The sequence below is a fragment of the Moorena sp. genome, from assembly GCF_982860115.1.
This window is the reverse complement of the sequence record NZ_CEYLVT010000013.1, coordinates 1-43,644: the sequence shown is the minus strand read 5'-3', so window position 1 is coordinate 43,644 and position 43,644 is coordinate 1. Positions and strand designations below refer to the sequence as shown.

The following is a 43,644-nucleotide window of genomic DNA, read 5'->3' as shown; positions in this document are numbered from 1 at the left end:
GTAGGTTAGCAGGTTGTAGGTTAGCAGGTTGTAGGTTAGCAGGTTGTAGGTTAGCAGGTTGTAGGTTAGCTGGTTGCTCCTGGGGAGGTTGTGAATCTGTAAGTGGCTTTACCCAGCTTTGGTTGTCTTCCCAACTTTCAAGGTTTAAGTTGCTATCGTGTAATCCCTTGGTAACCTGCAACTTATCTAGCAATTGGTAATTTACCAAGTCATTTAGCAAGTAATTTACTAAGTTGCCAGGACGAGGATTGACTTTGCCAAACATCTGTGGTATTTCTACAAGTGCTTTACCTAAGCGCTGTAGTAAGGCTAGCCTACCCTCTATGCCTATTAGTGGATTGGCTTGACTGACCTGGAATCCCTGGGCTAAGTGATGGGCACTCAAGGATTGAAGTCCTTTGGCATCGACTTGCCAAGGTAGGTCTGGGTCGCTGGAGAAAGCTCCCTGACAGAACATGCGGAAACTAGCAACGGCTAATCCTTCGGAACGGCGAAACACTAGTCCGGTTTCTGGTTCATGATACTGCCAATTGCTGCCAGCCCCAGCATCGAGCAGGACGCTAATGATGACTAAGTCGAATTTGGTTTGGGCTTTTTGGAGTGGAGTGAATCCTGCCAATTTCTGGTCTAGTTCCTGAAGACGAGGGACATTTTCGACCTCAAAATGCCGCCAGCGACTATGAAATGGAATCTGGAAATCGGGGTAGTGCTGGTGCATAACCTCGATGACATAGTTAGCTACTTGGTCTAGCTTGGTTAAATTGCAGCGAAAGTACTGCAACTGGTCAGCAGTAGCTAAGGTGAAAATGCGATCGCATCTCTCCCGAATTGCCAATGGGGTTTTTAAGTAAGCGATTAACTGCTGTTGTGCATTATCCAGAGGTGACATAGGCAACTCGGAATTAGGGAATAGGCAATTCGGGGGTGACTAAGGATTCAGGAGTATTGAGTAATGACATCCTCCCGCCGCTAAATCTTTAATTATAGCGGGGGTACCTTAGGACTCACGACTTAGGTTTCTGTTTCTTAGCACTAGCCTTTAGAGATTTACTCTCTTGAGGTCTTACAGTCCCGACCCAGACTGACACGGCAAGCCCTGCCGCCAAAATATTAATTTATCCATTATAGCGCTACGCGCAAGTCAGAAGTCAGAAGTCAGAAGTCAGAAGTCAGCTAGGACTAGATTTCAGAGTTTAGGAATGTCAAACACCTTAATGCGTAGTGGTATAACATGAGTGCCGAGAGTAGTGTTCTTAGCTTGAGGTAATTGGTAGTCTTTACCAATCCAGACTGGTTCGAGGAGAGTCTTAGTCGGTTGCTTTCTCTTTTGTCCGCAAATCATCCCAGCAATGAGGATTTTAATTATTAATTTTCTCACTACTTAATAGCGAGACTCTGTAAAAAATAACTCCTCCATCTGAGCGCCAATCAAGTTCTTTAAACTTATTTAAATAATCAAAAACAACCTTGTTGGTGTTATTTCCTATAGGAAGTATCCATCCCTCATTTGTAACATTTTTAGCGTAATTGCAGATATCTTGAGAAGAGTAGCAAAGCAATAGAAATTGCGATTGTTTTTGAGCGATTAGCCCCTCAATTAATTTCTGTAAATCTTCAGGATTATTAGTGAGAAAAAAAGTTTTTTTCCAAAAAACTGCTTGCAGTTCTTGAGCAATAAATTGGTGAGATACAGCAACAACTGAGTTTTGCTCTTTTCGTAAGAACGTAAGGGCTGGAAATACTCTTTGACGATAATCTTGCAGTAAACGGCTCGTACCTATATAGGTATTGGTATAAATTCCAAGACTAAAAAAAACTGCAAATATCCCCAGTCCAACCAGTCGCCAACTAAACCTATTGCTTCTGAATACAGACTTGAGGATAACTATCGCCAATAAAGAAATCAATGGGATGAGAATCAATATAAATCTAGGTCCCCATTGTTTACCTCCACTACTTGGTAACAAGATTGGAGTGCCATAAATGAACAAGATGCAGATGATAAATAAAATTTTTATCCTTGGTTGCAATTTTAGTTTTATGTCAACCAAAGACAGCAGTAGATATAGAAAAGGAAAGAAAATGATTGGGAAGTAATAAAGTAAATCAGAATTCATCTGCTGAAAATATTTGAATGCTTCTTCCCCTCTACTTCGTAAAGAAATTTCTTCTACTACCTGAAGACCATGAGTCCCTAAGGGATGATGGTAAATCATTGCATTCAAACCAAAAAATCCAGCAACGCTCAGTAGCATGCTGCCAATAATATGCTTCTTATTTTCTAAGGTAAAATTAACTTTTGATATAGCGTATGCTATTACACCAATAAAACCAATGAAGCGGATTGATTCGGCTTTCATCCAGATAGATAGTGCAATAATAATTGCACTAAATAAGAAGGCAAAGTCAAATATAAAGCTTACTCTTGGCGAAACAAAAGATAGTAGTAATACAATTCCAACCAGACAGAGAAACTCTGGTCTAAACCAAACAGATAAACCTAACAGTATTCCCCCTAAAATAGCTTTTTTTGGAGATAAATTTGATTGGCTTGGCACTAAGATAGTGACCAAACCCTCAAAAGCTAGGAAAATTGCTAGGGTATGCTCCCAGTACATAGCACCATACAGAGATAGTGGCGAAGCAAATATCAGAGTAGCTAGGGCTAAAGAAGTAGCAGTAGCTCCCAATTTGAGGCGTTGACAAGTCAAGGAAAAACTGAACCACAATGCCCACAAGGAAGCCAGCGGAAGGATGTAGAGTCCCCTGAAACCAAAGAGTGCATAAAATGGTGCGCTTACTAGGGGAAAAGTGAAAGGATATTGGCTAAAGTACTGCTGGGATATTTTGTAAGCAAAGGGTGGTTCAAAAGGATAAAGTCCTTCATTCCAAAGTTGCTGTACCCAAGCCTGTGCGGATAAATGTAAGTCAAAGCGAAAATCACCAGATGCAAACTGCTTTGCCTGTAAAGCTTTTAGTCCAGCATCGCCACTAAAAAAAACTTCATCAGGGATTTGCCATTGTAGGTAAAGCGAGAACAAGATACCAGCTAAAATCACGATCAATGGCAGCTTATAGAGCTTAATTTTCATTTTCTATCTGATTCAGGGTAATCGCAGCTATTTTGTAGAAATTGTACTTGACAAAACAGACGTTGGCGCAGAGGTTGGCTTTGGCTCAATTCAGACTAGACAATCTCTCCAGAATCAAGGAAATTGGATAGAGATTAAATTAGTCTGTTCACATGCTCAAAGGCCCTGATGTCTATTGGCTTTGGTGCTCCCACCCCATCCCCCCTTTCAACTCATGGGTGCAGCAGTAACCCACCCAGCTAGATATTAAGCTGATCAATTTCAGGTGTTGGGTAAAAACGGTAACGGTAAGCTTTTTCACTGCTAGAGTCGATGCGAGTGATTGGACTCGGCACCTCTCCTTCAGAACCGGACGTGAGACTTTCGCCTCATCCGGCTCCTAGATATCCTCTCCTTTCGGAGTGCTCCAGTGTAATTGCTGGTGGCAGCTCTGGTGAACTGCTAGTAAGTTCTTTTTTGACCAATTGTCGTGGTTTCCATCAACATGATGGAGGTGTACAGATTCGTCTTCTAGGAACTTCAGCCCGCAATATCCGCAGGAATGGTTTTGCCGTTTCAATGCATCAGATGTAGCATCGGAGTAGAGGAGGGAGTTCCTTTTGCTCCAGTACGCTAAGTCTCCATCATATGGGGACTTAGTCCCTTTTACGTTCACGTGTTGATTTTGCTTGTACCCTACTTTTGGGAATGCTTTCTTACATAGTTCGATGGCTTCATGTCTGTTTATCTTCTTTTCCTTTCGGAATTTGAAGCTTGCAGCTTTGTCCATGAACCATAGTGAGTTCTTCCCGCTGCTCATATCACAGCTTGAGTGGTAGTTGCGCCATCCGCGAACGATAGGGGCTAGTTTCATAGCTTTTACTTTGGCTCCATAGCCCGAGTTGTTGACTATGTTTTTGACCTTCTTACGAAATGCCTCGTAGTTTTCCGCTGAGGGAACACTTGAGAACTTTCCGTCTTTTCTAACCCGGATGTTCCAGCCTAGGAAGTCAAATCCATCTGTCGCTTTAGTTAGCTTGGTCTTTTCTTCACTGATTTCCATTCCTCTTTCAGCCAGGAATTCCTTGACTTTACCGAGGATAACGTTTGCGTCGTCCTGGGGCTTGAGAATGAACACCATATCGTCGGCATACCGAAGACTTGTGTGAATATCCTCTATACCATTTAATGCCACGTTTGCCAATAGGGGACTTACCACTCCCCCCTGAGGGGTACCTTGGTCGGGAAATTCGACTGAGGTTCCAGCTTTTAGACATCTGAATATTCCTTGCCTGATGGCGTAAGGTGCTATCAAATTATCCATTATGCTGTTGTGGCTTATACGGTCAAAGCATTTTTTGATGTCTAGTTCTATGATTCTTTTGTGCTTGTTGGCTTCCCTATTTCCTTTGGAGGGTTTCCTTAGGTGTTGGAATAGTCTTTTTTGCACGTCCTGGGCGCATCGTCCCGTTCTGAATCCGTAGCTATTTCCGTTGAACGTTGCCTCGTGGGCGGGTTCAAGTGCGAATTTTACTAGACATTGCCATGCTCTGTCTGCGATAGTTGGTATCTTCAGCATCCTAGTCTTACCGTTCTTTTTCAAGATGGGGACTTCACGTAGTCCGCTATGGTGCCAGTCGCATCCGTAGTGGTTCAATGCTTCAACCAGTTCTATGCGTTCTCTGTAATCTAGGGAGGACTTTCCGTCGATTCCAGCCGTCTTTTTACCCTTATTTAGTTGTGTGACTTGGCGTACCGCCAGTAACTGTGCTGCACGTGATTTCAGAATCAGTTTCTGTAGTGACCTAGCTTTCTTAAGGTCTCCAGCTCGAACTGCTTTGAACACTCGCTTTTGTAGGCGGAAGAGATTCCGTCGGAGTACTTTCCAATTTTCCTTCTTCCAAGATTCACTATGGTTATCCATGTGTCTAATCATGCTCTCCTAGAGTTTGTGTTTTCTGAATACCCGTGGGCAGTTATAAGCCCACATCCTACCCGATAGTAGGGATTAAGAGTGACATCTCTTACCGTAGGTTCGACCGGCCTACAGACCTAATTGCTATCGTTTTTGCTCGTTCCATCCGGCTGATTGTTGTGATGATTTAGGGCAATCCAATTCGCCTATCTTCCTCCCAGGAGATTGCATTTGTTAGCAAACAGACAATGCGGGAGTTGAAGATGCTGGACTAATGTTCAGACGCTTTTTCAGGATTTTCACGTTAAGTTACCCATGTCATCTTGCCATTACCGCCAGTGTGGGTTTACCAGTCCAGATTCCCTCTGATTGCGGCCTGATGCCAGCTTCACTCTATAAGGGTGTCGCCTTATTCGGTGTGGCCAGGTTGGCTGTCACATGTCTCCTCATGGGGTGGGTTTTCACCACCATCCGTGCCGGATAGTTAGGAGGTGCGAGGAGTTGTCTCCTCTCTCCCCTGAGCCATACCCCCCTGTTCTCCAGGGGCTCCTGCTCAGAACTGAGTCGCACCATGCTCACATTTTAAATTATTGCGTTCGCGTAGATTGACCGTAGGTCACGCTACGCGAACGCAATTCCTCTCCCGCTAACCCTACGGGTATAACGGGAGAGGAATTGCTCAAGAAGATGAGTACAATGACTAATCGGCTAAACCGCGCCCTTGAATTTGATCTAATGCGATCGCATCTTGTTCAGTTGTATTGTCAGTGTAATAACCAGCAGCTTTTTTGGCAGCGATTTCTACCTGGGCATCAGCGGGAATCAAGTGTTCTGGAATGGGAATGCGCTGAATAATCTCAATACCGGATTCAACGATAGCGTTATATTTCATATCGCTCATGGAGACAAAACGGTCAATTCGTTTTATTCCCAGCCAATGGAGCACATCAGGCATTAGTTCTTGGAAGCGGATATCTTGAACCCCAGCCACACACTCTGTACGGTTGAAGTAGGCATTAGCGCTATCACCTCCTTGCTGACGTTTCCGCGCATTATACACTAGAAACTTAGTTACTTCACCTAAAGCGCGACCTTCTTTACGGAAATAAACAATGACACCTGCACCTCCACCTTGGGCTGTCTGGACACAGACTTCTAGACCATGAACTAGATAGGGACGACAGGTGCAGATGTCGGAACCGAAAACATCGGAACCATTACATTCATCATGAACTCGTACAGCGAGCAGTCGATTGGGTTCAGTAATGGCTGCCACATCACCAATTAAATAGACAGTGATGCCACCAATGGGCGGTAAGAATACCTTTAAATCGGGGCGAGTGATCAGTTCCGGGAACATGCCACCGGTTTGTTGGAATAGAGCACGGCGCAGGTAACTTTCCTGAATGTCCAATCGTTGGGCAATTCCCGGTAAATACCAAACCGGGTCAATGGCTACTTTAGTGACTACTAAACTACTATCGTTTTTAATAATTTTGCCATCAATTGCTAAACGCTTTTTCTCTACAGCATCCTGTAGTTCTGGCATATTGATATGAGCTTTGGTGATGGCAATTGTGGGTCTAATGTCGTATCCTTGCTGATATAAATCGCTATAAACTTCACCTACCATCGCCCCAAAAGGGTCAATAGAAACAATCAGATTAGGGTCAGTCCAACTCGGATGAGGACCAATAGGAACGATGGGAGCAGTGTTGGTGAGATCCGGGCGGTGATTAGGCTGGAGTGTGCCACTGGCTACGGCTAAAGCTCGATACACTGAATAGGAGCCTGAGTGAGTACCAATAACATTGCGATGAGCTGAGTTAACTAAGGTACCGACAATAGGTCCTCGTTTGAGGGGGTCACTTTCTCCCCAGTTAATTGCTGGAGAATTGCATCTAGAAGAGCTCGGATGGGAGGTTAAAACAATATGCTTGGGTTTGGTTATAGTTTTTGAATCTTCCATTAGGGTTACTCTGTAGAATGCACCGATGAGTGTCTAGGTCTTAGATGCTAAGACTTAGTTAATAGAGATAACTTACTATAATAACAATTTATAACAGAAATATCAGATTTATCTTGCTCTTGTGGGAAAGAATTGCGGAACCAGTGCCTTGAGCTGTAACATGCAAAAAACCATATTACGCCACTATGACTCCAAGCTCAATCCCTCACAAGGTAGTTATAGCAAGGAGTTTCGTATTTTGGTATTTCTCAGATTTTTAGGGTCCGCGCCCTTAACTTAGCAGCATCCATATTATGTATGAAGAAATTTCGCCTTCTCTGTTTTATCTTGTCGCTCTTCTTGGTCATCTTTGCTGTTGCCAGGATTTCTTCTGCTCAGATAACCGATCCCATTCCCGAGCCAATTAAAAAGTCAGAACTCTCTGTGGGATTGGAAGAAGTTGTTCAAATTACCAACAGTGGAACTGGAAGAAATAAAGCTGCTCGCTTGAACCTGCTTACCCATGCAGGAGATGGGACCCGACGATTATTTGTTAACGATATGCGTGGCAAGTTGTATGTCATTGTTGACGGCACTGCTACTGTTTATATGAATCTGAAAAAACTAATTTGTGCAGACTTTACCTATGAAACTCCTCAACAGGGCTTCGCTTATTTTGCTTTTCATCCAGAATTTGCTGACAATGGAATTTTTTATACTGTAACTAGCGAAGTTAAAACTGGCGGTACTCCTGACTTCCCCGTTACCAAACCAATTATTGATAGTAACAAGAACATTATCGAAAGTGCCCACCACGATGTAATTCGCGAGTGGAAGGCAACAAACCCTTCTAGCAATACTTTTGTCGGAACATCCCGTGAGATTTTGCGCATTGAAGAGCCTTACCCAGATCATAATGTTGGACAATTGGGCTTTAATCCCAATGCTAAACCAGGGGATGATGATTATGGCTTGCTCTACATTGCAGTAGCTGATGGCGGTAGTGATGGCTACCCTGTTAGCGATACCGATCCCTTGGATAATGGACAGAATCTAGGAACACCCCTGGGCAAAATTCTCAGAATAGATCCCTTTGGCAATAATAGTGTTAATGGTCAATATGGTATTCCTCGTGATAATCCTTTTGTTACAGATGAAGAACCTAAAACCTTGGGTGAAATCTGGGCTTATGGACTGCGTAATCCCCATCGTTTTAGCTGGGATACTGGTGGCGAAGGCAAAATGTTGATTGCTGATACTGGTCAGGCTTTTATTGAAGAAGTTAATCTTGGTATTAAAGGAGCTAACTATGGTTGGGGCGAGCGGGAAGGTACTTGGGTTATAGAGGAAAATAATGAAAATGTTTTGTTTGCATTACCCAAAAACGATCGCTCCTATGGCTATACTTATCCGGTTGCCCAATATGACCATGACATCCCCCCCGACATAAAAGGTTTCTATGGAATTGCGATCGCTGGTGGTTATGTTTATCGGGGCAAAGCAATTCCTGAATTAATCGGTCAATACATTTTTGCTGACTTCGCTCATGATGCCAGATTTTTCCACGTTCCTGTGGATGAACTTGTCGATGGCAAACAGGCAAAAATAAAAGAACTCAGACTCTTTGACGGAGAGCAAGACGCTTCTGTTCTCGAAATCATTGGTAAAAAACGCTCTGATGTGCGATTCGGGGTGGACGAAGAAGGAGAAATCTATGTGACATCAAAACAAGATGGTAAAGTTAGGAAACTCGTTCGTTCAGCCAAATCCCCTATTGACCAGAATAGTTTGGAATAATGATGGTTATGGAATTCACTTTATTGTAGGTTAGGTTGAAGGATAAAACCGAACAGAAGCCAGAGAGCGATAGGTTTTGGTATCGCTCTACCCATCCTACAAATTCAGTATTATTAATCTGAATTATGAATTATATACTCCTACTAATTATCTGATTAATGCAGTAGAATTAGTAGGACTTTCTAGCGCATACCTTTAATCTTTAAACGGATACGATAAAGACTGTTTCTAGCTGTAATATAGAGGGTTTGGTAGTCGCTGTCGCCCCATGCTAAATTAGCAGGCGCTTCTGGTGTTTCAATAATGCCAAGTAGATGCCCTTGTGGTGAGAAAATCCAAACTCCTCCTGGTCCAGTGCTGTAAACATTTCCTTGGATGTCTACCTTCATACCATCTGCTGCCCCCTCTTTACTAGGAGGTTTCAGTTGGGCAAAAAGTTTTCCATTCTCTAACATCCCGTCTGGCTTGACATCAAAAACCCTAATATGACCTCTTTCTGAATCATTCACATATAATTTAGTTTCATCTGGGGAAAAAACAATACCATTAGGGCGCACAAAGTCATCAACTAGCAGAGTTAGTGTCCCATCTGGTGCTAGGCGATAAACACCATAAAACCCTAATTCTTCTTGTTCGGATTTGATGCCATAGGGAGGATCAGTAAAATAGATGCTACCATCTGATTTGACTGCTAGATCGTTGGGACTATTCAGCCGCTTGCCTTGGTAGTGACTAGCTAGAGTTACGATTTTTCCATCTTTCTGTGTTAGGGATAGACGACGATTACTATGTTCGGCAGTAACTAAACGCCCTGAGCGGTCTAAGGTATTACCATTAGCATTGCCAGAAGGTTGACGAAAAATCTCGGTTTTTTGCTCTGGTTGCCATTTATAAATGGTATTAGCTGGAATATCACTAAATAGCAGAAAGCCGTCGGGATGCCAAACAGGTCCTTCAGTAAATTTAAAACCTCCTGCTACCTTTTCAACTTGAGTATTGGGAGCAATAACTTCTCCTAGATTATTTTGTTTGGTGTAAAATTTATAAACCATTAGGTGTCGGTAAGTTTCACCTGGATGCAAGATAACCGAAGGAAAGTTAGGCTGATTGACTGAGTCAGGAAAATGTTGTGTCTCTAGGCACAAACCTTGATGATTTGTATAAACAACATCTCCTTTACCCACGGTTTTAAGCTTAGGAAGATTTCCCGAAAAAAACTGTATTCCTGGCTGATTAGTGTAAAGCTCCATCACCCGACCAGATTTGGGTTCATATACAGTAGCTGCCAGTTTTATTTTTTCTGATTCTCCATTCAAGACATAATTGAGGTCGTAGCCTCCTGGATAGTTTGGCTTTAGGGTATTTCTAAGCTGATTAATTCCATCTCCAATCAACTGAGGCTGAGTAAAGTCGTAGGGTGTATCTTTAACTGATTTAATCTCTCCTGTAGGGATTCGCTGTTCGTTGTTAGGCGTATATCTATCGGCATTGATCGTTAAATATTGTCCTAGAATATTCCCAGAACCATGACCAGCCAAGTTCCAATATGTATGATTCACCAAGTTGACAGGAGTAGGTTTGTTAGTGGTAGCAGTCATTTCCAGCTTTAACTCATTATCGTTAGTCAGAGTGTAAATAGCTGTAACTGTCAAATCACCTGGATATCCTTCTTCTCCATCAGGACTCAGATAAGTTAGTTTTAGTGCCTGTCCTTGGCTACTGTTAATTGGTTCAGCTTTCCAAACCACTTTGTCAAAACCTTTGTTACCACCATGTATGTGATGGGAACCGGCATTAGCAGCTAGATCATACTTTTGACCATTGAGAGTGAACTGAGCATCTTTAATCCGATTAGCGACGCGACCAACAATTGCACCATAATATAGGTAGTGCTTAGCGGTCAAATAACCTTCTAGACTATCAAATCCCAGCACGACATCGTCTAGCTTACCGCTGTTGTCAGGCAAGTGTAATTCAGTAAGACTAGCACCATAGTTGGTTATCTTAGCTACTAAACCATTGGTATTGGTTAAAGTATAGAGATAAACGTTTTGACCATCTTTAGTCTGGCCAAATTCAAGCTTCGTTACACTGTTGTTTTCTTTGGTCTGGTAGTTATTTTGTTTGGGGTAAGATTGATCAGGGTTAAATCTCTTGTATAAATCTGATTTTACTAAAAGTACACTCATTCCCATTGCGGTAAATAATGTAATTAGTTTTGTTAACATTGAGCTAGTAAGCATAGTTGATTTTTTAGGAATTAATTGTCATCTATTATAACTATTTTTGTAAGTATTCAGCTATCAGCTATCAGCTATCAGCTATCAGCTATCAGGCACGAGAACTGCACGGGGTCGGATTAGTAAAACCAGCAGGGATTTTCAACCAGCCGTACCAGCACCCCCTAGCTTATTTACTAAGCAGGTACAAAAAATTGATTACACATTTTACAAAACTCAAAGCCTTACAATGTAAGGGTTACAGAGATGGCGAGTAGGTAATTAATTCTGCGATCGGTGCTTACCTCCCATTGATTAGCTGACGGCTGACGGCTGACGGCTGAATACTTACCTATTTTTTTAAAAGTAATATAATAGAGAGAAAAGTTTGTAATAATTTAGCTATCAGTTATCAGCTTAAGCGCTACGCGCACGCTACGCGAACAGCTATCAGCTTAAGCGCTACGCGCACGCTACGCGAACAGTTATCAGTTATCAGTTATCAGCTATCAGCTATCAGTTATCAGTTATCAGCTTATAGGCTATGGGCAAGCTGTCTCGATGCAATAGCGAGCAGGGAAAACCTTCAATACCGCTTAGGTGCGACCCGTGGAAACCTCCAATACCGGGCTGTCTCCCCAAAACTAGGCTGCATCGCTTCTGAGTAAGACTTCTAGAATTTAGATGGGTTTGCCCTGGAATTATAGTTGAGGACATAGTCTTTTAGTTTAAAGAGAACTTCGGATCGACCGTAGGTCACGCTACGCGATCGTAAAATTTTATATCACAGAAGAGAAATATGTCTTAACATTTACTTCGACTGGTAGAATATAGCAAGATATATGCGTATTGGTTATAGACCAAAAAAGTAACCATGATAGCAACACCTTCAACTGACTTACCCAATAACCTCCGCGAACAAAATACAGCATCCCTCGACCTAGAGATGAATGTAATTGAAGGAGAAATTCCTGCTGATTGTGAGGGACATGCTTTTTGGTTAGTTCCAACACCTCAAAATGGAGCTACTCCTTGGTTTAATGGCTATGGACAGTTATATCGTTTAGATTTTCAAAGCGGAAGCATCCATCTCAAAACCGAACAATTTCGCACGCCTTCTGTCATCTGCGATCAAAAAATAAATGAACAGCCCTGGTGGACATACTTAACAAATTTGCGAAAATTGCTGTTTGGGAGATTATTTAGATTTCGTAATCTGGGAGGTTTGGCTCGTCTAAGCCCCAGATTAGGCTTACAAAACCAATGTAATACAGCGCTTCAAGCTTTCCAAGATCCTGAGAATAACTCTTGGCGTATGTTTGCCACCATTGATTCAGGTCGTCCTTTCGAGTTTGACTTAACCACCCTAAAACCAGTTACACCTGTAGGCGATCGCTCCGAATGGATTCCTTTAGAAATAAATGGCATACCAAGTCTTGGGGATATTCAAATCCCCTGGATTTTTCCTATGCATATGAGTGCAGCCCATAGCGCTTACGATCAGAAGACGGGAGAAATATTTATTATTAATTGCATCTTTGATATTCCAATCAGTGTGGGAGCAATTGATCCAGATACTTATATACATATTTGGAATGGTCAAGGTAAGTTCCAGACAACCCAAATAATTGATGAGCGCACCAATAAGCCAGTTGAAATTAAGCAATCTACGCACCAGATAGCGATTACCAAAAACTACGTGGTAATTATTGACACGGCTTTTCGCATAGAATCTTTAAGAATGTTAATTCCTGAAGTAAAAGCTAAAGCTCAATCAGCTTACAATCAAGTCTGGTTAGTGCCGCGAGCACAACTTCAGGGCGGAAAAGCTATTGCGAAACACATCACAATCCCTCGCGAATGTGTTCATTTTTATGCTGATTATGAAGATAATGATGGAGAAAATTTGACCTTGCATCTGGTGTTAGCTTCTGGTCATGATGTTAGCGAGTGGCTACAGAAATCGGATAAAAGATGGCCAACTTTATTTGAGTTTGTTCCATCTGCTTTTTATGGCTATCCTCCTGGTGTATATGATCAGCAGGGTTTTGGTAAATGTGTTGTTAATGCGAAGACAGGGGAACTAAAGAGTGAACAACCTTGCTTATTCGAAGAATTTTGGGGAGTTGCACTCCCTACATATCAAGGAATTCAAGGTACTTCGCCCCCACAATTTCAGAATATTTGGGTAAACTACCCTGGGTATATTAGTGAAATTACCCCTCGCAGATTGGTTGAATTATACGCTAATCATCCTTTCCGTAAAGTACCAGTAAACGATTTACCTAATTGGAAACCATCGGGTATTTTGCGATGGTCTCCAGTGGATATGGAAGTGAAAGATTCATGGGCTATTGAACGAGGGTATGTCGTTAATACCCCTATTTATGTTCCTAAGCAAGGGCAAACTGACGAACTTGAAGGGTATATCGTGGCGACGGTAACTACTCCTAGTGGGTCTGAATTTTGGATTTGGCAAGCAGGAAATCTGGCGGCAGGACCAATTACCAAATTGGGTCACGAGGAGGTTAAATTTGCTTTGTCTCTCCATTCAGCTTGGGTTCCTTCCATCGCCCCACGGGATGCCAAGTATAAAGTGGATCTCCGCCAGGATATGGATATCAACAAGCCTGAGTATTTCTTACCTGACTGGATTAAGGAAATTTTTGAAAAGGATATTTATCCCGAATTTGAAGATCACTGACATGCTCCCCTAGTAAATCGAATACTATACCGGGGGCTTCCAATGGATAAAAATAAACCTTGTGTGCCCTGCCTTGGAGCAGGGCTTTTTCATTTAGGAAAATAGGGTGATGGGGAGAATTAGTCGATCAGCTAACTAGATGTAGAAGTACTGAAGCTATTTCAGATTAGCCGATAGTTTAGATATCAATAATCAAGGAAAACTCAGGTATTTGACCCAGGGCTGCGAGTAAATGATTGAGTCTGGACAACTAGAAAGACGCTGATTTATTATTGGTTCTTATTACTTGTTATTGCTTTTAGGATTAGGCTGAATGGTTACAACCAGTGGGCTTGATTGTACTGACCTTTATTAAAATGAGGAGAGGGCTAGGTTATGCCTAATCTAAGTTCAGTGGAATTATAGCAAATTTAATCCATATTAAGCATTGTTCTTAAAAATTATTTACATACTTTACATATGATAAAAGCGTTAGCACCAATTACGACTACAGACTTGGCGAGAGACTTGGCGACACTAGGGATTGATTTAATTCGTAAAGCTGGGTGTGAGTATGGAGATATCCGTATTTGTACTTACCGTAATCAGAACTTAACTGCACAGGATCGCTCCCTTAGCCAACTCTGTGATAATGTTAGTTCTGGTTTTGGGGTAAGAGTTTTACTAAAGGGCGCTTGGGGCTTTGCGGCTAGTCCCTATAAAACTCCAGAAGAAGTGGAACGAATGGTGGCTTTAGCTGTAGAAATTGCTAAAGGTAGCCGCCTTTCTCAGCAAACACAGGTAAGATTAGCCCCAGTAGAAGCCTATCGCGATAGCTATATTACTCCAATCGAAATTGACCCGTTTACTATACCAATTACTGAGAAAGCAGATTTACTATTGCGTATCAATAATCAATTGCTTAGCTATAGCGATCGCGGAATTAAGAAGGCTTACTCTTTCCTGCGTTTTACTCGTGAAGATAAGATTTTTGCCTCTACTGTTGATTCCTTAATTGAACAGACTATATACCGTAGCTATCCAGGTCTGGGTTGTACAGCAGTTGCTAATGGGGATGCTCAAAGCCGTAGCTATGAACGTCCACCTTTAAATATCGGTTACGAGCATATTCAACCTCCAGACCTTTTGAATCAGGTAGAACGGGTAGCAGAAGAAGCGATAGAGAAGGTTCATGCTCCCAAAGGACCTTCTGGTATTCGCAGCACGCTGATTCTGAAGCCTAGTAATCTCCACCTAACAATTCATGAATCGGTGGGACACCCTACGGAACTGGATCGGGTGTACGGCTATGAGTCGAATTTTGCTGGTACTAGCTTTGCCACTACTGATAAATTGGGCAAGCTGCAATATGCTGCTCCTTGGGTGAATTTTAAATGCGATCGCACTCAATGCGGGGGACGTAGTACTTTAGGTTATGACGATGAGGGGGTACCATCACAAGATTGGTATGTTGTCAAGGATGGCATTTTAGTAGACTACCTCACTGACCGGGAAACCGCTTATCGACTAGGTAATGCCAGTAGTAACGGTTGCGCTTACGCCGATAGTTGGTCAAGTGTACCGATGGTGCGGATTCCTAATTTAGGGTTAGAACCGGGAGCAGAGGGAGGAAGTCACTCTGCCACACTCGCAGAAATGATTGCTGAGACTGAGGAAGGGATTTTAATTGATGGTAGAGGTAGTTTCTCCATTGACCAGCAGCGACGTAATTTTCAGTTTGGTGGAGATGCTTTCTGGAAGGTGGAGAAAGGTAAAGTAGTGGGCATGCTGAAGGATGTCACCTATCATTCTATGAGTACTGATTTCTGGAATAGTGTTGATGCCATTGGAGTGGCTTCGGAACAAGAGCAGTTTGGTACCCATATGTGTGGTAAAGGGCAACCGATACAAATTGCTCAAATGACCCATGCTTGTGTGCCGGTGCGGGTGCGCAATATTCAGATTGGGGGATCCTAAATCGTTAATTGTTAATAGTTTTTTTATGGTTAGTTGGGTAGCTCGATTAATTAGTGTTAGGTAAAAGAGAAGGTAATTCTACCATCAATTCTTCAACTCACTATCCAAGATGGAGGAAAAGTATCGGCATTGCTCAATCAAGCAATGCCCTTATTATTTATTATTTCAAATATGAAAAAATTACCTTTTCTGGTTAACCATTCCCAGATTAAGCAACGCCAAAAAATCACGCCCACTCCGTTGGTTACCCCTTCGTAAACTCCCTCGGACTAGACTGCTCAACTCAAGCGGGCTCGGGTGCTATCGCTAATTAGTTTTAAGAAAACGAAACCGTAATAGCGATAGCACCCGATAGCCCGCACAGTCACGAGCAGGCTAGTGATGCGTGGTTGAACTTATCGCAGGGACGGCGATCCACCGCCCAGATTGCAAGGCTGTTTACCAACTGATGGAATGGACGTGATTTATTGAGACTGACGAGCGTGCTGCATCCGCAACGCCAGTATGTGTTCACAAGGACCTTTGTACAGCTTATTTTGCTGATACCAATTACAGGTACACTCTGCCGCTATTATACGTTCATCAGGATCAATTGTCAAAGCGGGATTATAGGTTTTGCTTTTATCTCTGACATTTCCCTGTAGCTGCAGTGTACCTTGAGTGTCTTGTACTGAGGTTACTTCTACGGCATTGTTACTTAAGAAGCGGGTTGCTGTTTCTTCTCGCTGATTGGCAAACCGTAACCGTTCCATGGGTAAGGGCTCTCGGGAGAGTTCCCGGACTCGATATACTTGCTTGTTTAAGTCGTAAATGGCTCGTCCGGCTTGGGTGTAAGCTCCTAAGGCACCTAGGACAGCAGTAGGACTTAAGTCTAAGCGCTGGGCGAGACTGTGGGGACTTTCTACCCAGTTTTCTCTGAGTGCGTCAAAAATGAGTTGTTGAGTCCACTGGTCTACATCTGCACGGGGTGCCATTAAGTCAAAGTTCCCAGCTTGAGACCAATCGTTAGCTGTCCATCCTGATAAGCCGAGGGTAAAGGACATATCCCCTAGGTCAGCTACATAAAAGGATGGCATGCCGGTTCCGAGTAGGTGAATGGTAAATTTGTTGGCAATGGGAATAAGACGTTCTAGGATGTGGAGGCGGCGGCGTCCCCAAACTCGGATGACCTGTTCTGATGAACCTTGATAGGGCGATCGCGAACAGACTACTTCGATGTTCCAAGGCTCAAATACTATTCGCACGGGTTCTCCTGGTTTGAGATGGTAACGCATTCCCCGTGGGCCAGTTTTTTCTTTGTGGCGACGCAACACAAAACAGATATTGTGAATATCCATGGGCTGCAAGTCAAAGGTGGTGGCGGGTAAGGCCATGGCGGAACTGACTTGTAGAAATCCTCTTACCCAACTGTCTGGTAGGTCAATTTTGACTTCTTTAAATGCTGCTTCATGGGTGGTTTTTACTTCAAAACCGGAGGGGTCAATTTCAAATTGGGTTGTCTTGTAACTGCGGATTTTTTGAAATTCGTTGTACAGGGCGGCGGAGTAGTCTATGTTTGTTGTACCGCAGGCGAATTCGTTGATAGTTTTAAATACTTCGTAGCTGGCTCCTAGTCGGCCATAACTGGATTCATCTTGGCTAAAACATTCAAAGAAGACTTCATCGGGATGAACGGTAATTACTGGATCGAGGACAAACCAGGCATCACGGTCTTTCTCATAGAGGTAATTGTAGTACTGCTGTCTGGCTTTATAAAAGGTGGATAATCGTTGATATCGGTTCTGATTTAATTGAGTTAGTTCTGCTTGTAAGGGTTGAATTTTATTGGCGAGGTCTTGGCGTTGTGCGGCTATGATTTGCCAGTCTTGTTGGTCTTGGTTAGCACGCCATTGTTTATACTCGGTTCTGTCTTTGGGTTTGAAGCGTAAATCGGAAACTACTACGTCATGTAGGGCGCTGATGGCTTCTCGAAAGGCTACATTTTTCCCTAATTCACCAATGAAGTAGGTGGGAGGACGCTTGGTGTCTGGGGAGAAGGACATTTGGGTGCTGCTGCCGCGATCGCTAACTGCTGTATTATTTTTATAGGCGTAGTTAAATTCCATGGTTTTTAGGGTATTGAAGTGTTTTTTTAATTGTTAATAATGGAATCGGGAATCGGGAATCGGGAATCGGGAATCGGGAATCGGAACCCACCCCTAACCCCTCCCAGGAGGGGAACGGGAATTGGGAATTGGGAATCGGGAATCGGGAATCGGGAATCGGGAATCGGGAATCGGGAATCGAAAAAATTATGAAATAGATAATTGAAATAGATAATAATAATTTTTGGTGTTATGCTAAATCAGTATTTTGTTTCATCAGCTATCAGGATATCTTTTCAAATGTTATAGGGTTTCTCCTACTATCGGTAATCCCGACTCCCTACTCCCGACTCCCTACTCCCGACTCCCTACTCCCTACTCCCTATTCCCGACAATACACAACTGATAAATCCCTACACTCCTCTTACTTCGGAGACTGGTTTAACGTGAATGGGAAGAGAAATAGTAGGATGGTTTTGGTGAATTTGAAGCATAATCTGAATTGAACGGGCTTTATCACCAATAGCCATTGTGATGGATTGTCGTGTTAATATTTCTGCTACTATTTTAGCAGCTGCTTGGCTTTTTTGGGCTTCAGCTTCTAGAAAGGCGAAGACGCGCTGTTTAGCAATTCGTCCGCGATTAACACGAGACAAAATACTGATAAAGTAAGGGATTAAGTCTTGCAAACGGTCGGTATTATCTACGGCATACTGTTCTAGATAGTTAGTGGCAAATAGCTGCATGTCTTGACTGGGATGTTCACTAAATTTGAGGAGATAATCTTGACCATAACTCTGCTGAAAGGTACGTAGGACTAAATCCCGCCCAAATTGACGAACATCATCCCGAGTACTGTCACAAATACTGACCATGACTTCAGGTGTCCATTCTTGTTCGGTAATTTGTTGGCTAAAGAGTTTGGTAGCAAATTCTCGGGAATCCTGCCATTTTGCTTCTAGTAATCGCACTGCGGCTAACATGTCTTGAGAATTGCTACGGATACGGTTGAGCCTTTGCTCAATCATTGTCCAAGCGGCTTTACGGACCGATAGGATTTCATGATTGGCTAATTTAACAATGTCAGTAATTTCTAATTCTAATCCCCAAGTGGTATAGTTAGCTTGGAGTACTAATCCTACTAATTCTTGAGCGGCTGATGATTTGGCTTGGAGAAGTCCCATCGCGTTGTCTTTGGTAATCCTAGTCATCCAGCTGGGTATGTCTTCTCGTAGCAGTTGGACTAAATCTTGGTGAACACCTTGATCTCTTTCTGGTAGCTGCAATAGGCTAATGATTTCTGTAGCTAGCTGAGTTACAAATTCTGGATATAATTGTCCTAAGCGCTGAATTACTGGACGAATACCTTGACGCAAGTGTGCTTGTTGATTGGTTGCGATCGCTAATACTAAGTCGTAGTCTTGTAGCAACCGTTGATCGGGAAGTTGACCGAAAATCTGAACCCCAATCCCTTGCACTGACTGATGGGGAGCGTTGAGGAGTGATTCAATTAATTTGGGTGGTAAGTCAGCGGCAGGAGTTTCGTGATTGAATAGGATTCTTGCTCCCAATTCCTGGATTTCTGGCATGGGGTGTTGGAGGAGATCTAGTACTACTCCCATACCCAATGTCCTGAGTTGGGGGGTAAAACCTAGAAGCAGGGTTTGAGCAGTGTCTTTGGCGATATCGGTTTGAGTTGGTTCTAGTGCGAGTACTGCTACAATGATTCGCCCGATTAATACTTTAGCTGTTGCTTCACTTACTATTGATTGAGTCAGTAACTGACGGGCAAAGGTACGGGTATCGGAGTGTTGACTGATGACTAACGGGATGATCAGGTGGCTGGCGGTAATCAAGTGAGTTGGTATTGCTTGTATCCACTGATGGGCTTGAGTACGAGCTGGTGGAAATTGGCAGTTAGCTAAGGCAAGTAATAAGTCTAGGTTAGGATTCTCTGGATTATCGGAATTATATTTTTGTGTTGCTAGTTCAAAGCCGAGTTGAGCGGTTACTGGGTAGGGTTTGTTAACTAGTCTGATTACAGTATCTGTATCGATTTGATTACAGAATGACTGACATACCTTCAAGGCTTTGGCGGCAAACTGATGAACTTGATGACACTGGCTTTGTAATAATAACTGTAGTAGTGCCTCTGGATGTTGCTCCCAAAGTTCAGGAAAGGCTTCTTCTCGCACATCTGGTTCTGGATCACCGGGTTTGTAGTTGTCTCGACAACGCCATGCCTGGCTGTTGGGCATTAATAGGTAACGGGGACTATTGGTATAGAGAATATGGTTAAAGGTTAAGTAACCAGCATAGCTGTCCCAGTTGCGAGTGTAGCTGGTGCGAGTCCAGTTGGAGTAGTTCCAGCGATATAAAGTTGATGTTCTGGCAGATACCGCATCAGAATCAGAATATTGGAGTAGTATCTCTAGGGCTAGATTGATGTAATTGCAATCGCATTCTTCACCCAATTTCCTGAGAGTCCGCCATACCCGCCGCCGTAGATAGTCACGAGTAACGTTGCTGTAAGCCCGTTTAGCATCAGGACTACCGAGGTAATTGGAACGGGGAATATATTTGCGGCTATTTCTGTCCCAGTAATACTTATGCCAATAAGACTGATGAAACATTGGTGGCTCGGTGTCTAGGCGGTAGGCGATAATGCCAAATACTTCCGCATCTTGTCGATATTCGGCAATCTTGAATATGTGGCGAATGGCTTTGAAGTAGTTGGGGCGTAGGGAAGCAGTGCGTAATATATTTAGTAGTGCTGGACGCACTTGAGCATTATTAATTTGATATAGGGTATCGAGGACACTAAAACGAGTATAGTCGTTACTGTCTAGATAGGTAAGTAGGGCATTAGAGAAGTCAGCAGGATTATCGGTTTCGATATGGGATTGCAATTCGGCAGGCAATTGCTCTATCTGTTGAGAGCGCAACCGTTCTTGAGTTGATGGATCACAGAGTTTCATCCAAGCTTCCCAAGCAATCCCCTTGACAAAGTCTGGAGTTGAAGGGGTTTCATACAAGCGTTGGAGCTGAGGAATTACATGCTGATCACCACACCATCCCAAAGCCCAAGCAATGCAGTAGTCTTTTAAGGGTTGATCAGTGCCAATTAGGGGGATAATTAAGGGCGTAGCTTCACGAATTTTCAATTCTCCAGCCCGCCAGATCGCTCGGGTTTGGGACCATTTACTAGAGCCTTTACTAGTATCTGGATTTGCAATCGCGTTGAGAATGGCTTGATGGCGTGGGTCGTTGGTAACTAGGTTACTAGTAGTTAAGTTACTAGTAATTAAGTCATTAACCTCTTGTTCAGTCTCACTACTTGATGCTTCAGTTACATCTTGATAGCCTTTCTTGAGTTTTGAGCCCACTAACTGATCAAAGACTTGTTGTGCTTTAGCCAAAGCTACGGGCTGAGCAGTTTTTGAACTTTCTTTCAAGGTCTTGCCACGGCGTCCATAGCGGAAGTTAACGATATACTGGTCGTTACCGAGATCACACAGATCGACTTCGTAGATTTTATCTGAGTTACCAGCTTGATAATGGAGCGTAGTGCGTTTGATCAGTTTCATAGGACATCAGGGAAAACCCAGTTAGAAGTAGAAACGCCTGTCATTACCACGATATTAAAAAAATTATCTAGTCGCTCTCGTTCCCCAATCCTAAAGCTATCGTAAATAGAAGCACGGTAAGCCCAGCCTAACCGAAAGGATTAAAACTTGCCCATTGCTGCGTAGCTTGACTCTGATGTAGCCGATATACTCATGAGCAATTTTCCAGACTTATCCAGTCACGATTTCAAAGTGATCAGGGAATTGGGTCATAATCGCGCTGGTGGGAGAGTGACCTACCTAGCCCGAAACCAAGTCAATCACCAATTGGTAGTGATCAAGCAGTTTCAGTTTGCTCAACGCAACAGTAACTGGTCAGACTATGAGACCATAGAAGGGGAAATTCAAGTGTTGCGGGGACTGAATCATCCAGGTATCCCCCGTTACTTAGGGTCATTTCAAACCACTAGGGGCTGTTGTTTGGTACAGGAATACAAACATGCTCCTTCCCTGGCTGTACCTCGTAGTTTTGACCCGGAGGAGATTAAGCAAATCGCGGTTGGGTTACTCAACATTCTGGTTTACCTACAACATCGGATTCCTCCGATCATTCATCGAGATATCAAACCAGAAAATATCTTAGTAGATGAGACGATCAATGTTTTCCTGGTAGACTTCGGCTTAGCTCGGATTGGTGATAGTGAACTAGCGGTGAGTAGTGTAGCCAAAGGCACTATTGGGTTTATGGCTCCGGAACAGTTATTTGATAAAGCCCTAAGTAAAGCGTCAGACTTATATGGGTTAGGAGCGACGTTGATTTGTTTACTGACTGGTACTCGATCGACTACGATTAATACTTTAATTGATGAAGACTATTGTCTAAATTTTCAGCATCGTCTACCTCAAGTAAGTTTGGGTTGGCTGCAGTGGTTGCAAAGAATGGTAGAGCTGAAACCTAAAGACCGTTTTCCTGATGCTGAAACGGCTTTAGAAGCTCTCAAACCAATCTACGTTATCCGGATTCCAGAGGCAAAACTCTCCGAACCGTATCTAGAATTGAGAGCTAAAAAATTAGGGGAAAAACTGACAAAAACTATCACCATTTGTAATACAGTTCCAGACACAGCCTTAGAAAGCCGCTGGCAAATTGCTCCCCATGTCAGTGACCCACCCCACACTCCCTATTTCCATGACTGGATTCGATTGGACACAGCTGATGTTAATGGGAATCAAGGGTTGTGCCACATTACGATAAATACCAGTAAGCTGATGGCAGACCAAACCTATGAGCGAGAGGTATTAATTCACACTAATGCTGAACAGTCAACTCAGGTTTTACCCCTGAAAATCCATACTGCTCCGGTACCAATTGCCACGAAAAAACTTCCCTATCTATCCCTAGCGCTATTGATTGGTTTAGCTACGACAGCTACGTGGGTAGAAACTACGGCTTGGGAGGGAGTTGTGAGTAACAGTGGGACAATCGGGATTGCGATCGCTACTTTTGTCTCAGTCTTGGTGGCAATGCTAGGATTGACTGCGGCTGTGACATCTGGGATGGTCTCGAAACTGGTAGCAAGAGTCAGAGCCAGGTTTAGTATTCCGTTAAAGGCGATGGATACCGTAGCAGCAGTGTTTTTTGCTGGAGTAGCAGCCCTGTTGGTAGCTGGATTTGGTGCCAAGTTTCGCGCTACCGATAGCGCAATTGCTACCTTTGCAGCAGTGGATGCGGTCGTGTTTATGGCAGCCTTTGAAGGGGAAGGAGTCGCTCAAAGCTGCCGAAAGCGTGGGTTTAGTAAAATCTTAGCCCTGGGAGTGCCTGTGTTATCGGTAGCCTTGGGCATTAGTTTAGGTATCGGTTTAAAGCTGGGATTTGTAAATATCTTGGTACTGATCGCCATTTTAGTTACAGCAGTTCCCTTAGCTGTGATGATTCTCTATCCACCATTAGAGCGTCTGCGGCAAGTCAAAACCTATCGGAAATTAGAGAGAAATTTGATCAAGCCTTAGAGGGTATTTAGTTGCAGGAGCGATCGCGCTACTGCTTCCACTCAATTTTTTGTGATTGCAACAAAATAATAGATCTGGACGACCTTTTATTTTTGGAACTATGCTGTAAGTACAACTTTTAACAATTTTTAATAAAAATTAATAATTAATAGTCAACCACGCAAAACGCTATTATATTTTTTGATATCTAATTAGGGAATTTATTATTACCTATTACCCATTCTAAAAAAGCGCTCAGCTATTTTGCTTAGTGATTAACAAAACTTGGTATCTTATAAAATTTTGTAATTTTATAGGTGTTTAATAGTTTGGCTTTGGAGTAACAGGTTTTATTAATGTAGAACTCCCCTAGCAGCTGATCGGCCTTTGATGATTTCAAACATGCTCTATCAGCACGCTCTGCAGTCAGGACTTATCGAATTTTTCACAGGCTGAGAATACACTGATTCATGATTACCATAGATAATTAATCGTTCTCACTTCTGCCTGGGTGTCGTTTATTCAAGTGAAAATCACTTACGTGCAACCAACTGTAAATAAATGTACCAAACCCGGTAGACAGGAGAGCAATTTTTAGAGCAAGATTATTTAGTTCAGAATATTGTCAAATGTCTGTTGTTTCTACAGTCAGGGTTATTGTGCCCGGTACTACCGCTAATCTAGGACCAGGTTTCGATTGCATAGGCGCAGCGTTAACTGTGTATAACCAGTTTAAAGTCACTCGCCTGGAATCGGTAAATTTTGGATCAGTCAAGCTTAAGATTGACGTTACTGGTGTGGAAGCCAACAAGGTGAGTAGAGATGAGAGTAATCTTGTCTATCGAGCGTTTGCAACGTTATATGATCGTCTGGGAAAAACTCCGCCTCCAGTACACCTAGAGATTGATTTGGGGGTGCCTTTGGCACGAGGATTGGGCAGTTCGGCAACAGCGATTGTTGGAGGATTGATTGCTGCAAATCAGTTAGCGGGTAAACCTCTTTCTCAGCAGGAGGTAATGGAGTTAGCGATCGCAATTGAGGGGCATCCTGATAATGTGGTTCCAGCGCTTTTGGGGGGATGTCGTTTGACCGGTCGAGGTTTGGTGATGAAACCCCAAAGACCCCAAAGACCCCAAGCAAAAGAACAGGATTGGGTAGTTTGTGATGTTGCTTGGTCTTCTGATCTAGTGCCGGTGGTGGCAATTCCAGATTTCGAGCTTTCAACACAGGAGGCACGGCAGGTGTTGCCTGATAGCTACAGCCGTGGTGATGCAGTGTTGAATGTGGCCAGTTTGGGGTTGTTGTTGCGGGGTTTGGAGTCTGGTAAGGGGGATTGGTTACGGGTCGGTTTGCAAGACCGGATACATCAGCCTTATCGCCAAAAACTGATTCCTGGTTATGACGCTGTGGAGGCGGCAGCTTTGGATGCTGGAGCCTATGGGATGGTGATTAGTGGGGCTGGTCCTACTTTGTTGGCTTTGGTGAGTGAGTCCCAAGCACCAGCGGTTCAGGAGGCCATGGCGGTAGCTTGGACCGATGCCGGGATTCAGGCTCAAGTGCGATCGCTTTCTCTAGATTCCCACGGGACCAAGATTGCTCTGGAATTGATTAGCTAATACCACATCCGATAGTATGACCCCCTGCTGGTTATAGTTGGTAATTGCTTCTGATTACCCAAAATCTCCCATATAGCATAATGCTTCTGGGATTGACCCATCTTAACCTAAATTTTTAATAATTCTTTACTTTTTTGGTATCAAATGTTACCAAAAAATTTTTTTTGTGTTTTTTTGGCAAATACCCTTTGCAATTCTTAACTTTAGTTAATATACTGAAACTAGAAGCCAATAGGTATTTATTCTTAGCTATGGTCTCCGTAAATTTTCCTTGGATAACGACGATTATTCTGCTGCCCCTAGTGGCATCTCTGCTCATTCCGCTCATTCCCAGCAAGTGGCTGAGGATGATTCGTTGGTATGCCCTAGGTGTAGCCGTTCTGGATTTGGTCCTAATGATCTATGGGTTTTGGCATCATTACGATTTCCGAAACTCCGATTTTCAGCTCAGGGAAAGTTATACGTGGATACCCCAGCTTGGCATTAGTTGGTCTGTAGCAGTCGATGGCTTATCGATGCCTCTGATTGTGTTAAGTGGCTTAGTCACTACCTTAGCTATTGTTGCGGCTTGGAAGATTAACCATAAACCGCGTTTGTTTTACTGCTTGATGCTGTTCATGTATAGCGCCCAGATCGGGGTGTTTGCAGCTCAAGATTTAGTGTTGTTTTTCCTAATGTGGGAATTAGAGTTGCTGCCAGTGTACTTGCTCATTTCTATATGGGGAGGAAAACAACGCTTCTACGCCGCAACCAAATTTATTCTTTACACAGCAGCAGGTTCAGTTTTTATCCTGGTCGCCGCGCTAATGATGGCGTTTGCTGGAGATACAGTGACCTTTGACATGCAAACCCTAGGGAATCGGAATTACCCGATAGCTTTGGAACTAGTAGCTTATGCGGGTTTCTTAATTGCCTATGGTGTCAAGTTGCCGATTTTTCCGCTACATACCTGGTTACCAGATGCACACAGCCAAGCTTCTGCTCCAGTCTCGATGATATTAGCTGGGGTCTTATTGAAAATGGGTGGGTATGGACTGATGCGCATGAATCTAGAAATGCTTCCTCATGCCCATACTTACTTCGCACCAGTGCTAGCAGTATTAGGTGTGGTCAATATTATCTACGGTGCTTTGCTTGCCTTTAGTCAAGACAATCTCAAACGACGACTAGCTTACTCGTCAATTTCCCACATGGGTTTTGTGTTAATTGGGATTGCTTCGTTCACTGAATTAGGAATGAATGGAGCTATCTTACAAATGCTTTCCCATGGGTTAATCGCTGCTGCCTTATTCTTCCTATCTGGTGTCACCTACGAACGTACTCATACGCTAGCGATGGCGAAAATGGGAGGAATGGCGAAAGAAATGCCCAAAGCATTTGCCCTTTTCACTGCTGGTTCCATGGCATCCCTAGCCTTACCAGGAATGAGTGGTTTTGTGGGTGAGTTGTCAGTGTTTCTTGGAGTCACCACTAGCAGTGTGTACAGCTCATCTTTCAAAGTCGTCATCGTTTTCTTAGCCGCAGTGGGATTAATCCTAACTCCGATTTATCTGCTTTCACTGCTCAGACAGGTATTTTTCGGTAAAAATAACTCTGGATTAATTATTGAGAAATACTTAGGGGATGCCAAGCCTCGCGAAATTTTCGTTACCGCTTGTCTGTTAATCCCTATTATTGGCATCGGTCTTTATCCGAAGCTAGTCACTCAAACCTATGATGTGAAAACTGTAGCGGTTGCTGCTCAAATGCGCCAATCCTTACCAGTGATTGTTCAAGAGGAATCACCTCTATACTCTGGTACCTTCACAGCACCACAGTTAGCTAACACAAAGGCTCAACCTATTCTTGGGGTTACCCAGTATTGATTAGTTCCTGTTTCCAATTAGCGGGAGTTAAACAAAAAGAACGCCCCAAACAAAGTAGGAGCATCTCACTTTGGAAAAAACATACCGCAAATAGCTGTATCATGGTGATTATACCGCCAAAATAAAACGATATATTTGCCAAAATGAGATGCTCCCAACAAAATGGGAGCATCTTACTGTTTTGATGGAAAGCGCGAGTGGGTAAAACCTCCTGTTCCGTTGCTGCATCAATTTTGTATAGCAGCTGTTGTCGGATTGAGTTGACATAAATGATTAATTGCAGCAATTACCGCTTCATCCTTCGTATTTCCACCACAAGCGGCAAGCACTTGACGCAAGGCTGTTTTAGCTGATATACGTTTTTCTGAATCTACGACTACCATATCCTTGAAACTTTTAGCTTTCCTGATGCTACTTTAGACTATCCTAAATTTTTGAGTTTTTATTGACTATATTCTTTTTAAATTGTTAGATTTATTCTGCCTAAAAATTCAATATTTTTTTAATAAAATCCTACTATGTCTAGCAGCGTTTTACAGTCCGTAACCTCTCAAACTAAGCCAGTGGAAAAACTGGCAGCAGGTGGGTCTGATCCAGAAGTCTTTGACTGGCAAGAAGTTTGGTATCCTGTTTCTTACGTCGAGGATTTAGACAAATCCCAGCCCACTCGCTTCACTTTGTTAGAGCAGGATATTGTCTTCCGCTGTAAAGATTAGCGCTACCACCATCCATAAACAGGTGCTTAGGTGTCCAAGGTGTGCCCAGTGACGCTTGTTGAGTGATCTAGATCTTCAGGGGATTGTAGATACAGGAGTTTTGTTCACAGCACAAGGAGGCTTATAATAATCCAGTTAAAATATCTGATTAAGATTTCTTATGACATCATCACTACCAGGAAACCCTCAGCCAGAACAATTTGTCCCTTTTACTGCTCGTTTAATGGCAGCAATAAGAGCAAAAGAAACAACAAGATCAGATCGTCTGTTTAATGACCCTTTTGCTGCTCAGTTAGCTGGAGAAGAAGCATTTGCTGTTTTAGAGCAAAAGTTAAAGGTAGAAGATCAGGCTTATGTAGCAGTCCGAACCCGTTTATTTGATGATTTTATTCTTTCAGCCTCTGCCAAAGCGCATCAAGTGGTTATTCTAGCTTCGGGTATGGATACCCGAGCTTATCGTCTTTCTTGGTCATCTGTCACTAAAATCTACGAACTAGACCAACCGCAGGTTCTCAAAACTAAGGCAACCATTCTCCAAGAGGTTGTTCCCAACTCTCAACACTGTGCTATTTCCGCAGATTTAACTCAACCTTGGTCAGATCTCTTGTTTACTAAAGGATATCAGCCTGAATTGCCTTCAGTCTGGTTATTAGAAGGACTGTTGATGTACTTGAGCGAGCCGGAAGTACATCAGTTACTGGAAACAATTTCCCAGTTAACTGCTACTGATAGTTATTTAGCTTTGGATTTAGTTAATGTTAAAGGCATAGAATACGAACCCTACAAAGGTTATTTCCGTTCCGGTTTCGATTACCCAGAAGAACTGTTAGCTCAATATGACTGGGAAGCAGAAGTTATTCAACCTGGAGATGAGGGGGCGAATTTTGATCGCTTCATAGAGCCGTTACCCCCTCGTGATGTTCCTGATGTAGCAAGAGTATTTCTGGTGAAAGCTAAAAAACAGTAACTTAATCAATAGCTTCGCAAAAAAAAGGTTAACTAAACGCGATCGCTAATGCTATCTATCAACACTAGAGATTGCCGACAACTAGGGCAATAGTTTGTATGTCTGCGGAGAGCGATCATATAATAGCTCATCACTTAATTCTTGGAAAGGTGCTTCTGTTAATCCCTGCCATGCAGGTTTCCCACTAAATGCTTACTTAAAATCTAAAATCTCAAATCTCATGACCACACCTGCCCATAATCTGATCCAGTCCATCTATGAAGCCATCAATCGTAGAGATGTTAACGCTGCGATGGAGTGGATAGACGACCAGTGTATTTACGAGGATCTAAACTTTTCCCAACCATTCAAAGGAAAGGAAGCTGTCAGACAACTTCTGGAAGAATCCTGTCAAGGTATCCCGGATCAGTTAAAATTTGTCATTGACGATATCACCACAGAGGATCCCCTGGCAGTAGGAATACTATGGCACGTTGAGTTAGACGGCATTCCCTTTCCTAACGGACGAGGTGTTAGCTTTTATCGTTGTTCTGAGGTAACTGGCAAATTAGTTTTAGCCCGTGATCTGGTTGAACCCCCCATAAAACCAGGGAAGGCGGCATTCTTTATCATCCGACTGGTATCTCCGCTGATACGGACACTGCTGAAAAATCGGCAAGATGAAAGCACTAGGGAAACCTCTCCCTTAGGCCAAGGGATTCCAAAAAATCAACGCTTTCTTGCTCTAGTATTTGGGTTAATAGCGATCGCTTATATTTACATTCTGTTGCTATCTCCACCAGGGCAACTTATTCCAGGGGAACCCGCTTGGGCGATTCAACCAGAAACTATAGAGGAAATAACAAATGAATCTCTGAATTTTTTCTTTATTCTACCCCTTTTGAACCTAGTAGGCATTCATTATTTAGAAGCACCAGTGCTTCATCCTACCTTAGAAGCACTTTTCAACTTTGCCGAAGCTTGGATTTTTATGTTTTTACCTCTACTCCTGGTCGATAGAAGGACAATTCATTTCCCCAAGATTCTCATTTGGAGTCTGGCGATGTTCGGAACGAATGCTGTTCTTACCCCTTATATGGCACTGCGCTATAATACACCAATTCCGCCAGTAAAGGAGGAAACGAACAAGGGACTATTAGCTCGTGTATTTGGTTGGACAGGAATGATAGTGGGGATAATTGCCTTAGTTTGGGGGGTGATGGGACGACCAGAATTTGGAGATTTGGTCGAGAGAATGAACTATTTTGGCGAGCAATTGATAACGAACCGACTTACATTAGCTTTCTGTGTAGATTTAGTACTTTTTTCCCTTGTTCAGGCTTTACTTTTGGGGGCAGTTAACAGCAGGATTGGCTGGTTTCGATTTATTCCTTTCTGGGGACTTGCGCTATGGCTAATTATATGAGTTGCTTGGAGGTTGGCTCAGGACGAGCGAAAGCAATTTGCTGCCCAAAATTACTTTTATTATCAAATCATAACTATAGCGTTTATCGCATTTATGAGGTACAGTCTTATTTGACACTGATTCCCTGTCTTGATGCAAAGCGCGAGTGGGGGAAACCACGGCAGTTGCTCATGGGGGAAACCCCCTGTTCCCTTGCTGCATCGCTTAAAACCCTCTTTACTATTGCCTATTGCCTATTGCCTATTGCCTATTGCCTTAAAAGGATAAGCAATGTCGCTCATGACTATGAGAATTGCTATAACTGTGCTGCGGAGCATTTTTATTCAGTAAAGGTTAATCAAGATTTAATCATGTTAGAACTATATTTAGACAGTGCCGATGTTGAACAGATAGCACGTTTTCACTCTTGCTTACCGATTAAAGGAATAACCACCAACCCCAGTATTCTGGCTCAAGCCAACATCGGTGTTAATCAACTACTTAAAGACGTAAATACTATACTAGGAAATGATGCACGTTTTCACATTCAAGTTATCAGTCAATCTGTAGATGAAATTATCGTTGAAGCTGAGAAAATCACAGCGTTACCCTATGATATTGTGGTTAAAATTCCGGCCACGGAAATAGGTCTGGTGGCAATAAAAAAGTTACATCAGAAGCAGATACCTCTATTAGCTACGGCAATTTATACAGTTCAACAAGGTTTTTTAGCTGCACTAGCAGGTGCAGATTATTTAGCTCCTTATGTAAATCGAATTGATGTTTTTGGGGGAAATGGTGTCACAGTTGTGGAGCAACTTCAACAACTTGTCCAACAACAACAGCTAAGTTGTTGTTTATTACCTGCTAGTTTTAAAAATCCCCGTCAAGTTTTAGAGGTATTACAAGCAGGGGTTGGTGCGATTACTTTGCCTGTAGGTATAATGGGACAAATGGTTTCACATCCGGCTATACCTTTGGCAGTTGAACAATTTAATACTGATTGGCAACAAGTCTTTGGTGATAAATTAGCTTTTGAAACTTAATGTGACCTGAGTTTTGGATAATAAAACAGGCAGATAGAGTGACAATACATAAATGGAAACTAGAGGAATTGAACGCTGAAGCATATCATGTTCAATTGATGGTAAATTTTTATTCCAACAATAACTTATCTGACTTGATTTCATCCTTTAAATCAGCTAGTAGCAGGATTTTTATGGTAAGCATTCAGCTATCAACTATCAGCGATTAGCGCTACGCCCACGCTACGGGAACAGGCAAAGGCCAACGGCTGACCACTGTTCGCGTAGCGTGAGCTTTTAGCTCACCACTGACCACTGACCACTGACCGCTGACAGCTAAATACTTAAATTAATTTTAATAACAGAATAAAGAATCGCGAGTATCAACACCAGTTATGGGATTAGTACCAGAAGCTTTTTTGCATAGCTTCTGGTCTTGGTTATAATCCAAAATTGCCAAGGTGAAGTCAGCGCCAGTAATATCTGCACCCTTAAATTTAGATTTCAATATCAATGCATCTTCAAAAACTGCATCGGTTAAGTCTGCTCCCTTGAAGCTACCTATATTAATGTATGCAGAGGTGAAATTGGCTCCATGTAGATTAGCATTCGTGAAATCAACTTTGGTAAAGTTGGCACCTATAAACTTAAAGTTGCTCAAGTTGGCTGACTGGAAATTGACATTGCTAAAAACCTTGTAACTCAAGTCTTTATCGGGGAAATCTTGAGCGGTTAGATCCTTGTTTTCATAGGTAGCGTTAATGGTGGCAGCGCTTTGGGCTTGGGCTGGCAGAGGCAACACTAATATAGTTAGTGCTAGTAGAAAGGCTGCCAGATGTAAAAAGTACTTACCGTACTTCATGAATTGCTCTAATCCTCCTTTTGATTAAACGTTGCTGACAAGGGTAACTATATCAATTTTTGTAGGAGTTGTGAATAGGGAAATATAGGGCAATTGTCAGCAAGGTTTGAGGGACATTGCTTATGGTTTTAAGGCAAAAGGCAAGAGGTAAGAGGTAAGAGGCAAGAGGCAATAGGCAATAGGCAAGAGGCAAGAGGCAAGAGGCAAGAGGCAAGAGGCAATAGGCAATAGGTAAGAGGCAAGAGGTAAGAGGTAAGAGGCAATAGGCAACAGCGATGCTTCAAAAAGTAGTATATAAGATTACGGAATTCTGTTGGGAAGCGATTGACCTTGGCCTTTAGGCCACGCTACGCGAATGGTCACGCTACGCGAACGCAAAAAAACAGACTTTACTGAGTATAAATACTTGTTTAATGAATAGGAGTAGAGTGGGCATCCTGCCCGCGCGAAAATATATTGAAACTGGCAAGATGCCAGTTCCACGCAAGATGCCTCTCGAACGGGCAAGATGCCCATTCTACAGGTGCGACCCAAGGTCGCGAGCAATCCCTCGCGGCCTTGGAGGCGCGCACCTACTCTTAAAATCATTCCATTATTAAGCAACAGCTTACTTTTTTAGTATCCTTGAACAACATATTGTCTAGCACTATTTTTTAATCATAGAAAATTTATTTATAAAAAAATTACTTATTGAATTGCAAACCGCTGTATTTTGTTTTTGGGATTTACTCTTCAAACTCCTTAATTTTTTTCATGTATTGTTTTGAATTTCCTTCAGATAATTGAAGTCTTTGTTCTTTTTGAATGCGGAAATATTCATTATAAACTTCCTGACTTTCTTTTTGCTCAAGTAAATAATCATAAGGACCTTTGCCAGACAAAAGTTTAACTAATATAGGTGAGATTTCAATAGTGACGAATAAGGCAGTTATTAGCCAATTAATATTACGAATATTCGGATCGTCTTTAGATAATTCTTCTAAAGCAACAAGACGGGCTAAGAAGCCATTTGATTCTTTATCAATTTTTTCTTGATTCAGTTGTTCTAAGTTACTCTCTGGTGACTGCAAAATTAGGTTACGTTCTTTAAGCTTATCTATTTTATCCTCTTTTTCCTTAACTTTATTATCTAATTCAATGAATTGTTGTTTTATCTCATCTGCATAGTTTCGTTTGTCTTGATAAACAATTCCTTTTCCAAGTTGGCCTGTTCCCTGTGTACCTTCTGCTTCTGCATTAGCCGCATATTCAGCATCTTGCCATTCATTTTTGTACTTATTTTTTTCTATATTTAAGGCTTGAATTTCTTGCTCTAGGTCTTTTATTGGTTCGGTAAGTTGTTCTTTGGCTGTCTCATTTTTATCTTGTTCTATTTTCTGGTTAATTTCTTTTTCAAAGAGCCTCAACTCAAGGGGTTTAGCAACCACAAAACTTAATAAAAATGCTATTATTAAACGAAGACTTGTTGCTGCAATAAATGGGAAATTTAAATTTGAGTCGGTTTGTTTTCTCTTAGAGCTTAAAATTAAAAAACGATCTAAGTTAAAAACTATAAAACTCCAAAACGTTCCTCCTACACAAGAAGCGGCTACAGAACCGAATACTGTCCAAAGAGCATAACCACCGGAAAAAATAGCCGTTGTTGATGTTAGCAAAACCGTGGTACCAATTGCTGTATATTTATATCGTTCTGTCAAACATTCTTTTTGTGCCAAAATGTGATGATCTGCACCAGCACACCATAGCAAAAATTTTTCTAGTGAATTTAAATTATCGTTAATTGTTGGAGTCTGTATTAGGTGTTGAAGTTCAGCTGGTAAGCCAATTTCGTTTATAAAAGTACCAACCGCTTCAACACCATAAGCATTAAGAGCACTTTTGATATCTTCTGTAGCTCTTTCCTGAATTTGCTCCCGTTGTTGTAAGAAGTCTAAGGCATTATAGTCTTGAGCGGAATTACGGAAGTAATTATCAACCATCGATGCTAATACCCTATTCACAAGGTTTTTAATGGAGCTATATTTAACCGCACCCTTAGACAAGGGGCTGAGAACTCCTCCTTCTTCCTCAACTTGCTGAAAACTATTAGCATTTGGTGAACCCACACGAGAGATCATTTTAGGGGAATTTTTGGGAGCAATATTAATAACCTGTGTGACTTCAAGTTTCAAAATAAAGCCATCTTTTGAGCGAAGCTCTAAGGTTTTCAAATTAGAATCGTAGTTGGTTGCTGGTTTATCTCTATTCGTCCAGTCCAAAGTTATTTCATGGGCAGGAACTATTACTATACTTTTCACTCTTGTATTGATAGGATGTGTTCCAGCTTCTATTGGTATGTTCTGAATCCCTTTATACCCAATTGGAACGATATTAAACTGAGAACCATAAGTAGTTTGCTCTTGATTGGCTTGGCTATTCTTACCAACATTTGAGATTAAAACTCCAACTGTTCCAGTTTTAATATTAGTTAAAGGAACTTGTTCAACTTCCACAAACCAAGGATTTAAACTCCAAAAACCTTCTTCGATAAATTCTTCTTGTAAACCTCGATAGCCACCTTTGTCAATAAACTCCTGTGGCTCCTGAAACTTATTATGTCCCTCAATAACTGCTCCCGCAATGTCCCCTCCTGGTAAGGGCTTACCATCAAAAGTAGTAACAATACCAATTTTACCTGATTCAACTCTGTAAACTTTTAATTGTTCTGGCTTCAGTCCATATTGCTTGGCATTGTCAGTAGTAACTACTGTAAATAGTTCAGTGTTTATTCTATAGTAACCTTCAGTAAGAATTGCTCGCTGTTTACCTTGTTGACCACCGTTGTTGAGAAAGGCTTCAGCATTCTGAAAATTATCGCAATCTACAGCTTTACCTAGTATTTGTCCTGGTGGTAATTCAGCACCATCTTGAGCAATAACTAGCCCTATCTCCCCTGATCGAATATTAATTACTGGGACATTGTGAACTTTAAACAACTCTGTATTAATGTAGTGAATTCCAGGAGGAAGAATTGCTAATTGGTTCCCTTGTTGACCGCCGTTTTTAATAAATGCTTCAGCGTCCTGAAAAGTGCCACATTCCACAACTTTACCAAAGTTCTGACCAAGTGGAAGTGGCTGACCATCCCTTGCTTCCACTAACCCTACTTCATTAACTCTAATTTTGATAAGTTCAACTGTCTTAATTTTGAAAAGTTCTGTATTAATTGCATATTTGCCATTAGTAAGAATCTTTAACTGTTGTCCCCTATATCCCCCATTATCAATAAATGCTTGAGCGTCTTCAAAATTGTTGCATTCAACAGCATCACCAAAGGTTTTTCCAATCGGCAGTGGCTTGCCATCTTTCGCTTCTACTAAGCCAATTTGATAGTCATAAATGGAAGTAATTTTCCTAATTTCAACAGAAAAAAGTTGAGTATTAATCCGATAAATACCATTTCTTAAAATGCCTAACTGCCTACCCCGTTGACCACCATTTTTGATAAAGGCACGACCATCTTGAAAGTCATCGCATTCTTCGACCACTTTACCAAACATTTTACCTGTGGGAAGAGAAGCACCATCGTTGGCGGTTACTAATCCAATTTCATCTTTATCAATCTGTATAGCCTTTTGTTTGACAACTTTATAGGACAACGGAGAGTGAAAATGTCGTCCAGGACCAAGAGTATCAACCTGCCAACCCATTTCTCCATTAAGAGCAATTTGACGATTAGATGGTAAAGGACTACCAAACTTTTTATAAACAATTCCAACCTCATCTTGAGAGATGACATAAACGCCAGGTGCCCGATCAATTGTCATAACAAAAACTCCAATTAATTAACTAGTTAATCATCAAAATCATAGTCTTTCGCTACCTTAATCCTTATTATTTTACCGTGAGTTTGACGAACTGGACAAAGGTGAAAGAGGGAGCATGTCACTTATGCAGCAACATTAGTACTAAATCTAGGGAATGGGGAATGGGTGATGGGTGATGGGTAATAGGTAATAGGGGGAGCAGGTCACAAAGCGCCGAATATTGTTACTTTTTCTATAGCCCCCTCATGGGTAATTGCTTGCTCTAATGGTAAATAGTTGATCTGTTCTGCAACTAATACCTGCTCCGATACAGCTTTTTGTTGTTTTGTCAAGTAGTTCATTTGTTCTACAAATTTGACCTGCTCCCGATGCATCCGATGACAATAGCGATGCTTCAAAAAGTAGTATATAAGTTACGTAATTCTGTTGGGAAGCGTACGCATTCTGGGGCACTTCCGGTACAGGAAAAAACAGACTTGAGCAGTTATAGCACTAGGCATTAAGGTGTTTGACATTCATACAAGCAGCAAAAGGTGCGACCCGTGGCGCATTTAATTTTTAATGGGTCAAGCGCCCTAAATCGTTGTTTACGATTCATTTGAAAAGGATAGAAATTAAATAGTTAAAAACTCATGGAGTTTGTCAAGTACCCTTGAGAACGGCTCGAAATTTGTATTAAAAGTTACATATAAAAGGTAAACAATAGTAATCTTTTTTTACGATTGTTTTCAAAAGGATAGAAATTAAATAGTTTATAAATTAGGGAGTTTGTCAAGTATCTTTAGATGGTTTTACCCTAGTAAAAATAAAGTGTAACGTTTTGTTAACCACATGACTGTTGTTGAAAACTATTAGCTAACCTAAATAAGGTTGGATTTCCAAAAGCCTGTTTATAAAGGTGCTTAGGTACTTAGGTAAAGTTGAGAGGCACAATTAAAGCCGAACAACAAAAAACAAAAAAAAGCTCGTGTTTGAAAAGGTGCTTAGGCCAAGTTGAGAGGCACAATTAAAGCCGAACAACCGGAAAATTAGCCAACCATCGTAGGATAAACATCAGCGATCGCCAGTGGCAATTGCTGTTGACACTCATACCCAGAGCCAAGCCCGTCCGACGCCATCGCAGGGTTTTGGTGCGCGGAAGTTATCAATCCCATTTTCTAGCTGCTATCAGCTATCAGCTATCAGCTATCAGCTATCAGCTAAAGCGCTACGGCAACAGCTGGGAGCATCCCAGTTTGGCAAATCCATCGCTCAAATTAACGAGAATACTATGATTTCAAAGCATAACTGAAAGTGTTATGTGCAAAAATGGGATGCTCCCGAACAGCTTTTGAATAAAACAAGAGGTAAGCATTAGTTTAATAGTCACGAAAGTCACAGCGTCGAAGTCGGTGCCACGAAGCTGACAGCTGTTCGCGTAGCGTGGCCAAAGGCCAACGGCTGACGGCTGAATGCTTACTGCTAAGCAGCTAGGGCAGATCACCTCAGTTCGCTGATTGGGAATAGTTCCCAAGCATTACTTCGGTCATCAATTGGGTCATCAAGGGTGTTATGGAAAATAGCAAAATAACCACAACTCAACTGTCTTTACCTAAAGGCGGGGGAGCGATTCAGGGCATTGGCGAAACGTTTCAGGCTAACGAATTTACGGGCACGGCTGGCCTATCTATTCCGATTCCGACAACTCCTTGCCGGGGTTTTGAACCGCAGTTGAGTGTTCAGTATAGTTCTGGTTCGGGAAACGGGCTTTTTGGTTTGGGGTTTGCTCTAGCTATTCCTAATATTTCCCGCAAAACCTCGAAAGGACTGCCCAAATACGATGGCACTGATACCTTCATTCTCTCCAATGCTGATGACTTGGTACCAGTAGGTAACCGAACTGAAAACGATTACGAGATTACTAGCTACCAGCCTCGCACTGAAGGGTTATTTGCCAAAATTGAACAGTGGTGCGATCGCACTACAGGAGCATCCTATTGGCAGGTAATCAGTAAGGATAATATTACCAGTAGATATGGCAAAACGGCTCAAGCCAGAATATCTGACCCGGAAAACGAAAATCATGTCTTTGAATGGTTGCTAGAAGAAAGCTTTGATGCTAAAGGAAATTACATTATCTATCGCTACAAGCCAGAAAATACCCAAGGGGTAACCAGCAGCATTTATGAAACTAACCGGACGCAGACAGCCAACAAATATCTAGAGAAAATCCAGTATGGCAACGACCAACCACTGCAACCAGGAGATGACCTGAGCAATGTTTTATGGCACTTTGAAGTAATCTTTGACTACGGCGAGTACAATATCGACCCAAGCAATACGACACCTTACGAACCAGTTAGAGAATGGACAAATCGACAAGACCCATTCTCTACCTATCATGCTGGGTTTGAAATTCGCACCCATCGACTGTGCCGCCACGTTTTAATGTTCCACCGTTTTACTGAATTGGGCCAGGAACCAGTTTTAGTTCACGCCACGCGCTTCCATTATCGAGAAGATGCTAATATTACTTTTTTAACGGCTGCCGAGGCGATTGGGTATCGCTACGAAAACGGTGGGTATCAAACCAAGAGTTTACCTGCTCTGGAGTTTCAATATACTCCATTCCAGCCCGAGGGACATAAGTTTGAACCGTTCCTAGGAGAGGACAGTCTGTTTTTGCCCGGTTTGATTTCCTCAGAGTATCAAATCCTGGATTTATACGGGGAAGGCATTCCAGGAGTTTTGTACAACGATGGCACCACAACTCTGTACTGGGAACCAGCAGCTAACGGAGAGGAAACTCAAGCAGTAAGATATAACCCTCCTCAACAACCTCAATCCTTGCCCATCGCTTATGGGAAAACAGATAACCAACAGTTAATCGATCTAACGGGAAACGGTCGATTAGATTTAGTCCTTAGTACCCCAAATGTTTCAGGATACTACGAAGTAAAAAGCGATCGCACTTGGCAGGGTTTTCAAACCTTTCCCGCTTTTACTAACGAATTTCTCGAACCTGACAGTCAATTAACCGATATTACTGGGGATGGCTTGTTGGACGTGTTACGCCTCGAAGGCGATCGCATAAAAGTTTATCCTGGTAAAGGGAAAGCAGGTTTTGGTCCAGCCATCATACAGCAGCCGGAAAATGACTTGCCTAATCAGAAAAAAGGCGATCGCACTGAAGCCTTGCGGTTTGCCGATATCTTTGGCACCGGTAGGCAGCATTTAGTCAGAATCAAGAGTGGTTTGGTAGAATGCTGGCCTTCTTTAGGCTACGGCAAGTTTGGCAAAAAAGTGACCTTGGGCAATGCACCAAGCTTTGGCATAGACTTCGATATCTCCCGGTTGTTTTTAGTGGATATCGATGGTTCCGGCACAGCGGATATTTTGTATGTAAAAAGCGATCGCGTCGAGATTTGGTTCAACCAAAGCGGTAACTCCTTCAGCGAAACCCCTCTGACCATCTATCTCCCCAGCAATTGGAATAACTTAGACCAGATTAGCTTTGCAGATGTTTACGGGAACGGGACAACTTGTTTAATCTTCAGCGAAGAAACCCCCACACCCCGTCATTGGTGTTACGACTTTTGCCAAAGGACAAAACCCCACCTGTTGAACCAAACAGACAACAATCTTGGGGCGACCACTCGCATTACCTATGGCACTTCCACCAAATATTATCTAGAAGACAAGCAAAACGGTCAACCCTGGATAACCAACCTGCCATTTCCGGTACAGGTCATTGAAAAGGTAGAAAGCTGGGATGCCATCTCCCAGACCAAGTTAGTCAGTTCCTACAGCTATCACCACGGTTACTACGACGGGGTAGAACGGGAATTCTTTGGGTTTGGCATGATAGAACGTCTAGATGCTGAAACCTTATCCAGCGATGCCCAACCCTACGATGTCCCGCCCGTATTGAGCAAGACTTGGTATCATACCGGAGCCTGGCAAGGAGAAGAGTCCCTCTCCAAGCAATACGAACCGGAATATTTCCAGGGAGATCCGGCAGCGCACCAATTTCCCGATAGCGTTTTTGATGCTAATGGCCAAGAACCGGACAGCGAAACCTGGCGAGAAGCCCATCGAGCCTTAAAAGGGATGGTCTTGCGTGAGGAACTGTACGGAAAAGACGACTCCGACCAACAAGCCAATCCTTACAGTGTTACGCAGACCAACTACAAGGTTAAACTAATTCAAGCCAAAGGGGAAAACAAATACGGAGTCTATTTTGTCCATCCCCAAGAAAGTTTGACTTATGATTACGAAAGGAACCCAGCGGATCCCCGTATCGGTCACGAGTTTGTCCTAGAAGTAGACGAGTATGGCAATGTTTTGGGTAGTTGTGCCGTAGCCTACGGACGGCGGTCTGCGGTAGGCCGACTGCCGGAACAACTCAGCTTAAAAATAACTTACTCGGCAGACAGTTTTATTAATCAAACCCAGGAATTTTATCTGCTGGGGGTTCCTCAAGAGAATCGCAGTTATGAAATCAAGAATCTCTCCCTACCTAGCGCTCAGCAATACTTCGCTTTTGCAGATGTCAAAGACCATCTAGAGGAAGTTACCGACAGCCCCGAAACCCCCCTACTGAGCTGGCAGCGCCACTATTATTGGAATCCCGAAAGCGAAGAGGAAGAGTTTTTCCCCCTCGGTCAAGTCGGTCCCCAAGCCTTGCCCTATCGCAGGGAAATAGCGGAATTTTCTCCAGAACAAGTGGAAGCGGCATTTGAGGGGGCTTTGACTAAAGATAAATTGGACGAATTGCTGGAAAATCAGGGCAGCTATGTCCTGGCAAACAATTACTGGTGGAATCCGGGTTTGACTCAAGCTTACAACCCTGGCGACCAGTTCTATTTGCCCCAAGCAACAACGGATCCTTTCGGCAATGCCACCCGCTACGAATACGATGGTTATAACCTGCTAGGGGTTAAAGTCACTGATGCCCTGAATAACGAAACCCTCGTGCAGGCCATAGATTACCAAACCCTGCAACCGCAAAGAATACGGGATATCAATCACAACATTTCCGAAGTGCGGTTCGACCCCTTGGGGATGGTAACAGTCACCTCCCATTACGGAACGGAAAACGAAGTAGAAGTCGGGTTTATGAAGCTGGAGGATTACCAGCAGCAGGAACCACCGACCACAGAGGAGGTGATTGCCAATCCCCGCACTTATTTACAGAGGGCTGCGAGTTATTTCCACTACGACCTGTTCTCTTGGAAAAATAACCAAATTCCCGTCCATGCCGTTAATTTAGTCGCGGAAGATTACCAGACCGATGCCCGGGTGCAAACTCACATCACCTACAGCGACGGGTTGGGACGGGAAGTGCAAAGCAAGATGAAAGTCGAACCAGGGGAGGCATTTGTAGTTAATCCTGATGGCAGTATCGGTACCGAGATAACGAGCGATCGCTGGCTGGCTTCCAACCGCAAGGTTTACAACAACAAAGGCAATCCCGTTAAAGAATACGAGCCTTATTACATCAAAGGCTATGACTATGTCGATAACGAAGAACTCAATCAGTTCGGCGTTTCTCCCACCCTATTCTACGACCCCCTGCAACGGCCAATTCGGGTGGATACGCCCAAGGGATTTTTCACGAAAGTGGAGTTTACCCCTTGGCAGGAACAGCACTATGACGAGAACGATACTGTTAAAGATTCCGATTACTATCGGGAAAATATCGATAATCCCGACCTGGAGGAAGCCGAACGTCAAGCCTTGCAAAAGGCAGCAGTATTCTACGATACGCCCAATGAAGTAATCCTGGACAACTTGGGCAGAACGGTTAAAGAGATTGAAAACAATAAGACGGCTTCAGATGGAGAAGTGACAAAGCTGACAACCCATTATGAGTTGGATATTACAGGCAATCAGCTATCCAGTGCGGATCCCCGCTTGTCGGCTGCCAGTATCAAGAATTTCCAAATGACCTACAGCTTAACTGACGAGGTTCTCAAGACCATTGGTGTCGATGGGGGGACTCACTGGCAATTGAATAACGTTCTGGGCAATCCCATTTATAGCCAAGATTCCCGTAACTTCGAGGTGCGCACCCAATACGACCAGTTGCAGCGTCCTGCACAAGTGCATGTCCGAGGTGGGGATGGTGCGACTCAGCTTGACCAGGTAGTAGAACGCTTGGTGTATGGGGAAAGTAAAGATGATGCCGAAAATCTCAATCTACGCGGTCAAGTTTACCAGCACTACGACCAAGCCGGGTTATTGCAGGTTGATGAATACAATATCCTGGGTTCGCCTCTGACAACTAATCGGCAATTGAGGGAGGAGTACAAGGAAGAAGCGAACTGGGACACTATTGAATCCAGCGATTTGCAACCGACTACCTACCAGACCCAATATCAATACGATGCTCTGGGTCGCGTTACGGAACAAACCGATGCGGACAATAACGTTTATCAACCAGTTTACCATGAATCGGGTCGGTTGAATCAAATTCAGGTGGAGCATCAGGGAGGGGCAACTTCGACTTATGTGGAGAGCATTGACTACGACCCTAAAGGACAGCGCACCCAGATTGTTTATGGCAATGGGGTAACCACTGATTATGAGTATGAACCCACTACCTTCCGCCTGACCCGGATTTTGACCAAGCGGGGAGCTACCTATGCACCAGCGGGACAACCAGCGCGACGGGAACGGAGGGCTGCCCCTCACTGGTTGTATCGGTTGCTGCCACAGTTTTTGCGCCAGGCTTTGGGACGAGTGTGGCCTTGGGGTGGGTCAGGGTTCAAGGGCAGTAATTTGCGCTCTGTTGAGCCTGCCAAGTTACAAGACCTGAACTATACCTACGATCCCGTGGGCAATATCACCCAAATTGCTGATAATGCTTGGGATACAGTCTTTAACAAGAATCAACAAGTCGATCCAGTGTCTAGGTACACCTACGATTCCCTCTATCGTTTAATCGAAGCCACTGGACGGGAACATCAGGCTTTATGCCGACAGCAGGAACAGTATCGGGATATTCCGGAAGTGGGATTTGTACAGTTACAGAATTTGAACAATGGCCAAGCAGTGGAAAACTACATCCGTCGCTATAGCTACGACCACGGCGGGAACTTATACCAGATCGCCCACCAAGGCACAACCCCCCGCACTCGTAATTTAACGGTTTCGGAAACGTCCAACCGGGCGGTAGATAGTGAACTGCTAGAGGGAAACAGGGATATCGATCAGTTTTTCGATGCTAATGGCAACCAAATTCAAATGTCGGGTTTGCCACAAGTGCAGTGGAACTATCGCGATAATATTGCCCATGTCACGATTATTGACAGAAACGATAGTAATAACGACGCGGAATATTATGTCTACGACAGCAGTGGCAGAAGGGTGCGCAAGGTCACCGAATGCTATGGCTCTGGAGGAACTATGACCCACATTGAGGAAGTGATTTACCTCGGTGGGGTGGAAATTCGGCTTTCTCGACAGGGGGAAACTGTCACTGAGGAACGCTATTGCTTGCGGGTGATGGATGATACCACCTGTGTTGCCATTCGCAACCAGTGGACAAAGGGAGAACGGCCTCAAGGGGTAATCAATCCTCAAGTGCGCTACCAACTTGATAACCATTTAGGTTCCACCACTATGGAGGTAGATGGCGAGGGGCAACTGATTAGTTATGAAGAGTATTTCCCTTATGGGGGGACCGCATTTGTGGCAGGTAGTGAGGTGGAGGTGAAGTTGAAGCACTACCGCTATTCGGGTAAGGAGCGGGATGCTAGTACGGGTCTTTATTATTATGGGGCGCGGTATTATGCCCCTTGGTTGGGAAGGTGGATGAGTTGCGATCCGGCGGGGACGGTAGATGGGTTGAATTTGTATGAGTTTGTGGGGGGTAATCCAGTCAAATTTTTGGATACTGGAGGTAAAGGGAAGAGTGATTTTATAAACAAAGGTAAAACAAAAGGGGATACCTCTTATTCTTCAGCTCTTACAAAACCTTCTTTACAGAGAGAGTCTATCACAGTTCGTGACAGCAAGGGTTGGCAAAAAATTTATGAAAACTTTTCACCATCAGCATCTTCAACAGCAGCATCATTTGATGTTGAGTTCCAATATAAATATGATGGAGATAAAAGCCTGAGGGGGCGACGAAATAATCTAAAACGCAGACTCTATAAGTAATCTAGCCCT

The 43,644-nt window shown here is 43.0% G+C and carries 27 protein-coding genes and 1 pseudogene; 15 read left to right on the top strand and 13 right to left on the bottom strand.

The features are described 5' to 3' along the window. The 5 genes from AC4II3_RS04185 to AC4II3_RS04165 all read right to left on the bottom strand — a co-directional run. The coding region (locus AC4II3_RS04185) for a DUF1688 family protein (protein WP_488009472.1) at positions 1-889 on the bottom strand (889 nt) is incomplete at its 3' end. A 297-nt stretch (positions 890-1,186) separates the two neighbouring features. Beyond that, the gene (locus tag AC4II3_RS04180) at positions 1,187-1,378 is read right to left on the bottom strand and encodes a hypothetical protein (protein ID WP_488009474.1); all 192 of its coding nucleotides are present in this window, start codon (positions 1,376-1,378) and stop codon (positions 1,187-1,189) included. Beyond that, the gene (locus tag AC4II3_RS04175; RefSeq protein WP_488009476.1) at positions 1,359-3,092 is read right to left on the bottom strand and encodes an LA_3751/LA_3752 family putative glycosyltransferase; all 1,734 of its coding nucleotides are present in this window, start codon (positions 3,090-3,092) and stop codon (positions 1,359-1,361) included. The genes AC4II3_RS04180 and AC4II3_RS04175 overlap by 20 nt, the downstream gene beginning before the upstream one ends. Positions 3,093-3,471: 379 nt before the next feature. Next, positions 3,472-5,007, bottom strand: a complete 1,536-nt coding sequence (locus AC4II3_RS04170) for a group II intron reverse transcriptase/maturase (protein WP_488009478.1) — start codon at positions 5,005-5,007, stop codon at positions 3,472-3,474. A 679-nt stretch (positions 5,008-5,686) separates the two neighbouring features. Further along, positions 5,687-6,955 carry a GTP cyclohydrolase II gene (locus AC4II3_RS04165; RefSeq protein ID WP_488009480.1) on the bottom strand — a complete coding sequence of 423 codons (1,269 nt, stop codon included), beginning with the start codon at positions 6,953-6,955 and terminating at the stop codon, positions 5,687-5,689. A 297-nt stretch (positions 6,956-7,252) separates the two neighbouring features. Here AC4II3_RS04165 and AC4II3_RS04160 point away from each other — a divergent pair, with 297 nt between their 5' ends. Next, positions 7,253-8,731 (top strand): PQQ-dependent sugar dehydrogenase, encoded by a 1,479-nt coding sequence (locus AC4II3_RS04160; protein ID WP_488009482.1) that lies wholly within the window; start codon positions 7,253-7,255, stop codon positions 8,729-8,731. Positions 8,732-8,913: 182 nt separating this feature from the next. Here AC4II3_RS04160 and AC4II3_RS04155 read toward each other — a convergent pair whose 3' ends face one another. Continuing rightward, a complete protein-coding gene (locus AC4II3_RS04155; RefSeq protein ID WP_490722776.1) occupies positions 8,914-10,920 on the bottom strand; it encodes an aldose epimerase family protein in 2,007 nt (668 codons plus the stop codon). Positions 10,921-11,824: 904 nt separating this feature from the next. Between AC4II3_RS04155 and AC4II3_RS04150 the strand changes: the two genes are divergently transcribed. Both AC4II3_RS04150 and AC4II3_RS04145 read left to right on the top strand, forming a co-directional pair. Further along, a complete protein-coding gene (locus AC4II3_RS04150; protein WP_488009486.1) occupies positions 11,825-13,654 on the top strand; it encodes a carotenoid oxygenase family protein in 1,830 nt (609 codons plus the stop codon). Positions 13,655-14,113: 459 nt separating this feature from the next. Further along, positions 14,114-15,610 (top strand): TldD/PmbA family protein, encoded by a 1,497-nt coding sequence (locus AC4II3_RS04145; protein ID WP_488009488.1) that lies wholly within the window; start codon positions 14,114-14,116, stop codon positions 15,608-15,610. Positions 15,611-16,074: 464 nt separating this feature from the next. Here the strand turns inward: AC4II3_RS04145 and AC4II3_RS04140 are convergent, their stop codons facing one another. Then, positions 16,075-17,715, bottom strand: coding sequence for an SWIM zinc finger family protein (locus AC4II3_RS04140; RefSeq protein WP_488009490.1), 1,641 nt, complete (start codon positions 17,713-17,715; stop codon positions 16,075-16,077). A gap of 39 nt (positions 17,716-17,754) precedes the next feature. Between AC4II3_RS04140 and AC4II3_RS04135 the strand changes: the two genes are divergently transcribed. Further along, positions 17,755-17,907, top strand: coding sequence for a hypothetical protein (locus AC4II3_RS04135; RefSeq protein ID WP_490722774.1), 153 nt, complete (start codon positions 17,755-17,757; stop codon positions 17,905-17,907). 55 nt (positions 17,908-17,962) lie between these two features. Next, positions 17,963-18,100 (top strand): hypothetical protein, encoded by a 138-nt coding sequence (locus AC4II3_RS04130; RefSeq protein WP_488016644.1) that lies wholly within the window; start codon positions 17,963-17,965, stop codon positions 18,098-18,100. Positions 18,101-18,107: 7 nt separating this feature from the next. Here AC4II3_RS04130 and AC4II3_RS04125 read toward each other — a convergent pair whose 3' ends face one another. Further along, positions 18,108-21,281, bottom strand: a complete 3,174-nt coding sequence (locus tag AC4II3_RS04125) for a WGR domain-containing protein (RefSeq protein WP_488016646.1) — start codon at positions 21,279-21,281, stop codon at positions 18,108-18,110. Between the two features lie 192 nt (positions 21,282-21,473). On the opposite strand from AC4II3_RS04125, the gene AC4II3_RS04120 reads away from it, so the two are divergent. From AC4II3_RS04120 to AC4II3_RS04110, 3 genes are all read left to right on the top strand, one after another. After that, a complete protein-coding gene (locus tag AC4II3_RS04120; RefSeq protein WP_488029396.1) occupies positions 21,474-23,270 on the top strand; it encodes a serine/threonine protein kinase in 1,797 nt (598 codons plus the stop codon). 608 nt (positions 23,271-23,878) lie between these two features. Further along, positions 23,879-24,865: a homoserine kinase gene (gene thrB, locus AC4II3_RS04115; RefSeq protein WP_488015255.1), complete on the top strand. Its 987-nt coding sequence runs from the start codon at positions 23,879-23,881 to the stop codon at positions 24,863-24,865. A gap of 251 nt (positions 24,866-25,116) precedes the next feature. Then, complete coding sequence (locus tag AC4II3_RS04110; RefSeq protein WP_488015265.1) at positions 25,117-26,730, top strand: NAD(P)H-quinone oxidoreductase subunit 4; 1,614 nt, start codon at positions 25,117-25,119, stop codon at positions 26,728-26,730. 227 nt (positions 26,731-26,957) lie between these two features. Here AC4II3_RS04110 and AC4II3_RS04105 read toward each other — a convergent pair whose 3' ends face one another. Beyond that, positions 26,958-27,113, bottom strand: a complete 156-nt coding sequence (locus tag AC4II3_RS04105; protein ID WP_488015257.1) for a hypothetical protein — start codon at positions 27,111-27,113, stop codon at positions 26,958-26,960. 135 nt (positions 27,114-27,248) lie between these two features. On the opposite strand from AC4II3_RS04105, the pseudogene AC4II3_RS04100 reads away from it, so the two are divergent. From AC4II3_RS04100 to AC4II3_RS04080, 5 genes and pseudogenes are all read left to right on the top strand, one after another. Beyond that, positions 27,249-27,428: pseudogene (locus tag AC4II3_RS04100) on the top strand (Rieske 2Fe-2S domain-containing protein); the annotation flags it as partial. Between the two features lie 178 nt (positions 27,429-27,606). Then, a complete protein-coding gene (locus AC4II3_RS04095) occupies positions 27,607-28,413 on the top strand; it encodes an SAM-dependent methyltransferase (RefSeq protein WP_488015259.1) in 807 nt (268 codons plus the stop codon). A 220-nt stretch (positions 28,414-28,633) separates the two neighbouring features. Further along, positions 28,634-29,818 carry a nuclear transport factor 2 family protein gene (locus AC4II3_RS04090; RefSeq protein WP_488015261.1) on the top strand — a complete coding sequence of 395 codons (1,185 nt, stop codon included), beginning with the start codon at positions 28,634-28,636 and terminating at the stop codon, positions 29,816-29,818. 350 nt (positions 29,819-30,168) lie between these two features. Continuing rightward, the gene (locus tag AC4II3_RS04085; RefSeq protein ID WP_488017336.1) at positions 30,169-30,843 is read left to right on the top strand and encodes a transaldolase family protein; all 675 of its coding nucleotides are present in this window, start codon (positions 30,169-30,171) and stop codon (positions 30,841-30,843) included. A 38-nt stretch (positions 30,844-30,881) separates the two neighbouring features. Further along, positions 30,882-31,052, top strand: a complete 171-nt coding sequence (locus tag AC4II3_RS04080; protein WP_366510773.1) for a transposase — start codon at positions 30,882-30,884, stop codon at positions 31,050-31,052. A gap of 125 nt (positions 31,053-31,177) precedes the next feature. Here AC4II3_RS04080 and AC4II3_RS04075 read toward each other — a convergent pair whose 3' ends face one another. The 4 genes from AC4II3_RS04075 to AC4II3_RS04060 all read right to left on the bottom strand — a co-directional run bounded on the left by AC4II3_RS04075 (position 31,178) and on the right by AC4II3_RS04060 (position 35,888). Further along, a complete protein-coding gene (locus tag AC4II3_RS04075) occupies positions 31,178-31,684 on the bottom strand; it encodes a pentapeptide repeat-containing protein (protein WP_488017338.1) in 507 nt (168 codons plus the stop codon). Positions 31,685-31,804: 120 nt separating this feature from the next. Continuing rightward, a complete protein-coding gene (locus AC4II3_RS04070) occupies positions 31,805-31,954 on the bottom strand; it encodes a hypothetical protein (protein WP_488017340.1) in 150 nt (49 codons plus the stop codon). A 455-nt stretch (positions 31,955-32,409) separates the two neighbouring features. Continuing rightward, positions 32,410-35,490 carry a DUF4407 domain-containing protein gene (locus AC4II3_RS04065; protein ID WP_488013846.1) on the bottom strand — a complete coding sequence of 1,027 codons (3,081 nt, stop codon included), beginning with the start codon at positions 35,488-35,490 and terminating at the stop codon, positions 32,410-32,412. A gap of 203 nt (positions 35,491-35,693) precedes the next feature. Further along, complete coding sequence (locus tag AC4II3_RS04060) at positions 35,694-35,888, bottom strand: hypothetical protein (protein WP_488013848.1); 195 nt, start codon at positions 35,886-35,888, stop codon at positions 35,694-35,696. A 668-nt stretch (positions 35,889-36,556) separates the two neighbouring features. Here AC4II3_RS04060 and AC4II3_RS04055 point away from each other — a divergent pair. Beyond that, entirely contained in the window at positions 36,557-36,781 is a 225-nt protein-coding gene (locus AC4II3_RS04055; RefSeq protein ID WP_488013850.1) for a hypothetical protein, read from the top strand. 260 nt (positions 36,782-37,041) lie between these two features. After that, positions 37,042-43,635 (top strand): SpvB/TcaC N-terminal domain-containing protein, encoded by a 6,594-nt coding sequence (locus AC4II3_RS04050; protein ID WP_488013852.1) that lies wholly within the window; start codon positions 37,042-37,044, stop codon positions 43,633-43,635. Positions 43,636-43,644 lie beyond the last annotated feature (9 nt).

Excerpts from the sequence above, each read along its gene's own strand:
- AC4II3_RS04140 (WP_488009490.1), bottom strand. The coding sequence starts at position 17,715 with ATGGAATTTAACTACGCCTATAAAAATAATACAGCAGTTAGCGATCGC.
- AC4II3_RS04155 (WP_490722776.1), bottom strand. The coding sequence starts at position 10,920 with ATGAGTGTACTTTTAGTAAAATCAGATTTATACAAGAGATTTAACCCT.
- AC4II3_RS04125 (WP_488016646.1), bottom strand. The coding sequence starts at position 21,281 with ATGAAACTGATCAAACGCACTACGCTCCATTATCAAGCTGGTAACTCA.
- AC4II3_RS04135 (WP_490722774.1), top strand. The coding sequence starts at position 17,755 with ATGGAATCGGGAATCGGGAATCGGGAATCGGGAATCGGGAATCGGAAC.
- AC4II3_RS04090 (WP_488015261.1), top strand. The coding sequence starts at position 28,634 with ATGACCACACCTGCCCATAATCTGATCCAGTCCATCTATGAAGCCATC.
- AC4II3_RS04150 (WP_488009486.1), top strand. The coding sequence starts at position 11,825 with ATGATAGCAACACCTTCAACTGACTTACCCAATAACCTCCGCGAACAA.
- thrB (WP_488015255.1), top strand. The coding sequence starts at position 23,879 with ATGTCTGTTGTTTCTACAGTCAGGGTTATTGTGCCCGGTACTACCGCT.
- AC4II3_RS04170 (WP_488009478.1), bottom strand. The coding sequence starts at position 5,007 with ATGATTAGACACATGGATAACCATAGTGAATCTTGGAAGAAGGAAAAT.
- AC4II3_RS04145 (WP_488009488.1), top strand. The coding sequence starts at position 14,114 with ATGATAAAAGCGTTAGCACCAATTACGACTACAGACTTGGCGAGAGAC.
- AC4II3_RS04120 (WP_488029396.1), top strand. The coding sequence starts at position 21,474 with ATGAGCAATTTTCCAGACTTATCCAGTCACGATTTCAAAGTGATCAGG.
- AC4II3_RS04075 (WP_488017338.1), bottom strand. The coding sequence starts at position 31,684 with ATGAAGTACGGTAAGTACTTTTTACATCTGGCAGCCTTTCTACTAGCA.
- AC4II3_RS04050 (WP_488013852.1), top strand. The coding sequence starts at position 37,042 with ATGGAAAATAGCAAAATAACCACAACTCAACTGTCTTTACCTAAAGGC.
- AC4II3_RS04085 (WP_488017336.1), top strand. The coding sequence starts at position 30,169 with ATGTTAGAACTATATTTAGACAGTGCCGATGTTGAACAGATAGCACGT.
- AC4II3_RS04160 (WP_488009482.1), top strand. The coding sequence starts at position 7,253 with ATGAAGAAATTTCGCCTTCTCTGTTTTATCTTGTCGCTCTTCTTGGTC.
- AC4II3_RS04175 (WP_488009476.1), bottom strand. The coding sequence starts at position 3,092 with ATGAAAATTAAGCTCTATAAGCTGCCATTGATCGTGATTTTAGCTGGT.
- AC4II3_RS04110 (WP_488015265.1), top strand. The coding sequence starts at position 25,117 with ATGGTCTCCGTAAATTTTCCTTGGATAACGACGATTATTCTGCTGCCC.
- AC4II3_RS04165 (WP_488009480.1), bottom strand. The coding sequence starts at position 6,955 with ATGGAAGATTCAAAAACTATAACCAAACCCAAGCATATTGTTTTAACC.
- AC4II3_RS04065 (WP_488013846.1), bottom strand. The coding sequence starts at position 35,490 with ATGACAATTGATCGGGCACCTGGCGTTTATGTCATCTCTCAAGATGAG.
- AC4II3_RS04095 (WP_488015259.1), top strand. The coding sequence starts at position 27,607 with ATGACATCATCACTACCAGGAAACCCTCAGCCAGAACAATTTGTCCCT.
- AC4II3_RS04105 (WP_488015257.1), bottom strand. The coding sequence starts at position 27,113 with ATGGTAGTCGTAGATTCAGAAAAACGTATATCAGCTAAAACAGCCTTG.